The following is a 57,671-nucleotide window of genomic DNA, read 5'->3' on the forward strand; positions in this document are numbered from 1 at the left end:
ACCTTGCGGCGCCAGAACCTAAATCTGGTGCGTCTACCAATTCCGCCACTTCCGCATATCTTCTACCTGTAAAAACCAACAGTAGAAATGGTGGCTACGACGGGATTCGAACCTGTGACCCCATCATTATGAGTGATGTGCTCTAACCAGCTGAGCTACGTAGCCATTTGTTTTACCTTCGAGATGTTTGAGCCATCTCGTTGGGAACGGCCCGCATTATGCTGAGTTGAGCCAAACCCGTCAACATTTTTTTTTAATAAATCTGGATATATCTACCGTTCGGTTTCTTTTTAAACAAAGAGGGGTGTTTATGATCAAAAACTGATAACAAATTATCAGGCAAATTCGTTGCTTATTTTATAAGCGTTGAAAGATTGCTCGTAGTTAATAACAATAAAGCCAGCGAGTTAGCTGGCTTTTGCATCAAAATCTATTCTGAGATTAAACGTTGAAGCGGAAATGGACCACGTCGCCGTCTTTGACGATGTAATCTTTGCCTTCTAGACGCCACTTACCGGCTTCTTTTGCACCGCTTTCACCGTTGTATTTGATGAAGTCGTCATAACCAACAACTTCTGCTCGGATGAAGCCTTTTTCAAAGTCGGTATGAATTTTACCAGCCGCTTGTGGAGCCGTTGCACCAATAGGAATGGTCCAAGCTCGCACTTCTTTTACCCCTGCAGTGAAGTAGGTTTGTAGGGTGAGCAGCTCGTAACCTGAGCGAATAACGCGGTTTAGTCCCGGCTCTTCGATACCCATATCGGCTAGAAACTCTTCTCTGTCTTCGTCATCAAGTTCTGACAGCTCAGACTCGATAGCAGCACAAACAGCGACTACCACGTTGTTTTCTTTTTCAGCGTACTCACGTACCGCATCCAAATATGGGTTATCTTCAAAGCCATCTTCGTTCACGTTTGCAATGTACATAGTTGGCTTCAAAGTAAGGAAGTTTAGGTAACCAATCGCGGCAAGCTCTTCTTTTGCCAGCTCAACGGTGCGAGCCATTCCACCTTCGGTCAGAACAGGAAGCAGCTTTTCAAGTACAATCAGTTCAAACTTAGCGTCTTTGTCTCCACCTTTGGCTTTTTTAGCGTTACGCTGGATAGCTCTTTCGCAAGAATCCAAGTCGGCCAGAGCAAGCTCTAGGTTGATGACTTCGATGTCTTCAATCGGAGAGACTTTTCCTGCTACGTGGACAATATTTTCATTCTCGAAGCAGCGAACAACGTGGCCAATTGCGTCAGTTTCACGGATGTTAGCTAGGAATTTGTTTCCTAAACCTTCCCCTTTTGATGCCCCAGCAACCAAACCAGCAATGTCTACAAACTCCATCGTTGTCGGTAGAATCTTTTGCGGGTTAACGATTTTAGCCAGTGCGTCTAGTCGTAAATCTGGTACAGGAACGATTCCTGTATTTGGTTCGATAGTACAAAAAGGGAAGTTGGCAGCTTCAATTCCTGCCTTTGTTAATGCGTTAAACAACGTTGATTTACCTACATTTGGTAGGCCAACAATGCCACATTTAAAACCCATGATAATAACCTTATTCAGCTTTGAACGTGTGTAATCGGTTTTGTGCTTTAGTTAGGCCATCTTTGATTAAGATGTCTAGGCTGCGTACAGATTCGTCCACAACGGCATTTAAGCACTCTTGTTCTTTTGCTGGAGCTCTGCCCAGCACGTAGCCCGACACTCTATCTTTGTGTCCCGGATGGCCGATGCCAATCCTTAGGCGATAAAAATCTTTATTGTTGCCAAGCTTGCTGATGGTGTCTTTGAGCCCGTTGTGACCGCCATGTCCACCACCTTTTTTAAATTTGGCAACGCCCGGAGGTAAATCAAGCTCGTCATGAGCAACCATGATCTCCTCTGGGGTAATTTGATAAAACTTAGCCAGTGCTGCTATAGATTTACCAGATAAGTTCATGAAAGTGGTTGGGATCAACAAACGCAGATCTTGCCCATTCAACATGATTCTCCCTGTAAGACCAAAGAATTTGGCTTCTTGTTTCAGGGTAATATTGTGGTTTCTAGCTAATTCCTCAACAACCCAAGCTCCGGCGTTATGCCTTGTCTGCTTGTATTCAGGTCCCGGGTTGGCTAGCCCGACGAGAAGTTTGATCGGTTGATTCAACGTTATATTCTCTCTAGAAACTCAAAAAGCGCGCCATGATAGCATACAAATGACTGGCAACAAAAAAGCACTCCTTTCGAAGTGCTTTTAGGGAAACTCTCAATCGCTGACGATTTATTTGAACATCGCAGAGATAGACTCTTCGTTGCTGATACGGCGAATCGCTTCAGCAAGCATGCGTGAAAGGCTTAACGTAGTAACTTTGCCTGTCTTTTCCATCTGAGGTGATACTGAAATAGAGTCAGTGATAATTACTTGGTCTAGTACAGAATTTTTGATGTTTGAAGCTGCGTTACCAGAGAATACCGCGTGAGTAGCGTAAGCAAATACTCGTTTAGCACCGCGCTCTTTCAGTGCTTCAGCTGCTTTACATAGCGTGCCGCCAGTATCGATCATGTCATCAACGATTACACAGTCACGTCCTTCGACCTCACCGATCAGGTTCATCACTTCAGATACGTTTGCTCTAGGACGACGTTTGTCGACGATAGCGATATCGATATCACCGAGAGCTTTCGCTGTTGCGCGAGCACGAACAACGCCACCTAAGTCAGGAGAAACAACGACAGGATTCTCTAGCCCACGGTTTTGCATATCTTCCAAGAGAACAGGCGTACCGAAGATGTTGTCTACAGGTACATCGAAGAAACCTTGGATTTGTTCAGCGTGTAGGTCAATCGTTAGAACGCGGTCAACGCCAACATTTGAAAGGAAATCTGCAACAACTTTTGCAGTAATTGGCACACGTGCTGAACGCACACGTCGATCTTGGCGAGCGTAGCCAAAATATGGAATGACGGCTGTAATACGGCCAGCTGAAGCGCGGCGCATTGCATCAATCATTACAACTAACTCCATTAGGTTGTCGTTAGTTGGAGCACAAGTTGATTGAATAATGAATACATCACTACCACGAACATTTTCGTTGATTTGTACTGCGACTTCTCCATCAGAGAAACGGTCAACAGTAGCATCGCCAAGAGAGATGTATAGACGGTCAGCAATACGTTGGGCTAGTTCAGGTGTTGCGTTACCAGCAAATAGCTTCATATCAGGCACGGTAGAAACCTCAGGGTTGCGTCCAGTTTTTAACGGAATGGTGTTTTGCTGACTGGTAGTCAGCGAGTCTCTGTTTCAACGGCGATAGATTTCGCCCTTGAGCGACAAACGCAGAGACATTGTCAGAAAGCTTATCTAGTACAGTATCTGCATCGAATTTACTATCAAATTCAGCAAACACGCAGGATCCTGTGCCAGTCAATCTCGACGGCGCATATTGTAGCAGCCATGAAAGTTGCTTATCAACCTCTGGATACAGCATTCGCACAATTTTTTCGCAATCGTTTACGTAAGGTTGAGATAATATAGATTCTAACGCACGTTTCGGTGTATTTCGCGTTAAATCGGGATGTTTAAATATGTCTACAGTTGCAATGCTGACATTCGGTCGAACCACTAGATACCATTTTTCCTTTGGCGTAACAGGGGTTAACTTTTCACCGACGCCTTCTGCAAAGGCCGCAACACCGCGGACAAAAACAGGCACGTCTGCCCCTAGCTCAAGCCCAATGCCTGCGAGTTCATCGTCGCTAAGGTTTGTTTGCCATAAATTGTTTAAAGCGACTAATGTCGTCGCTGCATTGGACGAACCTCCACCGATGCCACCTCCCATTGGAAGAATTTTTTCTAAATGGATTTCTGCACCATAGTGGCAGTTCGCTGCATTTTGTAGAGCTTTTGCCGCTTTATAGATTAAGTTGTCTTCTTTTTGTACCCCAGGAATCTCAGGAGTTAAGATGATCTCTTCATTTTCGATGGCTGTAATAGTCAACGTATCGCCGAAATCAACAAACTGAAACAGAGTCTGTAAGTCGTGATATCCCGATTCTCTTTTGCCAGTAATGTACAAAAATAGGTTTAGCTTTGCTGGTGATGGCCAGTGTGTCTGTTTATTTATCACTGGTTTAATGTCCACTTTGATACGCTGATATTTAACGATGTTTTTCCCTGTTTCAGGCTTAACTTACTTGGGAGGGGAACGGTATTACCTGCCACTTTTTCGTCGGTATAAGCTTGATAGGTGAGCTGCCAATCTTTGCCATCAACAGATTTATCTATTGAGGCAACAGTATTCGTTGGATTTAACTGGTAGTTATCGGCTCCAGTGGGTTTGCCAATAAGCCAGTCTTGCAGCTGATCAACTGGAAGTATAAGGCCAGTTAAGCGATAGACCAGCTCACTAGGGTTGGGATCTGTGTAGACCTTATCGTTGTATGTTGTTACGGTGGATATGGTTGGGGTGATAACCAAATTCAATACACTTTGCCCTAAAAAGGTAGTGAGCCTTAACTGGCTTTTATCCTCAGAGTGTTTCCATTGGAAGTATAGTGATTGTCTTTGCTCTGGGGAAATATAGTTAAGTTTGCCAGTAGCTCGATAACTTTTTATCGATGAAAGTCTTTCTTGTTGCTGTTGCCACTTGACGTTGGTCGAACTTTTAGGAAGTGAGCTACAACCAGATATTACGGATAATACAATGAATAGAAAAGTAAATTTTTGCAGCAGTTTCATATGAGCTCAAAATTCATACTGTCGGATATCGAAAATTAGTGCCACTATATCATTGATATCACGAACTGGTGAAAACAAATTGCAGTTGCCCTTTTAATAGTTTGGGGCATAAAGTAAAATTCCCAACTTATTTAAATAACCCAAATTCAGAGAATTCAATATACATGTCCTTGCTTGCCATTGGAATCAATCACAATACGGCTTCAGTAGAGTTGCGTGAAAAGGTTGCGTTTGGTCCAGATAAAATGTCTGATGCGCTAAATCAATTGGCAGCGAATTCTAATGTGAATGGTAGTGTTATTTTATCAACCTGCAACCGAACAGAAGTATACTGCGACGTTAGTACAGGCAGTAAAAATAAGTTAATCGACTGGCTTATCGATTTTCATCAAGTCAGTCCAGAAGATATTAAGCCATGTCTTTATGTACATGAAGACCAAGCTGCAACTCGTCATTTAATGCGAGTATCCTGCGGATTAGATTCACTTGTATTAGGTGAGCCACAAATTTTGGGGCAAGTGAAACAAGCCTATTCAGAGTCTCGCAAACATAAAGCGCTGGATGCTTCCGTTGAAAAGTTATTCCAAAAGGCATTTTCCGTAGCGAAAAGGGTGAGAACGGAAACGGATATCGGTGGCAGTGCTGTGTCGGTAGCCTATGCAGCATGTACTCTAGCAAAGCATATTTTTGAATCTCTCGATAATCTAACTGTTATGTTGGTTGGAGCGGGTGAAACCATCGAGTTGGTTGCCAAACACCTTTCTGGCCATGGCAGTTGCAAGATTATTGTGGCAAACCGAACTCGGGAAAGAGCTTTGAATCTTGCTAATGAGTTTGGTGGGCAAGTCATTGCGCTCAACGAAATCCCTGATCATCTGCAAGAAGCCGATATCGTGATTAGCTCAACTGCCGCCCCGTTACCTATTATTGGTAAAGGTATGGTAGAAAGCGCGTTAAAAGCTCGCAGACACCAGCCAATGCTATTGGTTGATATCGCTGTACCGCGAGATATAGAGTCACAGGTATCTGAACTCAATGATGCTTACTTATATAGTGTTGATGATTTACAGTCCATCGTAGATAGCAACATGGCTCAGAGAAAAGTGGAAGCCATACAGGCCGAAGCAATCGTGACAGAAGAAAGTGCCGCATTTATGAGCTGGATGCGTTCACTGCATGCCGTAGATAGTATTCGCGAGTACAGGAAAACCTCGAATGATATTCGCGAAGAGTTGTTGAACAAGAGCTTACAGGCATTAGCTTTGGGTAACGACCCTGAGAAAGTGCTGCTAGAATTGAGCAACAAACTGACCAACAAATTGATACACGCTCCAACTCGTGCGCTCCAACAAGCGGCCGAGCAAGGGGAACCTAGTAAGTTGGTAGTTATCCGGCAAAGTCTAGGTCTTGATGACCTCAACTAGGGTGCCCCCTAAATTTATCCAAATTTTTCTAAGTTAAGAAGTAATATGAAAGCGTCAATATTAGTAAAGCTTGAAACCCTCGTTGAACGGTACGAAGAAGTTCAACATCTCCTTGGTGATCCCGATGTAATTGGGGACCAAGACAAGTTCCGTTCTCTATCGAAAGAGTACTCGCAATTAGAGGAGGTGACTAAGTGTTTTCAAGCCTATCAGCAAGCACAAGAAGATTTAGAAGCCGCTGAAGAAATGGCCAACGAAGATGACGCCGAAATGCGTGAAATGGCACTTGAAGAAATAAAAGAAGCAAAAGACGCCATCGTTCGTCTAAATGATGAGCTGCAAATTCTGTTGTTACCTAAAGATCCAAATGATGAACGCAACTGTTTCTTGGAAATTCGCGCAGGTGCTGGTGGTGATGAAGCCGGCATCTTTGCAGGTGATCTGTTCCGCATGTATAGTCGATTTGCAGAAAAGAACGGATGGCGAATTGAAGTGATGTCTGCCAATGAAGCAGAGCACGGTGGCTATAAAGAGATGATTGCCAAAGTCACCGGTGACAGCGCTTATGGAGTATTAAAATTTGAATCTGGCGGTCATCGCGTACAGCGTGTTCCGGCAACCGAATCTCAGGGCCGAGTGCATACATCAGCTTGTACTGTTGCTATCATGCCTGAAATTCCTGAAGCAGAAATTCCTGAAATCAAAGCCAGTGATCTAAAAATTGACACGTTCCGCGCTTCGGGTGCTGGTGGTCAGCACGTTAACACGACAGATTCTGCGATTCGTATTACTCACTTGCCAACAGGTACTGTAGTAGAGTGTCAGGATGAACGTTCTCAGCATAAGAACAAAGCGAAAGCGATGTCTGTTCTTGCCGCTCGCATTATCCAAGCGGAAGAAGCAAAACGAGCAGCAGAAGTGTCTGATACTCGTCGTAACTTGCTTGGCTCTGGGGATCGAAGTGACCGTATCCGTACTTACAACTACCCTCAAGGTCGTGTGTCGGACCACCGTATCAATTTAACCTTGTATCGCCTGGCAGAAGTAATGGAAGGCGACTTGCAAAGTCTGATCGACCCGGTTGTTCAGGAGTATCAGGCAGATCAGCTTGCTGCTCTCGCGGAAAGCAACTAACTCCATGACGCAAGTGACTATTGATGAAGCGTTAAAAAGTGCTGTCGAACGGCTATCGGCAGCAGAAAGCGATTCACCTTCGATTGATGCTGCAGTATTGTTATGCCACGCTCTCGATAAACCAAGATCCTATTTGTTAACTTGGCCTGAAAGAGCTCTGACAGAGCAAGAACTGTCAGAGTTTGAATTGCTTCTCACACAGCGATTAACAGGGCAGCCAATTGCATATATCATTGGTGAACGAGAGTTTTGGTCATTGTCACTCAACGTTTCTGAGTCAACGTTGATTCCGCGCCCAGATACCGAGCGACTTGTAGAAGTTGCGCTTGAGTTACTAGAGCAAAACAGTGGCAACGTATTGGACTTAGGTACTGGTACGGGAGCTATAGCCCTTGCTATTGCGTCAGAAAAGCCTGATGTGACGGTGTGGGGGGTTGACCTCCAACCAGAAGCGGCAGAGTTAGCAAGTCACAATGCCAACAAACATGCTATTTCAAATGCAAAGTTTTTGTGTGGTAGCTGGTTTGAGCCGGTGAAACAGTCTGTCGGTGAAAAGTTTCAGTTGGTTGTCTCTAACCCACCGTATATAGACAAAGCCGATCCACATTTGCAGCAAGGTGATGTGAGATTTGAACCGATGTCAGCGTTGGTTGCAGAAGAAAATGGCTTGGCTGATATTCGTTATATTGCCGCTGGAGCAAAACAATACCTGCTGCCGCAAGGTTGGGTTGTTTTTGAACATGGCTATGACCAAGGTCAGCTGGTTAGAGAAATCTTGGCTGGCTTGGGTTACCAAAATATTGCTACTGAAAAAGACTACGCAGGTAATGATCGTGTGTCCTTTGGGCAGTTCGAAAAATAACTTCGCGTCTGTATTTAACTAATGTGCTAGGAAAGGATTTATGTACGAAGGTATAAAGCATTTTCACGTTTTGACTGTAGCGATCAGTGTACTCATGTTGACGCTTCGTTACGGATTTATCATGGCAAACTCGCAGCTAGGTGAGCGCAAGTTTTTTAAAATATTTCCCCATGTGAATGATACGTTTCTACTTTTATCTGGTGTTAGTCTGATATTTATTACTGGTTTTATACCTTTTACTCCTGCCGCTCCTTGGCTGACAGAAAAACTAATGTGTGTTCTTGCATATATCGCGTTAGGCTTTTTTGCGATAAAGTTGGGGAAAAATAAACTGACTCGCTCGCTGGCCTTTTTTGGCGCACTTGGATGGTTAGCGATGGCTGGCAAAATAGCGGTGACCAAAGCCCCTATATTTTTTTAAGTTTATACCCGAGTGAGCCTTGAGGAGCGAAGGCCGTTTTTTAGGTCACTCGGGTATGCTGTTTAAAGGTCGTAGAATGCTGAACTTAATTGATGAAGACTTTGATGCAATGGATCTTGCGGATGGCGCACTTGCGTTGAATAAAGCGGTCAATCCAGAAACCAATTCAAAGTGGGCAAGAAAGGAGCTCAAACGCTTATTTGAGGAAGCAGAGCTAGCTCTGGTAAATGAAGCGGATCAAAAACAGAAATTTGATGCCTTTTTACGCTTATTTTACTGTGAGTGGGAGTTTTGCGGCGATAAAGATGCCTATTATGATTCGAGCAACGCTTTTTTGGATAAAGTGCTCGAAAGCCGTAAAGGTATTCCTGTGAGCCTAGGTTCGATTCTTCTATACATCGGTTGTCGGCTAGGCTTCCCGATGGAAGCTGTGTCGTTTCCTACACAACTATTGATTAAACTTTCCTGGTCTGGTGAGAAGCCAATATTTATCAATCCTTTTGATGGTGAAGTTGTAGATAAGCACACTTTAAAAGCTTGGATTATCGGCCACAGAGGTCCGTTGGAGTCGCTAAAAGAAGAAGATTTGGAGATAGCAGATAACCCAACGATTATTGGTCGTTGGTTAGCGTTACTAAAAACGGCTTTGTTACGTGAAGAGCGCTATACGCTAGCGTTGCGTTGCACAGATCTTGCGTTGACGTTTGTCCCTGATGACCCGTATGAAATTCGTGATAGAGGGTTTATTTATCAGCAATTAGACTGTCATCAAGTTGCATTGACTGACTATCAATATTTCATTGATCAGTGTCCAGATGATCCCGCTGCTGAGCTATTAAAAAGCCAAGTAAATGCGATGAGCGAAACTCCCGTTACTGTCCATTAATTCAAGAAGAAGAGATTTTAAAATGCAACAGAAAGTTGTAAATGTTGGTGATATTCCAGTTTCCAACGACAAGCCTTTTACTCTATTTGCGGGAATGAACGTATTAGAGTCTCGTGATTTAGCAATGCAAATTTGTGAGCATTACGTCAAGGTAACAGAGAAGTTAAATATCCCTTACGTGTTCAAAGCTTCTTTTGATAAGGCAAATCGTAGCTCGGTTCATTCTTATCGTGGCCCAGGCCTTGAAGAAGGCATGAAAATCTTCCAAGAGTTAAAAGACACATTTGGTGTGAAAATCATCACTGACGTACACACTGAAGAGCAGGCACAACCTGTTGCAGATGTTGTAGATGTTATTCAACTACCAGCATTTTTGGCACGTCAAACTGATTTAGTGCAAGCAATGGCTCGTACTGGCTCTGTGATTAATGTAAAAAAACCACAATTCATGAGCCCTGGACAGGTAGGCAATATTGTTGAGAAGTTTGCCGAGTGTGGAAATGAGAACGTCATTCTTTGTGAACGTGGTTCTTGCCATGGTTATGATAACCTTGTTGTGGATATGCTTGGTTTTGGCGTCATGAAAAAAGCCTCAAAAGGTAGTCCGATCATCTTTGATGTTACGCATTCACTGCAAATGCGTGACCCTTCTGGTGCTGCGTCAGGCGGAAGAAGAGAACAGACAGTCGAGCTCGCTAAAGCGGGCCTAGCAACAGGGATTGCAGGTCTATTTATTGAAGCTCACCCGAACCCAGATAAAGCGAAGTGCGATGGCCCTTCTGCATTGCCTCTAGATAAACTTGAGCCGTTCTTGGCACAAATGAAAGCGCTAGATGATCTTATTAAGGGTTTTGAACCAATCGATATTCGATAGTCGTTCGCTTGCTATCATTTCCTTTAAAGAGCCAGCCTTAACGTGCTGGCTCTTTTTACATCAGAACTTTGTTAGACATCTAACAACATGAGATTCATTTCACTATTTGTACATTCTTGACGTGATCGATTCGGCAAATCTATTACTAGTACTCAATTGCTTTGTTTGGTTAATTTAGACTTGGCTTGTCATAATCTTTTGTCTGAATCGGGCAAAGGTTAAATGCAGAGCAAATGCGAAGGATACAAATATGAAACAGGGTAGTTGGCTAAAAATAGCTTTTAGCACAGCGGTGCTTGCATCAATGGTGGGCTGTTCTCCAGAGCCGAGTCACGAGTGGAAAAAAGATAAAACCTACAACATAACGGTGCTACACACCAATGATCACCATGGCCGTTTCTGGCATAACAGGCATGGTGAATATGGTATGGCTGCTCGAAAAACACTGGTTGACAATATCCGCCAAGAAGTAGAAAAGAACGGCGGCACAGTTCTGTTGTTCTCTGGTGGTGATATCAATACTGGTGTTCCTGAATCCGATCTCCAAGATGCCGAACCTGATTTCAAAGGCATGAACAAAATCGGTTATGACGCGATGGCAATAGGTAACCACGAGTTCGATAATCCGCTCGAAGTTCTAATGAAGCAGAAAAACTGGGCTCAGTTTCCTCTTCTCTCAGCGAATATTTATGATAAAACCTCCGGTAAGCGTTTGTTCGAACCCTACAAAATATTCAATAAGCAGGGCGTTAAAATCGCTGTCATTGGATTAACTACCGAAGACACTGCGAAGATTGGTAATCCCGAATATTTGGGTAATGTGGAATTTAGAGACCCTAAAGTGGAAGCAAAAGTTTTAATTGAAGAGATCAAACAGAAAGAAAACCCTGATCTCATTTTTGCCGTCACTCATATGGGCCACTATGAAGATGGCCGCCATGGTATCAACGCCCCCGGAGATGTTGCTTTAGCACGTTATCTTGATGAGGGTTCGTTAGACATGATCGTTGGTGGTCATTCACAAGAGCCTGTTTGTATGGAGTCAGAAAATCACGTCAATACCTCATTTAAGCCGGGTGATGACTGCAAACCTGATCAACAAAACGGCACCTACATTTTACAAGCTCATGAATGGGGTAAATATGTAGGTCGTGCTGATTACACCTTCAAAAATGGTGAGTTGCAAATGGTTAGCTACGACCTTATTCCGGTCAACTTAAAGAAAAAAATTAAAGTTGATGGAAAAAGCCAGCGAGTGTTAATCGAAGAGGAAATTCCACACAACAAAGAGATGGTAGAGTTCCTGACGCCATACCAAGAAAAAGGCCAAGAGCAGCTCAGCGTTAAAATAGCAAACTCTGATGGCAAGTTGGAAGGCGACCGAAATGTGGTTCGATTTAAGCAAACAAACCTAGGTCGACTGATTGCTGAAGCTCAACGAGAGAGAGGTAAAGCGGACTTTGGAGTGATGAATTCTGGGGGGGTACGCGACTCAATAGAATCGGGTGATATTACTTACAAAGATGTGTTAAAAGTACAGCCATTTGGCAACATCATCACTTATGTTGATATGACAGGCAAAGAAGTGTTGGATTATTTGAATGTTGTCGCAACAAAACCAGTCGATTCCGGAGCCTATGCTCAATTCTCTGGTATCTCAATGGTGGTGTCAGGTGGCAAAGTAACGGACGTGAAGATCGGTGGCCAGCCATTAGATGAAACTAAAACCTATCGATTTACCATACCTAGCTACAACGCAGCAGGTGGTGACGGCTATCCTAAATTGACTGAGCATCCTGGATATGTGAATACAGGTTTTGTCGATGCAGAAGTACTAAAAGAGTATCTGCAAACACACAGTCCAATCGTGGTGGATAAGTTTGAGCCAAAAGGACAAATTGTTTATAAGTAAACAATTTGACTGAACTAACGCGCTTAAAGGCTTAGATTGTCTTTTGGCGCGTTGTTGTGTTTAGGCTACGAATGAATTACTTTGTATACCAATCACTTAATATTAGGGTTCTAAAAGTGACACCTGCCATTAATTTAGCGAAAAAGAAAAAAATCCCACACAAAATCCATCAATATGAGCATGATCCAAGAGCGAATAGCTATGGTCTGGAGGCGGTTGAGCTTCTTGGCTTAGACGCAGATACAGTATTTAAAACACTGCTTTTTTGCACTGATGGTAAAGAAAGAGAGTTAGCTGTCGCTATCATTCCAGTTGAATGCAAACTTAATTTGAAGCTTGCTGCGAAAGCGGCGGGCAAGAAAAAGGCCGATATGGCTAACCCTGACATTGCGCAAAAAGTCACAGGCTATGTCGTTGGGGGAATTAGCCCTTTGGGGCAAAAGAAAGCGCTGCCAACATTTATTCATGAGTCTGCCACTCAACATAATACAATTCACGTAAGCGCCGGAAAACGAGGTTTAGAGATAGAGTTGGCAGCAAATGATCTTGCCAGCGCAACTCGAGCTAAGTTTTGTAGTTTGTGTGATTAGCTTACTCGTCTTTCGAGCATTAGTGTGCTTGGTTAGGTTAGATCCGAGCTTTACCGGGTGATGTACCTGTCCAATCTTTATAGGCTCGAATAAACGAATTGGATTCTTGAAAACCTAATAAAAAAGATATTTCAATTAAGGGAAGTTCTGTTTCGTCAAGATAGTGATCTGCCAGTTGTTGCCGGACATTTTGCAGTAGCGCTTGGTAGGTTGTCCCTTCATTTGCGAGTCTTCTTTGCAACGTGCGTTTGCTGGTTGCTAGTTGAGAAGCAACGGCCTCAATAGCGCTTTCACCACGTGGGAGCAAAGTCAGTAAAATCTTCGAGACTTCTTCAGAAGCACCTTTGCGTAGATCCAATGTACTTAACTTTTGTTGTAGTACTTTATCATACATAGAAAGTGCGATTTTATTCTCGGTCAAAAACGGCGTTTTAGCATCCTGAGCACTGAATTTGATAGTGGTATTCTCTCCTTGAGTAATGGGGCAGCCAAAATATGCGTGATAGGGTGAAGTATCAGAAGGTAAGTTGGGTAACGTTATCTCTGTAGGGTTAATATTTATCCGTGTCGCCAAGCGACATAGTTGGGTAAAAAACACCAATTCAACAAGGTTGAGAGCGGTAGGTATTGTTTCATCGAACCCATAGCAACGGATTTCTGCTTGAGTATATTCTTCTGTTTGATCTATTTTTAGAATCATAGGTCCAATCAAGGGTTTATATTCCTGGAGCCTTTTTAACGCCAAGTTTAGGTTTGGGCTGCACATGGCCGCGAAAATAGGTACATCAAAAGATTCAAAACTCATAACCTCTGCAAATTTTAGAGCGATATCTGTATTATTTGCACACGCAGCTGCTTCTACGCCACGCCACAATTGAAAGTATTGAGAAGGTGTTAATTGGACTTTATCTTGACTGAACAAATGGAACGGAAGCTCAGCAAAGCCTAATGCTTGCTGAATATCAATGCCCAAGTCATGAATTAAAACCTTCCAGTTTTGTGGTATGACAAAGCTGTTTACTTTATGCATCTCAATACCTTCGAAGATGTTGATTAACCATCATTAAATCACAACCCAACTAATTGGTGCTTTTTTCCATTACTTGGCGCGACATTTTAAGCAAAAGCTTACGTGGGAAAAGTGGGATGACCCAGTTACTTAAAAATTTAAGAGCATATTCATTGAATACAACGAGCTCTCCATTTTCCATGGCTTTATAGCCCAAAGCTGCGACTTTTTGTGGATTTTTAGCATTTTTTAATGCATCAAGGCCTTCTAAATTGGCTGCTTTAGCAAAACCGGTATCCACTGCTCCGGGGCATAAAGCTGTGACAGTCACATTGCTATCTTTAACTTCTTCTGCGATAGCTTGGCTAAAGGAGGTCACATATGACTTGGTGGCGTAATATACCGCTTGAAGTGGGCCAGGCATAAAAGATGCGACGGAAGATACGTTCAAAATTTTTCCAGAGTTACGTTCAATCATTCCTTTTAAATACAGATGACTGAGTCGGGTAAGGGTAACCATATTCACTTGCATCATCGCTTGAGAATCTTCTAACGAGCGTTCATGGAACTTACCATGGCCTCCAAAGCCAGCATTATTGATTAAAATATCTATCGTTAACCCTAGTGCTTCTGTCTGTTCAAATAGACTGTTCGCAGAATTCGGTTCAGATAAATCCAATACTATGACAACGACTTTAATGTTGAACTCTGCCTCTAGATTATTTTTAAGTTCATAAAGCTTTGATTCTGAGCGAGCGACAAGAACTAAGTCACCACCTTTGCTTGCATGAGTCATTGCAAGCTGTAAACCGATACCACTTGAAGCGCCTGTTATTAGTGCAGTGTTTGTCATCGTTAATTGCCTCTTTTGCTGAACTAGTGAAGGTTGTTATGCTGATAAAACTATAAACCTTCCTACTGTGCCAAGAGACATCCAAACGTGACAGGCCGCATTCCAATCGTGCCAAATTTTGCTGGCACTATAACATTTATCAATGCTTAAGTTTCAACCGCTTGGCTAAACGGTGCAAGTTGCCGTTGTCTATTTGCAGTTCTCTAGCGGTAGCGGCCCAGTTTTGTCCATTGTTGTCGTAGCAGTCTTCAATCACTTTTTTCTGGAAGTTATCCATAGCTTGCTTTAGGCCTTGGGAGTAATCGAGGTTTAATTTGTGAGTGGATCTGCGGTTAGACTCCGAAGGTATTTCCTTCATATGTTCTTTTGGTAAAAGCAGGTGTTCTTCGGTGAGAGTTAGCTGTCCTTTTTGTACGCTAGGTTTTGCAACCACCATCGCTCGGCTGATTGCATGTTCAAGCTCCCTTATGTTTCCAGGCCAGTAATATTCTATCAACTTTTGTCGAAGAGTAGAGTCAAGGCGTATGCTCTTCAAATTGAGCGCTGACTTTAATTTCTCGGCAAAAAAACCAGCGAGCAAAATGACGTCATTCTCTCTTTCCCGTAGAGGAGGAACGATTATTGGGAATACACTTAGCCGATGATACAAATCTGCTCTGAATTGCTGTGATTTGACTTCCTCATGAAGGTTACGGTTTGTAGCTGCAACAATCCGGCAGTTTACTTTAATTGCTTTGTCACTGCCCACTCTTTGTATATCTCCGTACTGTAGGGCCCTTAATAGTTTCGCTTGAAGTGTTAAAGAAAGCTCACCAATTTCGTCGAGAAATAATGTCCCTCTATCCGCTAGCTCAAACTTACCTTTTCGATTACTAATCGCGCCGGTAAATGCCCCCTTTACGTGGCCAAATAGTTCGCTTTCGGCAACTGAATCGGGGAGAGCCGCGCAGTTTAGGTACACTAAGTTTTCTTTGGAGCGCGTAGAGTTTTGATGTATCGATTTCGCTACGAGCTCTTTACCCACGCCGGTTTCGCCCATGACTAATACTGATAGATCGGTGTTGGCAACTGCTTCGATTTGAGCTTTTAGTTCATGGATCTTGTCAGATGTGCCTACCATTTCTTGTTCATGTACTTGCGGATCAGAGCTAGGCTGATTTTCAAATGCAGAGAGTTTGGATAGTTTTTCTTGAAGTAAGGCCGAGTTTAGCCCTGATGCTGCTAAGGCACTAATAACTCGTAAATCATCATCTGGGAACTCATCAAATTGTCTGTCCGCAAAGGCGTCAATAGTAATAGCACCGATAAGGTTGCCGTCAATTAATAATGGCATTCCGATACAAGAGTGGATGTCTAAATTACCTTCCAAATTATCAATTAAACCATCGTAGGGATCGGCTAAGTCACTGTCTGCTGGGAAACGGACTATATCTCCCGCTCTTGCGATTGCTTCTAGTCTAGGGTGATCGTCAATATCAAACCGACGGCCTAGCACATCTTCATCAAGTCCGTTAATGGCAACAGGAATAAACTGTTGGTCTTTAAACAATAATAAAGCGGAAGCATCACAGTTAACCGTTTGGCGAATAGTTTCTAGTAGCTGCGTATATCGACCGAATTGATTGGCTGCGGTGTTAAGGCTTAAAGCGACTTTAAGCCAATTGGAGGAAGCAAATTTCATGGTGAAACTCATATTGTGTCTTAATGACATTGTTGTGATTTTTTGACACATGTCAAGTGTGTCTTATTAACAGCCTTTCTTTCTGTCTGAAATATAAAATTAATATAAAACAAATGCTTACATGTTGGCATGTTAGCTGCAATTCATTAGTTAGTCTCAAAATATAATTGATGGTTTGTAGGAAACTCAAATGACAATACATGTAAAAAATAATATTCACTGGGTTGGGCAACGTGACTGGGAAGTCCAAGACTTTCACGGTACTGAGTACAAAATAACGAAAGGGACAAGTTATAACAGTTATCTCATACGCGAAGAAAAGACGGTGTTGATTGATACTGTTGACCACCGCTTTAGTGACCAATTCTTATTGAATCTAGAAACCGAAATTAATCTCAATGAAATTGATTTCATCGTCATCAACCATGCAGAAGAAGATCATGCTGGTGCGCTATCCGCGTTAATGGCAAGAATTCCCAATACTCCGATATATTGCACGGAGGCGGCGATTGATTCAATTGTTGGCCACCATCATCATCCTGAGTGGAATTTTAAAACGGTTAAAACTGGCGATAGTCTCGATTTGGGGAACGGTAAACAGCTAGTGTTTGTCGAAGCCCCAATGCTTCATTGGCCAGATAGTATGATGACGTACATGACCGGTGATGCCGTGCTATTTAGTAATGATGCTTTTGGTCAGCATTATTGCGACGAGCGCCTATTCAACGATGAGGTAGATCAAGCCGAATTAATGGAGCAATGTTTGCGCTATTACTCGAACATACTGACTCCATTTAGCTCTCTTGTAATGACAAAAATAAAAGAAGTTCTGAGCTTCAATTTACCCGTCGATATGATTGCCACTTCACACGGTATTGTATGGAGAGAAAATCCAACTCAAATTGTTGAACAATACCTGAAATGGGCGGATGACTACCAAGAAGATCGCATCACTATTTTCTATGACTCTATGTCAAACAATACCCGCATGATGGCTGACGCAATTGCGCAAGGTATACACAGTGTTGACAGCAATGTTGCCGTAAAAGTATTTAACGTTTCTAAACACGATAAAAACGAGATTTTGGCAAATGTATTTTTGTCCAAGGGTATTCTTGTTGGTTCGTCGACAATGAACAATGTCATGATGCCCAAAGTGGCTGGTATGTTAGAAGAAATTACTGGGTTGAGGTTCAAAGGTAAGAAAGCAGCATCATTTGGCAGTTACGGATGGAATGGTGGTGCCGTTGATAGAATCCATGCACGACTCACTGATGCTGGCTTTGAAACTGCAGTTAGCATAAAAACCAAATGGAAGCCGGATGGAAAGGCCATGCGCGAATGTATCGAATATGGTAGAGAACTTGCGAAAAGATGGGCTTTGAATGACGGCAATGCAGTCCGCTTAACAACACAAACTACGACTCAGACAAGTGAACTCGAATCTAAAGCGAGCGTTCACAGTGTGCAGAAAAGGAGTATTAAAAGCTCCGATCATCCTAGCAATTGCCAGTGCATGATTTGCACAGTATGTAATTGGGTATATGACCCTATTATCGGTGAAGAGAATCAGGGTGTAGAGTCGGGTACACCTTGGAGCGAAGTACCGGATGATTTCTTATGCCCAGAGTGCGGTTTAGGAAAAGATGTCTTTATTGAACATAATGTCAAAGAGGTCGCGTAATGAGTGAGCCTATCATTATTATTGGAAGCGGCTTTGCCGCTTACCAATTGGTCAAAACCTTGCGACGACTCAATACTGAAGTGCCGATTAAAATTATTACTTCAAATGATGGCCATGAATATAACAAGCCCGATTTAAGCCATGTATTTACTCGTAAGCAAACTGCGGATGATCTCATCTTGACTAGAGCGGAGTCTTTTGCTCAGCAACACAATGTTGAGATCTTATCAAATACTATCGTGGAAGAGGTATTAGCAAGCGAACGAGTTGTTGTCGCAAATGGCATTCAACATCATTATTCAAAGTTAGTATTTGCAACAGGTGCAAATACGTTTATCCCACCTCTAGAAGGACAAGCAGCGGGCGAAATCATCACTTTGAACAGTTTGCAAGAGTATAAACAACATGGTAGTACCCTCGCACAGGCTAACAGTGTCTTGATCTTGGGAGGAGGGCTGATCGGTGTTGAGCTCGCGATGGACTTAGCGACCAGCGGTAAAAAAGTACGGCTTGTCGATACAGAGCCTTCGTTGTTGTCTAAGCTCATGCCAGACTTTGTCGCGCTTGCGCTAGAAAATCAATTACGAAGTGACGGTGTATTAATAGAACCGATGACGAAAGTCAGCGCAATTAACAGGCGAGGTAACCAACTGGTAGTCGATACAGAAGGTGAAAGGCAATTTATAGCGGATTGTGTTCTTTCAGCGGCGGGCTTATTGCCGAATGTATCACTAGCTAAAAAATCTGGAATTAATGTAAACCGTGGTATTACCGTTGACAAGCGACTTAAAACGTCGGTAGATGATATCTATGCATTGGGGGATTGCGCTGAAATCGAAGGTAAAGTCATGGCGTACTTACAGCCTATTATACTAAGTGCCAATACCCTTGCCAGACAACTTCTTGAAGATATTGGTGAGCTTCAGTTACCCGCTATGATGGTGAAAGTTAAAACGCCAAAATATCCTATTCAACTAGGGGGTAGGTTTACTCATGATTCAAATTGGAGAATAGATTTCACGCCACAGGGCATTGTTGCCAAAGCATACAATGAAGACGAAATGCTGACTGGCTTTGTAGTCACAGATGAAAATGTTAAACAAGCATTTCCATTGCTTAGAGAAGTCAATGCCAACCAATAATATTGCATTTAAAAACGAGAAAATTTGAAAGTGGGAATCAGTTTTTCAGAGCCGGAAAGGCTAAAAGAGATCTTCGACGGTGAGAACAGAGAAGAGTGGCAAAAAACTAGCCACATCTTGGATAGCTTAGCCTTGAAGCCGGAGGATGTAATTGCGGATATTGGAGCGGGAACAGGATATTTTTCCAACTTGTTTTCTCAGCAGGTGAGTGAGGGAAAAGTTTATTCCATTGACTGCGAACCCAATATGGTGAGCTACATGAAAGATAGGTTTGCGAACTCTGAGTTTGCAAATGTGTCAGTCATTCAATCTCAATCCGATAATCCTTGTATTCCGAGGAATGTGGGTATTGTGTTTATCGCGAATACTTTCCGATTTATTGCAGAAAGAGTCAGCTTCTTACGAAAAGTGAGAGAGCAAGCTGGAGAGAAAGCGAGGTTTGTTATCGTTGATTATAAAGGGGCCAATGCGCGAGTCTCTCCACAACAAGCGATCGAAGAGGTTACACAAGCAGGGTTTAGCAAATTAGAGTTTGATGACCATGGATGCCCAGATCATTACATCCTTACTTTTACATATTAAGGCTGTGAGCCTTTTGGAGAGATTTATGCCACATTTGAGAATTCCAGCCAGTTGGAAAATACAGCGCTCTACGGCATTTTTTACTAAGGAAAATGTCCCAGCAGCACTTTTATCGCACCACAATACAAAGGAAGGTGTATTTGGCCAAATTTGTGTGATGGAAGGGACAGTTATCTTTTATGGCTTCGCTGATAAGGAGGCTACAGAGCCGGAGCAAAAAGTAGTGATTAATGCAGGAGAGTTTGCTACTAGCCCACCACAATATTGGCATAGAGTAGAATTGAGCGATGATGCTCAATTCAATATTAATTTTTGGTCAGAAACCGATAAGAAAGACCAGCCGCTATTTGGGACAAAGTGATAGCTGACCGCCGTTCTTATTATTTTATGGGTGAGAATCATCTTCGATTTGCGTATTGTCGACAACATGATTCTCACCAATGTCGTTTGGTAATACTAAGTTTAACAATATTGCTACTATTCCTGCTAAGCTAACACCTTGCAAGCTGAAATCACCAATACCGAAAGCCATACCGCCAATACCAAATACTAAGGTAACAGCGACGATGACTAGGTTCCTAGATTTATGTAAGTCCACTTGATTTCTAATCAGTGTATTTAGGCCAACGGTGGCAATTGAACCAAACAGCAAAATCATGATCCCGCCCATTACAGGGACAGGAATCGTTTGCAACAGTGCTCCTAATTTTCCGACCAACGCTAGAATAATGGCGGTAACGGCCGCCCAAGTCATGACCACTGGGTTAAACGCTTTTGTTAGCATTACAGCTCCGGTCACTTCACTATAGGTTGTGTTAGGTGGCGCACCGATCATGGTTGCGGCCATCGTAGCGATTCCGTCACCTGAAATAGTTCTGTGTAAGCCAGGCTTCTTTAAATAATCTTTCCCAGTGACATTGGAGATGGCTAGGATATCTCCCACATGTTCAACGGCAGGAGCTATCGCAACTGGAATCATAAACAGGATGGCATTGATATTGAATTCTGGGAAGGTGAAGTTTGGCAGTGCAAACCATGCCGCTGTACTCAGTGGAGAAAAGTCCACTACGCCAACCAACAAGCTGACCACATAACCAACCAAGATGCCGCCTAATATAGGGACGAGTTTAAAAAAGCCTTTAGAAAATACACTCAAAATGACCGTAGTCAAAAGCGATAAGCAGGAAATGAACATAGCTAAGTTACCGTCGATGAGCTGTGTAGAGCCGTCTCCTGTTTTTCCCAGAGCCATATTGACAGCAACTGGAGCGAGCCCCAGACCGATGACAATAATAACGGGCCCAACAACAACAGGAGGCAAGAGGTTGTGGATGAACTCGTTGCCTCTGATCTTAATAATCATTCCGAGCACAACATAAACAGCGCCAGCGGCCATTAGCCCGCCTAAGGTGGCGGGTACGCCCCACGATTGTATCCCATACATAATTGGCGCGATGAAAGCAAAAGATGACGCAAGAAAAATGGGAACTTGGCGACGAGTCATCAGTTGGAATAGTAACGTACCAATCCCTGCACCAAATAGGGCAACACTCGGGTCAAGACCCGTCAATAAGGGCACTAACACTAAGGCGCCAAATGCGACGAAAAGCATCTGTGTACCTTGGATCATGTTTTTCATTACTATCTCCTGTGGAAAATAAGGCGAATAACTTTCTGTCGAATCGCGCAAAAATGGTAGACGGAATGGAGTAGGGAATAAACGTATGCGGTGAGGTTCTGTGACCTAATTACAACTCCTTTTCTTTTGTTGAAGCTTATTTGGCCAACAGAAGAGAAGCGTCAAAAATGATGGTCAAAAATTTGTCTTACATATAACTTAATGAAAAATATATATAAATATATGGCCTGTATTTTGCAGATTGGATACTTATCTACTTATTGACAAAATGATGACATGGAATTAGCACAGACAGCGGAAAGTCAGTCTCATCTTGGTTCTCTTCAAGAGCAAGTCGAGCGTTATAAGCAAGTATTAGATGTTATGCCTGCAGGAGTCATCCTATTGGATACCCAAGGTATTGTGCGCGAAGTCAATCCCGAAGCTGAGCGTATTCTCGAAGTCTCGTTGTTAGGGGAAAAGTGGTTAACTGTCATCCAAAATGCGTTTGCACCGAAAGACGATGACGGCCACGAAATCTCTTTGCGTAATGGTAGAAAGGTTCGACTAGCTATTTCTGCTTCCGTTACTGGTCAGCTGATTCTTATTACTGATTTGACCGAAACTCGTTTACTGCAATCGCGCGTGAGCGACTTACAACGCTTATCTTCTTTAGGAAGAATGGTTGCATCGTTAGCACATCAAGTACGTACCCCACTGTCAAGCGCGCTGCTTTATGCTTCTAACCTGACAGCTGCAAATTTGCCGAATACGACGAAAGAGCGCTTTCAAGGCAAATTGGTTGACAGGCTTAAAGATTTGGAAAAGCAAGTCAACGATATGTTGCTGTTTGCTAAAGGTGGAGATAATAAAGTTGTTCAGCGCTTCACCATCAAAGAGCTTGTCAACGAGTTTACACCAATGGTCGAGACAGCATTAAAAAGTAATGCTATAGACTTTGCTCAAGAGGTGGAGCACGAAGAAATGTCACTTCTGGGTAATCCTAATGCGATTGCTTCTGCATTAAGTAATTTAGTGCTCAACGCCATTCAAATCGCTGGCAAGCAGTCGCAAATCGATGTCTTTTTCCGTCCCGTCAACGATGAACTAAAAATATCAGTACAAGACAACGGTCCTGGCGTCCCCAAAGAACTACAAAGCAAAATTTTAGAACCATTTTTTACTACTCGCTCCCAAGGAACAGGTCTTGGACTTGCTGTAGTTCAAATGGTGTGTCGAGCTCATGAAGGTCGATTGGAACTGGTCTCTGAGCCAGGCGATGGAGCATGTTTCACTATGTGCCTCCCACTGCATCGAGAAAACCAAAGCAACAACAACCCTGAAAGTGGAGAAGAATAATGGCCCAAAGCAAAGTATTAATCGTTGAAGATGACGAAGGTTTGCGTGAAGCACTAGTGGACACACTTGCTTTGGCTGGCTACGAATGGCTTGAAGCGGACTGTGCGGAAGATGCCATCGTAAAATTAAAAGCAAATACTGTCGACATCGTCGTTTCAGATGTGCAAATGGCAGGGATGGGCGGCTTAGCGCTACTTAGAAACATCAAACAACACTGGCCAAACTTGCCCGTTCTATTGATGACAGCTTATGCCAATATTGAAGATGCGGTATCTGCGATGAAAGAAGGTGCCATAGACTATATGGCTAAGCCTTTTGCGCCAGAAGTGTTACTCAATATGGTTAGTCGCTATGCACCTGTTAAATCAGAAGAAAATGGTGATGCAGCCGTAGCGGATGAAAAGAGCATCAAATTACTAGCTCTAGCTGAGAAAGTGGCTAAAACAGATGCGAGCGTAATGGTACTTGGCCCTAGCGGCTCGGGTAAAGAAGTGATGTCGCGGTACATTCATAATGCATCGAATCGCAAAGATGGCCCGTTCGTCGCTATTAACTGCGCAGCTATTCCAGACAATATGCTTGAAGCGACGTTATTTGGTTACGAAAAAGGTGCGTTTACTGGGGCGGTGCAAGCATGTCCGGGCAAGTTCGAGCAAGCTCAGGGTGGAACTATCTTACTGGATGAAATTAGTGAAATGGATCTGAACCTTCAGGCTAAACTTTTGCGCGTACTGCAAGAGCGAGAAGTAGAAAGGTTAGGTAGCCGAAAAAGTATCAAACTGGACGTTCGTGTTTTGGCGACCAGTAACCGTGATTTGAAGCAGTATGTTCAAGAAGGCAATTTCCGAGAGGATTTGTATTACCGTCTCAATGTATTTCCACTCGCTTGGCCAGCACTATCTGACCGCAAAGGAGATATTGAGCCACTTGCTATTCACCTTATTGAGCGTAATTGTAAAAAATTGGGTATGCCCGTTCCTGAAGTCAGTTCTCGAGCGATTGAAAAGCTTCAAAGTTATCAGTGGCCAGGGAATGTGCGTGAGCTTGATAATGTTGTTCAGCGCGCATTGATATTAAGCGAGCACAATCAAATTAAAGATGAACATATTCTACTCGAGGGCATCGATTGGCTGGATGCAAGTAGCTTACAACAAGTCGTTGAAACGGGTGATGCCGTAGTGCCAAATATCGTTACAGCAGCAAAACCGGAAGCAACTACAAACTCTGAAACCAGCTCTTATTGTCTTGGCGGCGAGCTTCGAGACCAAGAGTTTTCCATCATCTTAGATACACTCGCTGAGTGTGGTGGGCGTCGTAAAGACATGGCTGAACGTTTAGGTATCAGCCCGAGAACGTTGCGCTATAAGCTTGCTAGAATGCGTGATGCAGGCATTGATATCCCTGGTTAAATACCGACTAATCTCAAGTAAATGAATGGCGGTATTTGCATGGCATATTACTTGCTTTATTAAGTATATATGGACGTAATGCCAAAGAGTTGACAGCAGGAGCGAATATGAATATCAACGGAATCCAAGGAGATATGCAGGCAATGATGTTGGAAGCAGCCAACACCAAGCCCGCTGCAACAGGCCATAGTGTCAGCTCTGAATTTGGTGACATGCTTGCGAAAGCCATTCAAAACGTTAATGGTTTACAAAAAACTTCCGGTGACCTTCAAAACCGTTTCGATAGGGGAGATGAAAACGTTTCTCTGTCGGATGTCATGATAGCTCGTAATAAGTCCAGTGTTGCTTTTGAAGCAACGATTCAAGTGCGTAACAAACTTGTTGAATCGTACAAAGAACTGATGAACATGCCAGTGTAAGTTTAGGGATGAATTGTGGCTGAAGATAACCAATCAACAGATCTCGCCTTATCCGATCTAGGGTCAGATAGTGCGATGGTCGCCGACTCTGGCGCGGGGATGGATACGCAAAACCCGGATGCAGGAGAGAAAAGTTCGTCAAAGTTTGATATGGCTGTTGGCGATTTGGATTTGCTGCGTCAAGTTGTGCTTGTATTGTCGATTTCAATTTGTGTCGCCCTTATCGTTATGCTGTTCTTTTGGGTTAGAGAGCCGGATATGCGTCCTTTAGGAACGTATGAAACAGAAGAACTCATCAAAGTTTTAGATTACCTAGATCAGCAAAAAGTTGACTATAAGCTTGAAGGCAACACGATTCTTGTCCCGTCGGCTGAATATGGAAGTATGAAATTGGATATGGTTCGAGCTGGTCTGAACCAAGGCAGTCAAGCTGGTGATGAAATACTGATGCAAGATATGGGCTTTGGTGTATCTCAACGTTTAGAACTTGAACGACTGAAGCTAAGCCGCGAAAGACAATTATCGAAAGCCATCGAGCAGATGAGCCAAGTCAATAAGGCTCGAGTTCTACTCGCACTGCCAAAACAAAGTGTTTTTGTTAGACATAATCAAGAAGCTTCAGCGTCAGTATTTTTAACCTTAAGATCGGGTGCGAGCTTAAGCCAAGAAGAAATTGATGCTGTTGTTGATATGGTCGCAAGTGCCGTTCCTGGCATGAAACCGACTCGCGTTACAGTAACTGATCAATATGGCCGCTTATTAAGCTCTGGCTCTCAAGACGCGGCGTCAACTGCACGTAGAAAAGAGCAAGAAATTGAGCGAAAACAAGAACAACTTCTATTGGAAAAAATCGACTCTGTTCTCATTCCAATTTTAGGCCTAGGTAACTACACCGCTCAGGTTGATGTACAGCTTGATTTCTCCACAGTAGAACAAACACAAAAACGTTTTGACCCAAATAAGCCAGCTACCCGAAGCGAATATACTTTGGAAGATTACAATAATGGCAATGTTGTCGCTGGTGTTCCTGGAGCATTAAGTAATCAACCCCCTGCTGACGCCTCCATCCCGCAGGATGTGGCTCAGATGAAAGATGGCACTATGTTAGGCCAAGGCTCTTCTCACAAAGAATCAACACGTAATTTTGAGCTTGATACCACCATAAGCCATGAACGCAAGCAAAGTGGTGTGGTGACCCGCCAAACTGTTGCAGTTGCAATAAAAGACAAAGCTGTAGTGAATCCTGAAACTGGCGAAACTACTTATACGCCAATTCCTGAAAGTCAGTTGAATGCGATTAAGCAAGTTTTGATTGGCGCCGTAGGCTTTGACGCTCAACGAGGTGATTTACTGAATGTACTTAGCATGCAGTTTGCTAAACCAGAAGTGGAAAACCTTGTTGATGTGCCGCTCTGGGAGCATCCATCGTTCAATGACTGGATTCGTTGGGGAGCAAGTTCACTTGTCATAATCGTTGTGATATTGGTACTTGTGCGACCCGCATTGAAGAAACTACTCAACCCAGCGGTTCAGGACGAACAAGATTCTATGTATGGGCCTGACGGTATTCCTATCGGTAACGATGGTGAAACCAGCCTAATCGGTGGTGATATCGATACCAGTGAACTGTTTGAGTTCGGCTCTGGCATCGATCTGCCAAACTTAAATAAAGATGAAGATGTACTGAAAGCCGTTCGAGCACTCGTTGCCAACGAACCGGAACTGTCAGCACAAGTTGTGAAGAATTGGATGGAAGATGCCTGATGATATTGTCCCTCAAGATGAGGGAGGAGAAGTCGTTGATCCGAATGATGTCGATATATCCGACATTCCCGGTGAAGAACGAGCTGCCATATTATTGCTAAGCCTTAATGAAGAAGACGCAGCAGGTATTGTGCGCCATTTAGAACCTAAACAGGTTCAAAGAGTGGGTAGTGCAATGGCTCGTGCTGCTGACTTGAGTCAAGACAAAGTTAGCGCAGTTCATCGTGCGTTTCTTGAGGATATTCAGAAGTACACCAACATCGGTATGGGCAGTGAAGACTTCATGCGTAATACCCTTGTTGCAGCGTTAGGTGAAGATAAAGCGAATAACTTGGTTGATCAAATCCTTCTGGGTACTGGTTCGAAAGGTTTAGACTCCCTGAAATGGATGGACCCTCGCCAAGTCGCCAACATCATTATTAACGAGCACCCGCAAATTCAGACGATAGTTCTTTCTTACCTTGAAGCCGACCAATCAGCAGAAATTCTGACTCAGTTTGCCGAACGTGACCGGCTTGATCTTATGATGCGCATCGCCAACCTTGAAGAAGTTCAACCTTCTGCCTTAGCAGAGCTGAACGAAATCATGGAGAAACAGTTTGCGGGTCAGGCGGGCTCTCAGGCTGCGAAAATTGGTGGCTTGAAAGCAGCGGCCGAAATTATGAACTATATGGACAACAGCATGGAAGGGGTGCTGATGGACCAAATCCGCGATCAAGACGAAGATTTGGCGACCTCGATCGAAGATCTGATGTTCGTGTTCGAAAACCTTATCGAAGTAGACGATCAAGGCATTCAAAAGTTGCTGCGTGATGTTCCACAAGATGTGTTGCAGCGTGCGCTTAAAGGTGCCGATGAAGACTTGCGCGAGAAAATATTTAAGAACATGTCCAAACGTGCGGCAGAACTTATGCGTGATGATCTTGAGGCAATGCCTCCAGTCAAAGTTTCAGATGTTGAAGCTGCTCAGAAAGAAGTTTTGGCGATTGCTCGTCGTATGGCGGATGCTGGTGAAATCATGCTATCAGGTGGCGCTGATGAGTTCTTATAGGTGTTATTGAGTTGGTGCACAACGGAAGTTAAGTGGGAAAGGGAATGTCGGAAAAGAGAAAACGTGGTTACCTACGTCTAAATGAAGACGACTCAGTGAAACAGGCAACGCTTTGGGGACTCCCAGACTACGGAGCTGAAGAGGCCAAAATTGCCAAAGATACCGCAATGAATTACGACCCGGGCTGGATGCCTGATTTCGAGCCAGAGGTGCAAGAGGAACCCAAAGAGCTTACTGAGGAAGACATTGAGGCTATTAAGCAAAGTGCTTTTCAGGAAGGGTTACATCAAGGACAAGAAGCTGGCTTTAAACAGGGGTACGATAAAGGTAAAGAGAAAGGGCTAGAAGACGGTCACAAAGAAGGCTTTGAGAACGGTCATAGTGAGGGACTTAATGCGTCTCAAGAGCTCATCCAACAGCAAGTTCAGAACTTTGTTTCTATTGCCAACCAGTTTTCTCAACCATTAGAGCTTATGAATGCTCAGGTAGAAAAGCAACTGGTTGATATGGTTTTGGTTTTAGTTCGAGAAGTGATTCATGTTGAAGTCCAAACTAATCCGCAAATCATTCTTGATACAGTGAAACAATCCGTAGAATCTCTGCCTATTACAGGCCATCAAATTATTATTAAACTGCATCCACAAGATGTGGAAATTGTCGAGCAAGCATATTCCTCAGAGCAATTGGAATTTAGAAACTGGACCTTGCTATCTGATCCCGCATTGAATATTGGTGATGTACAATTAGAAGCGGGTGAGTCGAGTGTTAATTATCGAATGGAAGAGCGAGTTCGGACGGTATTAAGTAACTTTTGTGGTTCCAATCGTCATCAAGGTGAAGAGTAATGCTAGCGCTTTCAGAACGGCTCAACCAGTATAAAGTTCAAGGCCTAAAAAGCAGACCGGTAGCATCAGGGAAATTGGTGCGAGTGGTTGGGTTAACACTAGAAGCGACAGGGTGTAGGGCGCCAATTGGCAGTCTATGTTTGGTTGAAACCATGTCGGGAGAGATGGAAGCGGAAGTCGTAGGCTTCTCTGACGGAAATCTTTTTCTTATGCCAAGCGAACAGATAAGCGGAGTGTTACCCGGAGCGAAAGTGACACCGCTGACTAGTGAAGCAGGATTACCGGTTGGTATGGAATTGCTTGGCCGAGTCATTGACGGAGTTGGCAACCCACTTGACGAGCTTGGCCCCATTTATACCGACAACCGTGCCAAATTTAACTCGGAACCAATTAATCCTTTAATGCGTAAACCTATTTCAGAACCACTGGATGTCGGTTTAAAAGCCATGAACGGCTTACTCAGTGTTGGAAAAGGCCAAAGAATTGGTTTGTTTGCTGGTTCAGGTGTGGGTAAATCGGTCACACTAGGCATGATGACTCGCGGTACAACCGCTCAGGTCGTTGTCGTTGGCTTAATTGGTGAACGTGGTCGAGAAGTAAAAGAGTTTATCGATGAAATATTGGGAGTCGATGGCCGGCAACGTTCGGTTGTTGTTGCAGCACCCGCTGATTCCTCTCCTCTAATGCGTTTGAAAGGTTGTCAAACGGCTCTCACCATTGCTGAGTATTTTCGAGATCAAGGCCTAGATGTCCTTCTTCTCATGGATTCATTAACCCGTTTTGCTCAGGCTCAGCGTGAAATCGCTTTATCGGTTGGTGAGCCTCCTGCGACCAAAGGTTATCCACCTTCTGTATTCGCTAAACTGCCTGCGTTGGTCGAACGTGCGGGAAACGGTGGAGAAGGGAAAGGCTCTATTACGGCATTTTTCACCGTATTGACAGAAGGTGATGATTTACAGGACCCAATAGCTGACGCAGCGAGGGCGATTTTAGATGGCCACGTTGTACTTTCTCGCGAATTAGCGGATGCAGGGCACTATCCGGCTATCGACGTCGAAAAGTCGGTCAGTCGCGTTATGCCGCAAATTGTCTCTGAAGAGCATATGCTGATGTCTAAAGCGGTTCGTCAGGTTCTGTCTATCTGTCGCAAAAATCAAGATTTGGTTTCTATCGGTGCGTACAAGCCAGGTACGGATCCAGCAATTGATAGTGCGTTTACTCTTAAACCCAAGATTGACCAATTTTTGCAGCAAAATATGCAGGAAACCGTTCCTTATGATATGTGCGTCAATATGTTGAAAAGTATATTGCAAGCTTCGCCTGAAGAGTAGGTAGATTATGGAAAATACGCTCAAGTTTTTGATGGAACAAGCTCAGGATAGAGAAAAAGATTCGGTGCTGGCGTTGAGTAAGGCTCGCAGTGAACTTGAAGATTACTATTTACAGCTGTCTCAGATCGAGCAATATCGATTAGATTATTGCAATCAGCTAGTTCAACGAGGGATGAATGGGTTAACCGCAAGTCAATATTCACACCTGAATCGATTTTTAACTCAGTTAGATGAAACGCTTAAAAAACAAAAAGAAGCGGAAGAACATTTTAAAACTCAAGTGCACAACTGTGAGTCTCATTGGCTTGAAATGAGAAAAGAGAGACGTTCCTATCAGTGGTTAATCGAAAAAAGGCAAAAAGAAAGGGAGCAACAGCTAGAGCGTCAAGACCAGAAACAGATGGACGAATTTTCCACCATTATGTTTGGTCGTCAAAGATTGCAATATGGTAAGTAAGTGGATCCTTAGATATGTGGTTCACTTTTTGCATTGGAAGGGTTAGCGGTCGTTTTTATCTGTATTGGACGCAGGGTGAGCGACGATTTTCATTATTTGAAAGAGTGCCAACAGTATGAACGTTAACTTAACAAATGCTACGGAAAGCCCAAAAGCCACTAAGATACTAGGGGAAGTTGGTGAGGTGTCGGTTGAATCGACGGATACAGGAGAAAGTGAAGAAGGTTTTTTCTCAAAATTGGCTTCATTTATTCTTGGAGACAACAAGTCTAGTAAGGTCAGCTCAGATGCCGACACAGCAGATGGCTCACAACTATCTGTTTCTAAAGGTGAAGATTCAGTAGATGCCCTGCTTAATAGTGAAGTTCTTTCTGACACAAGTCTAGATGACAATGTAGCTACCGAAATAGACACCGAGCAGTTATCCGCTCAAGTGCAGCAAAAAGTTGATGGTTCGACAGAGGATATCGCGACCAGCGAGTTGCTTAAACAATCAGATAGCAAGGCATTTGATTCCTCTAAAGTGATGAGTGATGGTGATGAGATTCTAGCAAAACTGAACGAGGCGACAGAATCACTTAAAACCGAACATGGCAATACTTTGCCTGCCAGCGAAGGGAAATCAGAAGTTCTTGCAGATCAACAAACCAAGATAGAGACTTTAAAAGTACAGCACACTAATGAAGACGATCATCAGGTACTCAAAGGTGAAGGAAAGAATCTAAACACCACTGCCAATGACGTATCGCCGACTGTCGCCGCTCAGTTGACCGCTAAAGCACAACAAGAATCTCTTCCAGAACAAGCCTCAGCGCAAGATGTTGATAGTCAAGTAGAGCAGATTGCTTGGCGAACCACCCAACCTAAACTTGAACCTCATCAGATGCAACCGTCTACCGATACAAAGTCAGACAAATTACTGTCTGAAAGTGATTTGGCTCGCCTTGCTGAAGAAGCAGGAATGGTAGCACGCGAGGCAAAACCTGAGCACATGATGCTAAAAACCACTCAAGACAAAGGAAATCAGCAAATCTCTGATAGTGAGGTTTTACCCTCGATTGCTGTTGGCCAAGTTGGTAATGTAGATCACTCGGACATAGAAGAAGCGGCCGCGCTAGATCCACGTCAGCTTCTGAAAAATACTCGCCACAAAGAAGCCTCAACGCAATCAAACCAATTGCAAAATGTTGCTCTCCAAGCAACGCAGCCCAATGTCGACATCAAATCAGATTTACCTAAGCAAGTTTTACCGAGTGAGAACTTGAATGTGATGCCGCAACAAGCTGGGCCAATAAAACCAGAACTTATGTCTGAACAGTTATCGAACCATTTACAAAATCATGCTAAAAACCAGCAGGCGAGTCTCGCTCACTCCGTTCAACAAGCGCTAAGTCAGCAACAATTAGCACAAAATATTGTAGATAAAGCAATGGTTCAACCAGCAATTCATAGCCAAGAAATCAGTCCAACTCAAATGCAGCATCTTGCATCATTGGCGGCGACTCCAGTCGCAGTGAATACGGTTCAGCAACAGATGGGCAGCCACGCAGCTCTGCGGGCTGCGTTAGCCGCAAAATCAGTTGATGGTGCTGTAGATGGACAAATTGTTCGTGAAGGTAAAGACTCCTCTGGACTTGCCAACCAAATCGCAGGAGCAGCTGGCCAACAAGGTAGCTCGGTGACAAACTCATTGCGTGCCGAGTCGGCTCAAACGGTTAACTCTCCGTTACATCTCACCAGAGACAATGTCAGCGACCAAATGGCAGAAAAAGTCCATATGATGATGTCGAAAAATCTGAAGAATATTGATATCCGGTTGGATCCACCTGAGCTGGGCCGAATGCAAATACGTTTGCATATGAACGGAGAAGGTGCTGGCGTTCACTTTACCGTTGCAAACCATCAAGCTCGTGATGCTATCGAACAATCTTTACCTAGGCTTCGAGAAATGCTTTCTCAACAAGGTGTACAACTGGGAGATACATCCGTTCAACAACAGAACAGTGGCCAACAGCAACGTTATACCGCATCCAATGAAGGAGGCTTTTCTCAAGGTGGAGGAGGCGATAATGTCTTGAGCGAAGAGGAAAATCTTGAAGCAGGCGTCAATCTTGATGTGAATGTAACTTCAAAAGGTGATGGAATCAGTTATTACGCTTAAACTATGAAAAAACCAAAAGATAGAGATGGTTATGGCGGACGAAGAAAAGGAAGCTCCCGAAGGGGGCGGTGGTAAAAGTAAATTAATTATCGTAATAGCAATTGTCGTTGTGTTGATTGCTGGTGGTGTGGGGGCCTTCTTCATGATGGGCTCTGAGGAAGAAGCTGATACGGAACAAGCGGAGCAAGAGCAATCTTCCGAGGTAGTCAATCCGGTTGCTTATGTGAATATACCTCAACCTTTCTTGTTTAACGTGACAGGCGATAAACGCGATAGGTTAGTGCAAATCAAAGTTCAGTTGATGGTTCGTGGCATAGAAAACGAAGATCTCGCTCGTTATCACTCTCCATTAATTGAGAGCTCTTTACTCGGTACATTTGCGTCGGCAACAGTAGAGCAACTTCGAACGGCAAATGGTCGAGTCGATCTTCGCAACAAAGCGACTGAAGATATTAAAGCAAGCTTGAATCGGGCGGTCGGTAAGCCGGTTATTGAGCGAGTATTATTTACCGACTTTGTCATTCAATAGGTGATGTGTGACTGATTTATTAAGCCAAGACGAAATTGATGCGTTGCTCCACGGCGTTGACGATGTCGAAGAAGGTGAAGAAGAGATTGAATCGCAGGCCGATGATGCGGTTCAATTTGACTTCTCCTCACAAGACAGAATCGTTCGTGGTCGGATGCCGACTCTGGAGCTCATCAATGAACGTTTTGCACGACACCTAAGAATTAGTTTGTTTAACATGCTGCGCAAGCAAGCAGAAGTATCCATCAATGGCGTACAGATGATGAAATTTGGTGAATACCAAAACACGCTGTATGTCCCAACCAGTCTTAATATGGTGAGATTCAGACCGTTAAAAGGGACGGCTCTTATTACGATGGAAGCTCGGTTGGTCTTCATTTTAGTGGAGAATTTTTTTGGTGGGGATGGGAGATTCCATGCGCGTATCGAAGGGCGTGAGTTTACGCCAACAGAGCGGAGAATCGTACAGCTACTGCTAAAAATCGTATTTGAGGATTACAAAGAGGCTTGGTCTCCTGTCATGGGCGTGGAGTTTGAATATTTGGATTCTGAAGTGAACCCAAGTATGGCGAACATTGTGAGCCCAACTGAAGTCATCGTTGTGAGCTCTTTCCACATCGAAGTGGACGGTGGTGGCGGTGACTTTCACGTTGTTATGCCTTATTCCATGGTTGAGCCTATTCGTGAACTTCTCGATGCTGGTGTTCAGTCCGATAAGATGGAAACTGATGTTCGTTGGAGTTCCGCATTGCGCGAAGAAATCATGGATGTGCCCGTCGATTTTAGAGTAAACCTACTCGAACACGACATGTCATTGAGAGATTTAATGGAGCTTCAATCTGGTGACATCATTCCGGTAGCAATGCCTGAAAATGCCGTCATGTTTGTCGAAGAGTTACCGACATTTAGAGTGAAAATGGGGCGTTCTGGGGAGCTTCTTGCTGTCCAAGTTTCAGAGAAAATTAAACGCCCTGATGTTGTGAAAACCGACATCGCCTTCCTTGGCAAAGATATCATGAATGAATTCGAGGAAGATCAAGGTGATGACGAAGAATAAGAAGGTGTAATGAATGGAACCGACTGATGAAAATGATGATCAAAAGCTAGCAGACGAATGGGCTGCGGCGTTAGGCGAAGACCCAGATGCACCTGATGTTGATGTTGACGAAGTGCTTGCAGCGCCTTTGGATGAATTAAAAGATACGGCTTCGCCAATTTCGGAAGATGAACGGCAGAAACTGGATACCATTCTTGATATTCCGGTTACTATTTCAATGGAAGTGGGACGTTCGCAAATCAGTATTCGAAACCTTCTCCAGCTGAACCAAGGCTCGGTTGTTGAACTTGAACGGGTTGCTGGTGAATCGCTCGATGTGCTAGTCAATGGAACCTTGATTGCTCATGGGGAAGTGGTAGTGGTGAACGATAAATTTGGTATTCGTCTAACCGATGTCATTAGCCAAACTGAACGTATCAAGAAACTTAGGTGAGTGATGAAGTCTTACTACTTCGGGCTTTTATTCGTGTTCTCGCCTATCGCGAATGCAGATGTAAAAACAGCAAATCAATTGGACTTAGCGACCACTTTAGGGTCGCTTTTGTTCGTTATTATTGTCATCCTCGGTTTAGCTTGGTTGCTTAAGCGCATGAAAGTACCGACTTTAGTCAACCAAAAGGGATTATGTGTTGTTCGTCAACTACCTGTTGGGCCGAAAGAGCGTATCATGATTGTTCAAGCTGGAGATGAGCAATTTTTAGTTGGTGTCACCTCTCAATCCATTCAGCTTTTATCAAAATTGGACAAGCCACTTACTCAGGAGGAGTTGGAGAGTAGTTCGTTTTCTACTCAGTTTTCCCAGCTATTTAAAAAGAATGATCAAACCTAGCTATGTAGTAAGTTTCATCTTATTTTTAACGCTGAGCTTTTTTTCATTTGTCAGTTTGGCCGCAGATGACATCGCTAATCAAACCTCTACTGTAACAGCGATGGAAAATGATACTGGAGCTTCTAAAACTACTGCTTCTGGCCAAGCGTTTGGTGCCGGAATACCCGCACTCACCTTGACCACTAATCCCGATGGTAGTGAAGAATATTCGATAAACCTACAAATTCTCGCTTTGATGACCATGCTAGGTTTTTTGCCTGCATTGGTTATTTTGATGACCTCGTTTACTCGAATCGTTATCGTGATGTCGATTTTGCGTCAGGCCATGGGTTTGCAACAAACTCCGTCAAACCAAGTCATCGTTGGCATCGCTTTGTTCCTAACCTTTTTCATTATGTCTCCGGTATTTAGCCAAATAAACGAGCGAGCGATTCAGCCGTATATCAATGAAAAAATCTCAGCAAAGGCGGCTTTTGATACGGCCCAGCAGCCACTGAAAGCTTTTATGCTCAAGCAAACTCGAGTTAAGGACTTAGAGACGTTTGTCCACATTTCTGGTTCGGATGCAACAAGCCCAGAAGACGTTTCAATGGCAGTGCTGATTCCAGCATTCATCACCTCGGAGCTTAAGACAGCTTTCCAAATTGGCTTTATGTTGTTTTTGCCGTTTTTGATCATCGACCTTGTTGTTGCATCTGTTTTGATGGCAATGGGTATGATGATGCTCTCGCCAATGATTGTGTCGTTGCCTTTTAAGTTGATGTTGTTTGTACTAGTCGACGGTTGGAATTTAATTCTTTCCACACTAGCGGGCAGCTTTGCGTTGTAGCGGGGAGGGCATATGACACCTGAAATGTTTGTAGAGCTGTTTCGAGAAGCCTTGTGGATGGTGTTAATTATGGTGTGCGCCATTATTATTCCAAGCTTGTTGGTCGGCTTGATAGTGGCAGTATTCCAAGCGGCAACATCTATAAACGAGCAGACGTTGAGCTTTTTGCCTCGTTTAGTCGTCACTTTATTGGCGCTCATGCTATTTGGACACTGGATGACACGAATGCTGATGGAGTTTTTCTTCTCTCTTGTTGAACGGCTACCTCAGGTGTTGTACTAGAGGCGTTTTATGGAATATCCAACCGCGCTGATTTTAGATTGGATAGCGAATTACTTTTGGCCTTACACCAGAATTGCAGCAATGTTGATGGTCATGTCGGTAACAGGTGCTCGCTTTGTTTCCACTCGTATTCGCCTTTATCTTGGCCTTGCCATTACATTTGCCGTCATGCCTGCTATTCCCGCAGTTCCAAACGATCTCGAGTTGCTTTCTTTTGCGGGCTTTTTAGTCTTGCTTGAGCAGATCATTATCGGTGTCGCAATGGGCACGGTGACACAATTTATTATCCAAACCTTTGTTATTCTCGGCCAGATTTTAGGTATGCAGTCGAGTTTGGGTTTTGCATCTATGGTTGATCCGGCAAATGGACAAAATACGCCTTTGTTAGGTCAACTCTTTATGTTTCTGGCGACGATGTTTTTCCTTGCAACCGACGGTCACCTAAAAATGTTGCAGCTTGTGGTGATGAGTTTTAAAACACTACCAATCGGCACTGGCGCTTTGAACGCAGTCGATTTTAGAGAACTCGCATTGTGGCTTGGTATTATGTTCAAGGTCGCACTCAGTATGTCTCTTTCAGGCATTATTGCTTTGCTAACCATTAATTTGTCTTTTGGTGTGATGACCAGGGCAGCGCCACAGTTAAATATTTTCTCTCTCGGTTTTGCGTTTGCATTGTTGGTCGGGATCTTGCTTTGTTGGTATATCGTTGCTGGATTATACAGCCAGTACGAAATTTTCTGGGGACAAGGACAAGGGCAGGTATGTCAGTTTATTCGTATCAACTGTTAACAATTGCAAAACTAGTAGAACTAGGAGCTAAGTTTGGCTGAGTCAGACGGTCAAGAACGCACCGAAGCGGCCACCCCCCGACGATTGCAACAAGCAAAAGAAAAAGGGCAGGTGGCACGCTCAAAAGAACTGGCATCGGTGTCGGTATTAGTTGCGGGTGCGGTGGCGTTGATGTGGTTTGGTACCATGCTGGCTAAATCACTCTATAGTGTCATGGGGCGCCTATTTAGTTTAAGTCGAGAAGAGATATTCGACTCAAGCAAGCTCTTTGATATTGTTGCAGGTTCATTGGGCCATCTTATATTCCCGCTGTTGCTGATTTTGGTCATGTTGTTTATCGCTGCCTCCATTGGCAATGCCGCTGTAGGGGGCATCAGTTTTTCAGCTGAGGCAGCAAGGCCAAAGTGGTCGAAAATGAATCCGCTTAGCGGGCTCAAACGTATGTTTGGTCTGCAAAGTTGGGTGGAGCTAATTAAGTCGATTCTAAAAGTAACCTTGGTTGCGGGTATGGCATTTTATCTGATTAACTCTGCTACCGCTGATCTCTTCCAATTGAGCTTTGATGTTTTCCCTCAAAATATCTTTCATGCCCTGGATATCTTGCTCAATTTTATTTTATTGATCAGCTGTTCGCTGTTAATTGTGGTGGCAATAGACATCCCTTTTCAGATTTGGCAGCACGCCAATCAATTGAAAATGACTAAGCAAGAAGTCAAAGATGAATACAAAGACACCGAAGGTAAGCCAGAGGTGAAAGGCCGAATTCGGATGCTACAACGAGAAGCGGCTCAAAGACGGATGATGGCTGAAGTGCCGCAAGCCGACGTTATCGTGACCAACCCAGAACACTTTTCTGTTGCTTTGAGATACAAACAATCGACCGATAAAGCGCCAGTCGTCGTTGCGAAAGGTATTGATCATATGGCACTGAAAATCCGAGAAGTGGCGAGAGAGCATGATATCTATGTCATTCCTGCCCCTGCGTTAGCTCGGGCCCTTTATCATACGACTGAGTTGGAGCAAGAAATACCTGACGGGCTGTTCACCGCAGTGGCGCAAATTCTGGCGTATGTTTTCCAGCTTAAACAGTATCGTAGGAGCGGTGGCAAAAGGCCAGTGCTTAAACAAGATAGCCTGCCGATCCCTCCTGATTACCGCTACTAGCTCTTGACTTATTGTTAGCTTACCAAACGATAGCCAACACCATTTTCGGTAACTAGGTGCTCTGGCTGCGCTGGTGCGTATTCAATTTTATGTCTAAGCTGCGCGATGTGAATACGCACATAATGCGCATGTTCGGTATAGTTGCCGCCCCATACTTCTTTCAATATCTGTTTATGAGTGAGCACTTTACCCATATTTTTGGACAGCAGAGCTAGTATCTTGAATTCTTTTGGAGTGAGCTTGATGGCCTCTTGCTTTCTAGTGACTGTTTGTAGGGCGAGGTCGACAACAACATCTCCAAACTGATAGCTGCTTACCTCGTTATTTTGTTGTTGATTTGACGTTCTCAAGGCGACTCGGATTCGAGCTAAAAGCTCCTCGCTACCAAAAGGTTTGGTTAGGTAATCATTCGCTCCTGCATCTAGTGCAAGCACTTTGTCTTGTTCTTTATCACGAGCTGAGATGACAATGATGGGTGTGTCTGTCCAAGTGCGTAGTTCACGAGTAAGATCCAAGCCATCTTTATCCGGTAAGCCTAGGTCTAGCAATATCAGGTTTGGGCACCATCGAGAAATGGTTTTGACGCCTTCTTCAGCATTTGCCACGCTTTTTACTTGATATTCGTGAGCAGAGGCTAAAACTTCGAGGAACCGACGAATAGGCGGTTCGTCTTCAATGATCAGTATTTTGATATCACTATTCATAAATATCTTTTAAATCAAGTTTTTCACAAGGAATTTGGACGGTAAACATTGACCCGCCATTTGGTCTTCGATTGACAAAAATAACGCCATGGTGAGCATTCACTATAAGCTTACAAATGGCAAGACCAAGCCCTGTGCCTTTTATGTTGTGATGCTCTGAGCGATAAAAGCGTTCAAAAATGCGTTGTGTTTCATCAGGAGCGACACCACAGCCTCTATCTAGCACTTCCAAAATAAACGTTTGATCTTGATAAGATGTTCGAACCTCAATCGGGTTATTCACTGGGCTGTACTTTGCAGCATTTTCTATCAGGTTAGTCGCCACTTGTTCAATCAAGGAATAATCTAACGATAAAAGTATCGGTTCGCCTGACAGTTGTATTGGGTGCTGAGCTAGTAAACGCTCTATTCGTTTAATGGCGCTACCAATGATTTCTTCTGGCTCTACCCATTCTTTTTTCGGTATCAACGCCTTGACGCTAAATCGACTGATGTCTAGAAGCTTGGTTAAGCTCCTATTTAAGCTATAGCCTTCTTCTGCAATAGATGTCAGCAGTTCTTGACGTGTTTGTTGAGGTAAGGTGATTTTAGGATCATTGAGTGTTGTCGCAGAACCAATAATCGAACCTAGTGGCGTTTTTAAGTCGTGTGATACCGCAGCCAACAATGTGTTTCTCATCTTTTCCTGTTGCGATGCTTCAATAGCCTGTGTCAGCGCACGGTTTGCTTCAGAGCGCGCTAAGGATAGACTAATCAGAGAGTTAAGTATCGGATTAAAAGCTTGAAGGTTATCGGATTCTATGACGAGAACGCCGATTAAATCAGTATGTCTAGCTAAAGGGTACAGCGCAATGGTTGGACTCATTTTCCATACTGAAAGGTTGTTGTCAGCGGTATATTTTTCAACAGGCTGTTGATAATCTTCTAGCCAAACCTCTGGATGATAAGATAAACAGTACAGTTTAGGATGGGTTAGCCATACTTGCGCCTTGATTTGGTATTGATTAGCGAGATGCTGGATGGCTGCTTGAGCAATTTCGAGGCTTTCATTTTTCGAAGCGAGAATGGAAGCCAAGTTATAGTGATTTTTTAGCTCGCCTTTGAGTATACGATTCTTTTTCAACTCTCTTTGCTGAGATTGAGTAATTTTAACCGCGGCGAAGCCATTGAAAGCCATAACAATAAATGTAATTAAGTGCTGATAGTCCTTGAACTCAAACGAATTGTGTTCAGGTAGAACAAAGAAATAAAAAGCGATGGTGCTGAGTGCCGTCAAAGTGTAGGCATTTTTCTTCTTTAACCAAAACCCGCTAACAATATTAAGAAGTAATACCAGCAACGCGGTATCGGTTTCGACTATGACGGCATTAAAGCCAACTCCAACGTAGATAACTACGGTGTATAAAGCAGCGAGAGACAGTATCTTGCCTGTCTCTGTCCAACCAAAGCGTAAATAATTCATGAATGTTTAATAAAGCCTATTTATTTGCCGAGTGTAAAGAACCAAGCTCTATATTTCTAGATGTACACCTATCTCAATTAACTTGTCTTGTGGGACAGAAAGCCTTTCAGAGGTACGCAAAGCATTTCGACTCAATAAGATGAATATTCTCGCTTTCATATCATGCCAAAGGTTTTTGGGTTTTACTTTTATTCTTTCCGCTGACATAAAAAATACGGTTTCAGCCGGGCATAAACACAGCTCTTTGGTACAGCAAGCATGATAGATTTGCTCGATATCCAATGATTCTTGATATCCTACGTGGGCTATCATTTGCCAAAAAGTGTTGGAGAGCTGTTTGAGCTCTACTCGTTTGAGTGGATGAACATGAGCATGCTCGGAGTATTTGAAAGTCAGTAGGATATTTCGTTCATGCAAGGTTTCATTGTATTTCAAATTGTTGATGAGTGATGAAGGCGCTTGTTGCTCGTTACGTGCAAGGTATACCGCAGTACCAGAAGCGCGAGTCCAATTTTTTTTCTCCAGTCCATTTACCATCGCCTCTACTGATAAAGGATGTTTGGTCAACATTGCCAAACGTTGTTTTTCTTGATACCAGTTGACCATGAGTAAGAAAACTAGGGTGCCGATAGTCAATGGTAGCCAGCCACCGTCGGTGAATTTTAGTGAGGTTGATGTGAACATCAACGTGTCGTAGGTGACCATAACAGCGGCATAAAGCACCACGTGAATAATTGGCCAGCGCCAGTGATACATCGCAACAACTATTAGTAACAACGAAGAAATAAGAATAACGGACGTTACCGCAATGCCATAGGCTGCAGCGAGCCTAGCTGAGCTGCCGAAGGAAATGACGACGGCGACGACCAAAACGAAGAGTAGGAAGTTTGCGATAGGTACATAAATTTGCCCTTGCTCTTTTGTCGAAGTATGGGAAATTCGAACAGGAGGAAGGAAGCCTAAGTTTATGGCCTGACGTGTTAAAGAAAAAATACCTGAAATGACGGCTTGAGAGGCAATCACAGTTGCGAACGTGGCTAAAACTACCAAAGGTAACTGAAGCTTCGGTGATACCAGCAAGAAAAATGGCTGGCTAATCGATGAAGGGGTGCTTAACACTAATGCACCTTGGCCAAAATAATTGAGCACAAGACAAGGTAGAACAAGGAAAAACCAAGCTAGGCGTATAGACTTTATTCCGAAATGACCCATATCAGCATATAAGGCTTCTACGCCAGTTACAGCGAGAACTACCACACCAAGAGTAAAAAGAGTTTCCAGCCCATGAAAGCGAACAAACTCTAACGCATAGTAAGGGTTGATTGCCTTTAGAACAAAAGGGTTGTGGTAGATAGAGACCAGTCCAGTGATCCCGATGCACAAAAACCAAGTCAGCATGACAGGGGCAAAGAATTGACCGATTTTTCCCGATCCCCATTTTTGAATAGCGAACAAGCCACATATGATAGTGATGGATATCGGTATAACGAAATCGTGCAAACTTGGGTTTACAACATCAATGCCTTCAACCGCGGAAAGGACAGACATTGCAGGGGTAATGATGGCTTCCCCAAAAAAGAACCCTGCGGAAAGCATACCTAAAAACAGCACCCATTTTTTGAGTGTACTTGGTGCTACTCTGTGAGCTAGGGAAGCGAGAGTCAAAATACCGCCTTCGCCATCACTCGAAGCACGAGTGACTATAGCGAGGTACTTGATCGACACTGTGATAATGAAGGTCCAAAAGACGAGAGACAAGGTGCCAAGAACATTGCCATTAGTGATTGTAAGAGAGTGTTCACCATCAAACATAGCCTTAAAAGCATAGAGTGGGCTAGTTCCAATGTCACCGTATACAACCCCAACACATAGGTAGGTTAACACCAGTAAAGATTGCTTTTTGTTTTGCATTGCTTGTCATATCTGTGTCTCAAATTGGGCTAGAGACACATTACCTCATAACATAATTATCGGCTGGTAGGGTAACAAGGAGAATATAAAGTAGGCGTAAAGTTCACGGTAGAGATATAAAGAAAGTATAAAGATTTTTGCATAAGAGACACTTACATTGGCATTTTTTTAAGTGGTCTTGTAGCGTGAAATCAGGGTTCACGGAGGTGATTTATATAAAAAAAGCCCACGATACAATCGCGGGCACAATCTATGTCCTATATGAAGAGGCGGACAAAAGTTAGTTGGCTATGGTGCAACACTTTCGTACAAAAGCATTGCGTTATGACTCCTACTATAAGGCTCATAACGTGTTAGGAATAGAAGCAGTAGTCAGCCTCTATTCTTAAGTGGCGCTTAAAGTAAGTGCCAATGTGATCATAATACATATGACAATATTGGTTGTAAAGTGACAATATTTGCACTTATACGTATTTTTTTATGAAAAACACTCACATCATAGATGAAGATGGAGTTGAAAATTGATAATATTGGTATTTTTATAGGTATGATAATGACGTCGTACTAGTTAACGAGTATGGCTGTTGTTATAATTTTGTAATTCTTAGAATATAAATATGGTATGGAAAAATAATGCCTCAGTCTCCTGAACAATTCTCAGAGCAGTCTCCTAATATTAGACTTCGCACTGCGAGAATCTCCAAAGGGTACCCTAACGCTAAGCACTTTGCAGAAAAGAACGGGCTTATTTATACAACATATATAAAACACGAAAACGGAAAGCTGGCACTGACAAAAAAAGCAGCACAAAGATATGCAGAAATTCTTCACATTCCTAGCGAGTGGCTTCTTACTGGAGAAACCGTTGTTGAGAATGAGAAGAATAAAAACACTACGTCTAGATCACTCAAAGAGAGAGTTATGGAGCCGGCGTTATTTCCATTTGCGTTAGCTTCAATTTGTAAGTCGATTGGCAAGTTTGACGAAGAGATTGATTACCAACTGTTATATGAAAAGTGTAAAAATATTATTTCTCAAATTATCGCTGAAACGGATGATATGGAAAAGTCAAAAGACTGTATTATGACCATTTCAACGATGCATAGTGATGAGCTTAAGACGGCCATTTTGAAGGGCAAGCAGAAATAATACCCAGATCATGCCAGCTTTTTGAAAAGTTATCGATTATCTGTAAGTGTCCATCGTTGAGTACGATTTCATCGATGCTTGGTATTTCATAGTCATAAAACTCACCAATTTTTTTATCAAAAAGGCTGAGTATAAAAGCTCCTATATTTAGAATTTCCTCGGCATTATTAAAAAAAGTCAGCATGTTTTTCATGTTTGAACATTTCGATGCAACCGCGACATTGAGGTAGCAATCACCAATTGGGTGAATAAACGACATCCCCGAATACAGATTGTGCAATGTCTCTTTAAAGGAAACAGTTTTATTGTAGCTCCATACATTCTGGTCTGGGCTGATCATACGCCATGGAACAACAGGTAACCCCTCTAATTTCCATGGTGCTAAAGCATTTTCGTGTTTGCCCATTTCTAGTTCGGTATAGCTTTTTATATAGTTGACATTAGGGCACAGATTAATGATTTGTTTATTAGGTAGGATGAAATTAACAGCAAAATGATCGAGGCAACCATAGCGCCTGAAAACGTAATCTATACACTTTTGGGTGATTTCCTTTTGCCAAAGAACGGTAGGCAAACTGCTAAAGTTTACTGTCTCTATCATTCCAGCCCCTTTGCACAATCCACAATCGAATGAGGGCTGGAATGTTATCACCTAATCAATAGGTTTCATAGCTATTAACTTATAGACTTTCGTTGACTACTTTTCTTTCATTCTTAACTAAAAAAATCGAAATTATTGCGACAATACATAGGACAGATAAATATATTGCTATAGGCAATAAAGAGTGCGTTGAAAGATAGTGAATAATGATCACTGGCGATAAACCACCAAATATTGCTGCCGAAGTATTGAATGGCAAAGCGACGGCTGAGCTTCTCACTTCATACGGAAATAAGTTATGGTATAAGTTAGGCAGGGGCGCAAGGATAAAGGCGATAATACAGGCTCCAACTAAAGCCAATAATATGCTGGTACTTTCTCCACCCAGCATTCTGGAGTTCAGAAGTAAGACAAGTACAGGCACAATTGCTATAAAGAAAAACTTCAATGCCTTAGTTGTCATTTTTGTCGAGTAGACAATGGATGCAAGAGGTATACAAATAATGATCGCTAAGAGTAAGAAAGAATTTAAACCTACTGAACTCATCGCGTGCTCGAATGATTCTGACTGACTTAACGACCAATTGATCACGCAAAATGAAAACGCGTAAAAAATAGTCTGGGCAAAAGCGTTTATGCCAAAAATAGAGAACAGGCCTCTTTTATAGTCATTAAACACTGTCTTGTAGTGTTTAAGTGGACTGACTCTTTTTTCTTTTGGCACTTCTTTATCTTCGATTACAGATTTTCTCAATGCGTAGCAAAGAATACTCGCGGGTAGACAAAGAATGAATCCTACACGCCATGACCATAGTGGAAAATATCCGATAGATATTGCGTAAGAAATTAATGAACCGACGACAGCACCTAATAACAGGCCAAACTGCGCACTTGCGTAAGATAAACTACTGGTGAATTTTCTAGTCTTCTCATTGGCTTCTTCGCCGAGGTAAACAAGAGAAGTCGTAAACTCACCACCTCCCGATAGCCCTTGCATTGCTCTACAAAGGAAAAATAGGAAAAATGCGAAGCCACCGACGACATCTGAGCTAGGAATCAACGCCAGCAAAGTTGTACCGAGGGACATCATTAATACCGAATACAGCAACGCTTTTTTTCTGCCGTACATATCACCTATATAGCCAATAATGATCGCGCCAATTGGTCGAAAGAAAAAGCCGACGGAATAGACAAGAAGCAGGTTTATCCAGCTATTTTTATCGTTTCCTGCATAGCCTATACTTTTAGCCACTGAGCTTGATAAATAGATGAATAGCGCAAACTCATACCACTCGATAATATTGCCGCCCAAACAAGCCTTAATGTTTTTATTTAGTTTAATCATGACGTTATTTATTTTGAAGTTATTGTGTTTAGTTGTTGTTGGATATCTTCAAGAGCTTCACTTGTTGCGCTGTTCTGCTCTCTAGATAGTTTTAGAGCCCATTTCCCTAGGGAGGAGTAAACGTCCTTGAGCATGCCATTATCATTTTTTAGGGCGTCTATATGTTTTTTTATTGTTTCGCCATCGCCTCGAGCAATGGGCCCTGTTAAAGCGGCGGTGGTCCCCAACTCAAAAATGTTGGTTATGGTTCCCCGCACAATTGGCTCCATCACTTTTAAAGCCTCATCCCTATCTAGACCAGAATCCATATACATTGATGTTGACGCTTCCATAAGTGCGACCAAGTTATTGCATGCCATAACTGTTGCGCCATGATACATGGCTTTTTTGTCGGTATTTATATTAAATATTTGCCCTCCTATTGATTGGAAACATTTGTCCAATAAGTTGAGTGCTGCCTCATCTCCTTCAACACCGCAAAAAGTACCGGCAAAATTTGTGATAGCAATAGATGGGTCGGCGAAGCTTTTTACTGGGTGCACGCTAGCTATATGGCAACCTTTTGTCTTGGCTTGTTCAAAAACAGTTGAAGGAGCAACGCCACTGCAATGAAATATCACGCTGCCTTGCTTAAAGATATGACTTTCCAATATTTCGTGGCAAGTGTCGCTTAGAGCATTATCTGCCGTCGTTACCATGTATATATCGGCTTGATCTAGCTTGCTCAAAGCGTCTACTGGTGTGCCTTCACCAATAAATAAAGTTGATTGATGCGCACTAGACAGACTCCGATTGTAAACAGAACCAATCTTGAAAATGTTGTTATCTGAAAACAGCCGTCCTAGCGTTTTACCGACTCTCCCTGCACCTATAATATTAATCTTCATTTGTATCCTAACCTAGTAATAGCCTAACCAGCGTATGTCGCGCTAATGTGATGCATCCTAACCCAGCTCATCATAATATCCGACTTTGCAATATCTGCTAGATACGAGCTCATTTCGGTAAACTGCTCTTTTGTTGCGATATTTTTATTAATTAGCTCATCTTTAAGATCATTTAAGGTCATGTGATACATGAGCCTTTCTTCAGGGCTGATCAATACAGGTTGAGATAAATAATGATTAGTTAAGGTAAAACCAGAGTGTTTTAAGTTGCGTTCCACTCTATATGCGATATCGCAATCCCTATTATTTGTTTCGAAGCACGCCCGACCCCAACGAAAAAACTCATTAATCTTCGCGTCGTCAGGGTAGGTAAATAAAGAGCTGTCATAAATAGCAGGTTCTTCACAAACAATTACGCCGCCTTTTTTGATTTTTGCAGCCACCTTCTTTATGGCTTCATCCGCATTTTTTAGGTGATGGAGCATCATGCGTATATATATGAAATCAAACTTTTCATCCAAACGGTCGATATGATTAATATCCAGTAGTCTAAATGATATGTTTTCAACCTCATTACGTGCTAAATTCTCTTTTGCTTTGTCTAGCTGTTCCTGACTTATATCAGATACCACTATCTCGCCTTCAGCACCAACTTGCTCTGAAAGATATTTGGTCATCGGGCCGGTTCCACAACCAAGTTCTAAACCTTTCATACCTGACGTTATTCCTGACTTACGGATCAGGTTCTGTCCCTCTCTTTCATACAATGCGCTTTGCAACTCCAATCGAGATTGAGCCGTTGGAGAAGTAGATAAAATGTACTTTGATTTCAAATGAGTATCCTTATTTTTCTCGAACTGTATCACCAATATGATCAACTAAATTATTACGATTCAAATCCGTAGAAAATATTATCTAATCTATATATGCCCGATTATATTCTTTCACAGTCGATGGTGTAACGTGTTGACTCTTTATATACGTCATTTCTTGTCACGGAAAGTATGCTTCGAATACTCGAGAAACATACACGCGACAGCTTAGGCGTTCAACTCATATTCTTATACATAAGCCTGATGTTCTAAGCGGTCAGTGTGTATATGAGCGAGTGGATAAAAATAGCCCACTCGCTCCTTTATCAGGGTGAGAAGTGACCGTTCAGTCAGGTTTTGACCGATTTTTCGTGGCGTTTGTACACTTTCCTCATAAACGGGCCTTGATCTTAGATTTTATGTGACTAAGCGCACGTTGAGTAATTCATCACTCTTTTAAAGTCTCGTTAGACACAAGAATGAGGATAGAAGAGGGGAAAATGGCTGGTTCAATTGTTGGTAACATCGAACATTCTACTCATCAGGAAAATAGCTCACAAACCACAAGAAAATTACCGTTTTTACTGCTGTGTACGCTTTTCTTTTTATGGGCTCTTGGCAATAACTTAAACGACATACTCCTACCTCAGTTTCAAGCGGCCTTTGATCTAAATAACTTTCAGGCCGGTTTAATTCAAAGCAGTTTTTATTTCGGATACTTTATTATTCCGCTCCCTGCAGGAATGCTGATGAACCGATTTGGCTACAAAGCTGGAATTTTAGTTGGGTTGCTCTGTTTCGCTTTAGGTGCTTTAACCTTTATCCCAGCTTCCGCTGCAATGAGCTATGGACTTTTTTTGTTTGGTTTATTCATCATGGCTGCGGGGTTGGGGCAATTAGAAACTGCGGCGAATCCGTTTGTAATGGCTTTAGGGCCCAGAAAAACGCAAGGCTTCAGGATAAATGCTGCTCAATCTTGCAACTCTTTCGGTTCTATCATTGCGGTGTTATTTGGGCAGTCATTGATTCTAAACGGGGTGCAGCACAAAACAGCAGCTGAATTAGCTAAGATGTCCTCTATACAGGTAGCCCACTATAAACATGAGTTGGTTGGCACGGTACAAATGCCTTATTTGATTATCGTTGTAGTGGTTGCCTTAATCATGCTGGCGATTAGCCTAACCAAGTATCCCAATATTAAAGAAGGCCAGTCTACGTCTGAACAAAATGAAAAACCTGTAAAATTTAATGAAGCTTTTAAACATTTAATACGAGCGCGTAATTGGCGATGGGCGGTTATTTCTCAGTTCTGTTATGTCGGAGCTCAAACGGCGATATGGTCGTACATGATTCGATACGGTGTCAGTGAGTTAGGCATCAGTGCAGCCGATGGAGCCAATTATCTTACCGCAACCATGTTCTGCTTTTTTGGTGGTCGTTTAGTTGGAACGTATCTAGTCAAACGTTTTGCTGAAGAAAAAGTGTTAGCTTACTTCGCTGCTGCCAGCGCAATTTTATGTGCTATTTCAGTTTACTTTGGTGGCAGTATTGGCCTAATCGCCATTGTGATTAGTAGTGCTTTTATGTCCATTCAATATCCAACAATTTTTTCCATTGGAATCAAAGGACTTGGGAAGTATACCAAGTTAGGCGCGTCAATGATTGTGATGGGGATTATTGGTGGTGGTCTTGTTACACCAGCGATGGGGTACGTAAGTGATATTGCACACCGAATTCCTACTGCTGAAATTATCCCTATGATTTGTTTTGTGGTTATCTTCTATTTTGCCACATACAAATCCCAACCTAATCAGTCTTACTAAGGTACCACTATGTCAAAAATAAAAATTGGTATTCGCCCTACAATTGACGGAAGAAGAGAGGGTGTTCGAGAGTCTTTAGAGCAACAGACGATGGATATGGCGTTTGCGGCTAAAAACTTGATAGAGGCGAATGTTCGTCATGCTGATGGAGTGGCAATTGAGTGTGTGATAGCAGAAGGGACGATTGGGAGTTATACAGAAGCTGCAAAGTGTGCGGAGTCTTTTAGACAACAAAACGTTACAGCAACATTAACGGTTACTCCGTGCTGGTGTTATGGCACTGAAACGATGGATCTCGATGAGCATACAGAAAAGGCCGTTTGGGGATTCAATGGAACTGAGCGTCCGGGGGCAGTTTTTCTCGCTGCAGCCATGGCTGGTCATGCACAGTTTGGCCGACCTGCATTCGCCATTTATGGTGAAGAAGTGCAAGATGCTGACGCTAATGATATCCCGGAAGATGTTAAAGAAAAGCTTTTAAAATTTGCTCGTTCTGCGGTAGCTGTCGGTTCAATGAAAGGCCAGTCTTACCTCTCTATGGGCAGTGTTTCGATGGGTATAGCAGGTTCAGTGGTTGACCCAGATTTCTGGCAAAATTATTTGGGTATACGCAATGAATACGTGGATATGTCAGAAATAAAACGACGCCTTGAGCTAAACATTTTTGACCCTGAAGAATTTGAAATTGCGTTTAAGTGGGTAAGGGACAATTGCGCTGAAGGGAAAGATTACAATGACACTCCAATGACGGAAGCGCGAAAAGCCAAAGATTGGCAAACGTGCGTGAAAATGGCGCTTATTATGCGCGATCTCATGGTGGGAAACCCGAAATTAAAAGCGTTGGGATTTGAAGAAGAATCTCAGGGTCACAATGCAATTGCTGGCGGCTTTCAAGGCCAGCGCCATTGGACAGACTTTATGCCAAATGGTGATTTTGCTGAAGCAATTCTCAACTCTTCTTTTGATTGGCATGGCGTCCGAGAGCCTTTAGCTATAGCAACAGAAAACGATAGCTTGAATGGGGCTTGCATGGTTTTCGGTAAGCTTTTAACTGGAAAAGGACAAATATTCTGTGATGTGCGGACATATTGGTCGCCAGACGCTATAGAAAGAGTCAGTGGCTTCAGGCCTGAAAATGGCGTAATACATTTGATCAATTCAGGCTCGGCATCTCTTGATGGTTGCGGTGAAATGACCGATCAGGAAGGCAATCCGACGTTAAAACCACATTGGGAAATGACATCAGAAGATGCTGAAAAATGTATCCAATCTGTGGAGTGGAGCCCAGCTATCTTGGAGTATTTTAGAGGAGGCGGTTTCTCTTCTCATTTCCTCACAAAAGGTGGAATACCGTTCACCATGTATCGCCTGAATCTAATCAAAGGCTTAGGTCCAATATTGCAAATAGTTGAAGGCCACTCTATCAGCCTACCAGAAGAAGTGAATCGCACGTTAGACGAGCGTACTAATCCGACGTGGCCAACTACATGGTTTGTACCACGGCTTACAGAAAAGAGCCAAACTAACAGTGTTTATAAAGTCATGGCTAACTGGGGAGCGAATCACTGTGTGCTTACTCACGGGCATATCGGAGCCGATTTGATTACGTTAGCTTCTATGCTGCGTATACCTGTAGCGATGCATAACATTGAAGATAAAGATGTTTTTCGCCCACATGCATGGGGAGCGTTTGGTCAAGACATGGAAGGCCAAGATTATCGTGCGTGTCAAAACTATGGTGCTAAGTATAAGTAGCGGCTTCAGTGACTAGGCGGGGTTATCCCGCCTTTGAGGAAATTATGAGTGTAGTTATTGTTCTAGATTGTGGGGCAACCAATATCCGCGCAATTGCTGTTTCCAAGACAGGCCGAATCGTAGCCCAACATTATTTAAAAAATGATACTCAGCCTTGTTGTGAAAATAAAACACACCTTACTTGGAACTTCGACGAAATTTGGCAAAAGCTATCTGATTGTACTCGTTCAGTAGTGAAGCAAATCAGCGAAGAGAAAGTCATTGGGCTAGCTGTTACCACATTTGGTGTAGATGGAGCGCCATTTGATAATCAAGGAGATCAGATTTACCCCGTTATATCCTGGAAGTGTCAGAGAACAATTCCACTGATGAATAAAGTCGAATCAGACTTAAACAGGCTGGAATACTACCGGAAAAACGGGATAGGGGATTATTCATTTAACACGATGTATAAGCTGTTGTGGTTAAAAGAAAGCAAGCCAGAAGTCTATAAGAAAATCGACAAGTTTGTTTTCATTTCTTCCATGATAGCAATGAAGTTGACCGATAAATGGACAACAGATGCCACTATGGCTGGTACGTCTATGTTGACTTCTCTGTCGAGCAATACTTGGGATGAAGGTGCGCTGGATTACCTTGGTTTGCACCGTCAGCAATTTCCTCCGTTGATCAATGCTGGTGATAAAATTGGAGGTCTCACTCAAGCCGCTGCCGAGCAACTTAATTTAGTTCAAGGCCTACCGGTGATATCTGCTGGACACGATACCCAATTTGCACTTATTGGCTCAGGAGTTAGCGAAAATCAAGCATTTTTGAGCTCAGGTACATGGGAGATACTCATGGCCAGAAGCCAAAAGCCAGACCTGACAGAACAAGCATTGAAAAGGGGAGTGACCGTAGAACTCGATGCTATACGTGGATTGTACAACCCTGCAATTCAGTGGCTCTCTTCAGCAATTGTAGAAAAAATCGCAGCTTTGTTTTTTTCCGATGTTGCCGAAGATCAGCTTTATGAAACCATGGTAAGGGAAGCAAAAGCCGCCGATGTTTCTACCAACCCTATTCAAGTCAACGCGGACTTTTCTATTAATACTGACTCGATAGGTTCAGGTTGGATTCGAGGCTTGAATTTGAGTACTACAAGAGGGCAAATCTACTACCAAACTTTGCTCGATCTAAGTCAGCGCTTTAAGCGAAATTTCGACTATATGAATACGTTTTGTAAGTTTAGTGATGAGCCTGTCATAGCGGTTGGTGGTGGTACAAAAAACTCTCTATGGAATCAACTTAGATCTAATGCAATAAACAAACCGATAGCCATCGTTGATTGCTGTGAAGCAACTGTTTTAGGTGCTGCAATGTTCGCTTTCTATGGGGTGGGCGAGTTCCAAAATATTCAACAAGCGCAGGATGCCTTAAAGCCTCGAACGACAATGGTATATCCACTCTAGATTTGCTGATGGACTATGGCTTTGAGAGCAGAGTTGGGCAGGCAAACAATATTCGAAAAATTTCAAACAGCAATTTTCAATAGTTTGTGAGGTTAAAAATGATAAGAGAAGAGTTAGCACAACAACTAATACAAGCGTGCCTAGATATGGACCGCTTAGGTCTTAACCAAGGTACGGCAGGAAACATCAGTGTGCGTTTTGACAATGGTATGTTAATTACGCCTACTGGTATTGAATACGACAAAATGAGAACAGAACAAATTGTCTACGTCGACACACATGGCAATTTTGAACAGGGTAAAATTCCTTCATCAGAATGGCAATTCCATATGTCATGTTATAACGCACGTGAGGATTGTAATGCAGTGGTACACAACCATGCTATCAACTGCTCAACTCTAGCGATATTAGAGAAACCTATCCCAGCGATTCACTACATGGTAGCGGCGTCAGGGGCGAAAGAAATTCCACTTGTTCCATACGCAACCTTTGGGAGTCACGAGCTTTCCGATCTTGTCGAAGAAAATATCACTAAGTGCAAAGCATTGTTATTGGGTCATCACGGTTCTATTTCTATTGGGGAAAACCTACATAAAGCCATGTGGTTGTCTCAAGAAGTCGAGACACTCGCAGAAATGTACGTCAAGGCACTTTCTACTGGATTGGAGCTCCGAGTTCTTGATGACAAAGAGATGGATATCGTTCTAGAAAAATTCAAAAGTTATGGCTTAAAAGTCGAAAAATAGTTGGAGTAGATATGTCTTTTGTATTCAATCTTCCCAGACGTACATATGCTGGAGAAAACGCTTTGATAGATGCTTTAGGCGAGCTGGAGCATCAAGCTATAAACAAAGTAATGGTTGTCACGGAAGAACCATTGATTAAGTTGGGCCTTTTGGATCAATTGCTGACAAAACTTGAGATTCTTGATATCGATTATGAGCTATTTGACCAAGTGAAACCCAACCCAACCGCCGAGATTGTTCGCCAGGGAGTATCTTCATATACCGAAGGCTCTTGTGCTGGAATCATTGCAATTGGAGGTGGGAGCTCTATAGACACTGCGAAGGCTATCAGGCTAGTTGTGGCAAATGGAGGAGATGTATGTCAGTACAGTGGAGTCGGTACCAGTAAGCATCGAGGTGATTTCTTTATCGCAGTCAGCACAACGTCTGGCACCGCAGCTGAGATGACTTCTGCTTCTGTCATCACAGATCAAGACAATAGCGTTAAAATGGTATTAATTGATGCGAACCTAATCCCTGATGTATCTGTTATCGACCCAGCATTATCTGCTCAGTTACCAAAAGGTGTGACTGCAGCGACTGGTATGGATGCTCTCACGCATGCTATAGAAGCTTATGTCACGCCTGGTGCATATACGTTAACCCAGCCAGCTGCATATGAAGCGATTCGACTTATCAGCACATATCTTCCACAAGCGGTAGAGAATGGAAGTGATAAAATCGCACGAGAAATGATGGCAAACGCTCAGTTTTTAGCCGGAATGGCATTTAATAGTGCGGGATTAGGCGCTGTCCATGCTTTGGCTCATCAACCTGGAGCGACCCATGATTTACCTCATGGTGTTTGCAACGCAATCTTGCTACCGGTAATTAGTGAATTTAACGCTGAAACAAACCCAGAAAGCTATCGTGGTGTTGCGTCTGCTATGGGAGTCAGCACTCATGATCTTAACGCTAAGGAAGCAGCATGCGCCGCAATTGACAAGATAAAAACGCTGTCAAAACAAGTGGGTATCCCTAGTGGATTTAGTGAACTGGATATTCGTAAACAAGACATAGAACAATGGATAGATAAGGCGATGCAAGACCCTTGTATGGCTGGAAATCCAAGAGCTATGAGCCGCAATGATGTCATTGAATGTTATCTGAAAGCGTTGTAATTCTCCGCTTCTGTTTGCAAACTAGCGGTAGTTTACTGCCGCTAGTAAGTTGATTATGGATACACTGAAAAAAAACCGTCTATCTGCTCGCCAAATAGACATCGTTGAGTATGTAGAAAAACATGGTCAGGTAAAAACGTCAGACGTGGCCAGTAATTTTGGAATATCAATTGAAACGGCAAGACGCGAAATAAATAAACTGCGCAGTGGCTACATCACCCGAGTTCATGGCGGTGCGAAAGCCCGTCCTCATGATGACATTGGATTTCATTACTCCAAGCGTTCAAGAGAGAACGTAAAAGTAAAAGAAAAATTGGTCGAGCAAGTGTTAGAGCTTATCGAAGAGAATATGGTGATTTGTTTAGATGCCAGCTCGACGAGCGCTATCTTAGCTAATTTGATCCCGAATATTAGCGTGACTATCGTTACCAATTCCATCTACATCGTAAATGCCCTTTCAAGTAAAGACAAGATATCAGTCGTATGTGCTGGGGGAAATTACTCAAATAAATATAAGGCAAATCATGGTACTAAGGCGGTTAGGTTTTTTTCGGAGTACAATTTTAACCTATGTATTATGTCTTGTGATGGTTATGAGGTTGGCTGTGGGATTTGGGAAAGCAATGAATTTGAAGCTGAAATCAAGACAGTGATGCTAGAAAGCACTGACAAAAAGATACTTGTTGCAGACAAAAGCAAATACAACAAACGCAGCCTAATTCGATTGGCGAGTGTTGGGGATATGGACATATTAGTTTCTGATGTCGAACTTTCTATGAGAGAACAGTTAACCTTGCAGGACCAAAACGTGCATTATCTAGGCATATAAATAACCACCTATCAGTTAGAATCGTTAAATTGATAACCAATTGATGAAGCAAAAATTGAAAACGAGTAACACTAAAATCCATTTAGGCTTTCAATGAGTAAGGAGTCTAAGTGTGATAGCATAAAAGTACCTCCATTACGCGATAGCCACTACTTATGAAAATTTTTAGCAATTTCGAAAGCGGTAACATTCATGTTGTTTCTGCTGATTCTGCTCAAGACATTCAATTAACTATTCCAGCGGACAACCAAACAGACATTTCACAATGGTTTCATTTTCGTTTAGAGAGTGAAGCGCAGCAAGCACATCACTTTACGATTAGTGAACTGGCAACTTCTGCTTACCCAGAAGGTTGGAAAGGTTATGATGTCGTTGCTTCTTACGATCGTGAGGAATGGTTCCGTGTTCCAGCTGATTTTGATGGCAATAAGCTGACTTTTAATATTATTCCTGAGCAAGATTCAACGTATTTTGCTTACTTCGCACCTTACTCATACGATCGTCATCAAGATCTGTTGCACAGTGCGCAGATGGACCCCGCATGTAAACTCGAAACGTTAGGGTATACGCTAGATAACAATGACATTAGCTTGTTGACGATCGGCGAGCCTAGCCCTGAAAAGAAAAATATTTGGGTTATTGGGCGTCAGCATCCGGGTGAGACCATGGCTGAGTGGTTTATCGAAGGCTTTTTGCAACGCTTGCTTGATGAAACAGATACGGTTGGTCGAGCACTGGTTGATCAAGTGGTCATTCGAGTGGTGCCGAATATGAACCCAGACGGAAGCATTCGTGGACACCTGCGTACAAATGGCATTGGTGTGAATCTAAATCGTGAATGGCAAACACCATCTATGGAGCGCAGCCCAGAAGTGTACCTTGTTAGAGAGCGTATGCTTGAGACTGGCGTTGATATGTTTTTGGATATCCACGGCGATGAAGCTATCCCATATAACTTTGTTGCCGGTTGTGAAGGGAACCCTTCCTACAACGAGCACATTGCGCAACTGGAAAATCACTTTAAACAGGCGCTACTGACAATTACTCCAGAGTTCCAAGATGACGTTGGCTATGACAAAGATGAGCCGGGCAAAGCCAACCCCACAGTGGGTTCAAATTGGGTAGGAGAGCAGTTTAAGTGTTTGTCTTACACTGTGGAAATGCCATTTAAAGACCATATTAGCCATGCAGACGAGCTTTATGGTTGGTCACCAGAGCGCAGTGCAGCATTTGGTCATGACATGCTAGCTGCAGTTTGGGCCATGGTTGATAAACTGTAATTAAAAAGCCGAGCCTACTCTTTGAATAGGCTCGGCGGATTGCAAGGCTATTTTACTTCTCTATATTGAAGTGAATAAATTGGCTACTGCCATTGTCATTGTCGCTAACAAAGATACCTGAAGCGGAATGACTATCTGATTTTTCTATCGCAACGGCTTCAATCTTGGTAATCACGGTCTTATTCTGTTTCTTAAGAAGCTGCATGTATGGACTCAATGATTGCGCATTTGATGCGCTTGTGTCCGCTTTTAAAGCGTCAATTGGCAGCACGCCGACAAACGATCCTAATACTTGTCCGTCATTGATCGCATCACTTTTTCCTTCCACTGAGGCGGAAAGTACCAAACTGTTAGTTTGTGGCCAGTAATCTACGCCGGATAGTGTTGACTCAACGCCATCAATTTTAGGTAGCGTGACAAAATAAGCTTCTAGTGAAGTCAAAGAGCTCGACTGATTGCTAATGAAGGCAAAAAACTGCTTCAAATCCATCTCGAATATTATGTTTGTGCCAGAGTTACCACGATTGAAGATAAATATCTTGTTATTCGTCGTTGCTACACCTTCGATGTTTATGTGTTGTTTTGAATTAAAACCGGAAACTTTATATAGTTCTTTGTATAGCAATGTTAGGTCAAATACTTGCTTATTATGACCTTTTAGATCGATCAGATACCCAGAGTTTCTCGTCGACTTACTGCCAGAACCAAGAATTAAGAACTGTTCCTCTCCAGAGTAGTTTACTTTACTCATTGCTTCATAATCAGGCTTGATATCCTTATTGATTCGACCAGACTCGTTAAGAGGGTAATGTTTTATCAATGTTTTGCTTTTTATGGCATAGTTTTGATCATTAACATTGAATAGCCATGGTTCATCATCACCAACAACAACAAGGTTGTTAGTGTTGGCAATAGCTCCAGAGCCAGAAGAAAGGTTTTTATTCGTCTCGGGCTTCGAAGTAGTTATCTTGAATTGGTTGTTTGGAGTATTAGCACTACAAGCACCAAGTAAAAGTATAAAAGGTAAGAAGCTAGCTTTATGTATTGGTTTCATACATCCACCGTTAAATTTGTTTGGTCTAATAATTGGGTGAAAGTATATTAATTTTTTACAGAACGTTGTTTGATATTTATTTGTAAAATTAATGAAATGAAATCAATCGTATGGATAATATTCGGGCGGGTTGTAGAGACTAAAGTGGAAAGCCAGTAAATCAGAAACAATGGAAGGCATTTAGGCTTATCCACTTGTGTGATGAGTAAAGTTAAATACGACTATTTTTCAGGTATAGACAGCAACACCAACAATGCTCCATCACCGCCAAATTCTAGTGGAGCTTGATGAAATGCCATAACATCTGGATGTTGTGCAAGCCATAAAGGCGCTTTCTGCTTGAGGATGTGCTTGCCGATACCATGCTGGACGCAGGCACAGTGCACATCATTTTTCACGCAGTAAGCGATCATTGCTCCCAGCTCTTTTTTGGCTTCTTTTTGCGTCATTCCGTGCATATCCAGAAATACGTCTGGAACGTATACCCCGCGACGTAAGCGCTTAACCTCATATTGCGAAACACCATCTCTCGCGTAACGGGTCGGGCCGTCTTCATTTAGTAATGGCACAAACTCATCTGAAAAATAAAACTCGCTATCGCTCGCTTCTCTAGCGGTTTTTATCTGCTGTTTCTGTTTAACATTTTTGGTTGGCTGTTGGATTATGGTATCCTGACGCAACTTTTTTACGCCCTTTACTGCGTCTCTGAATAAGTTGAAATCGTCGTCGTGTTCGTTGTCGTTTTGGCTCATAAGGATAAAATTAAGAGATCGAATTATCAGTATTGTAGCGCTTTTGGGAGGCAAATTTGGATAAGATTTTTATAGAAGAGGCTGTATCGGAGCTACATACTCTTCAAGATATGGTTCGTTGGACTGTCAGTCGATTTAATGCGGCAAACTTATTTTATGGGCATGGTACTGATAATGCTTGGGATGAAGCGGTCCAATTAATTTTGCCAACGCTATATCTTCCGATCGATATCCCAGCCCATGTGATGAACTCTCGCTTAACCAGTAGCGAGCGATTACGTATCGTGGAGCGAGT

General features: G+C 42.9%; 56 protein-coding genes and 1 tRNA gene (1 of these 57 running past the window's edge). 38 read left to right on the plus strand and 19 right to left on the minus strand.

The annotated features are described in order from the left end of the window. Positions 1-88 precede the first annotated feature (88 nt). From ACM2FC_RS18765 to lolB, 6 genes are all read right to left on the minus strand, one after another. Positions 89-165, minus strand: a tRNA-Met gene (locus ACM2FC_RS18765). 276 nt (positions 166-441) lie between these two features. Further along, positions 442-1,533, minus strand: a complete 1,092-nt coding sequence (gene ychF, locus ACM2FC_RS18770) for a redox-regulated ATPase YchF (RefSeq protein ID WP_498482537.1) — start codon at positions 1,531-1,533, stop codon at positions 442-444. 10 nt (positions 1,534-1,543) lie between these two features. Then, positions 1,544-2,134, minus strand: a complete 591-nt coding sequence (gene pth / locus ACM2FC_RS18775; RefSeq protein ID WP_498482538.1) for an aminoacyl-tRNA hydrolase — start codon at positions 2,132-2,134, stop codon at positions 1,544-1,546. Between the two features lie 114 nt (positions 2,135-2,248). Beyond that, on the minus strand, positions 2,249-3,193 hold the full coding sequence (locus ACM2FC_RS18780) for a ribose-phosphate pyrophosphokinase (protein WP_498482539.1): 945 nt from the start codon (positions 3,191-3,193) through the stop codon (positions 2,249-2,251). A 10-nt stretch (positions 3,194-3,203) separates the two neighbouring features. Further along, positions 3,204-4,094 carry a 4-(cytidine 5'-diphospho)-2-C-methyl-D-erythritol kinase gene (gene ispE, locus ACM2FC_RS18785; RefSeq protein ID WP_498482540.1) on the minus strand — a complete coding sequence of 297 codons (891 nt, stop codon included), beginning with the start codon at positions 4,092-4,094 and terminating at the stop codon, positions 3,204-3,206. Beyond that, positions 4,091-4,705 carry a lipoprotein insertase outer membrane protein LolB gene (gene lolB, locus ACM2FC_RS18790; RefSeq protein ID WP_498482541.1) on the minus strand — a complete coding sequence of 205 codons (615 nt, stop codon included), beginning with the start codon at positions 4,703-4,705 and terminating at the stop codon, positions 4,091-4,093. The genes ispE and lolB overlap by 4 nt, the downstream gene beginning before the upstream one ends. Before the next feature lie 164 nt (positions 4,706-4,869). On the opposite strand from lolB, the gene hemA reads away from it, so the two are divergent. The 8 genes from hemA to ybaK all read left to right on the plus strand — a co-directional run bounded on the left by hemA (position 4,870) and on the right by ybaK (position 12,808). Next, a complete protein-coding gene (hemA, locus tag ACM2FC_RS18795; RefSeq protein WP_498482542.1) occupies positions 4,870-6,129 on the plus strand; it encodes a glutamyl-tRNA reductase in 1,260 nt (419 codons plus the stop codon). Positions 6,130-6,174: 45 nt separating this feature from the next. Next, positions 6,175-7,263 carry a peptide chain release factor 1 gene (prfA, locus tag ACM2FC_RS18800; RefSeq protein WP_498482543.1) on the plus strand — a complete coding sequence of 363 codons (1,089 nt, stop codon included), beginning with the start codon at positions 6,175-6,177 and terminating at the stop codon, positions 7,261-7,263. Between the two features lie 4 nt (positions 7,264-7,267). After that, positions 7,268-8,125, plus strand: a complete 858-nt coding sequence (prmC, locus tag ACM2FC_RS18805) for a peptide chain release factor N(5)-glutamine methyltransferase (RefSeq protein WP_498482544.1) — start codon at positions 7,268-7,270, stop codon at positions 8,123-8,125. Positions 8,126-8,165: 40 nt separating this feature from the next. Beyond that, complete coding sequence (locus ACM2FC_RS18810; protein WP_498482545.1) at positions 8,166-8,546, plus strand: SirB2 family protein; 381 nt, start codon at positions 8,166-8,168, stop codon at positions 8,544-8,546. 76 nt (positions 8,547-8,622) lie between these two features. Then, positions 8,623-9,432 carry a SirB1 family protein gene (locus tag ACM2FC_RS18815; RefSeq protein WP_498482546.1) on the plus strand — a complete coding sequence of 270 codons (810 nt, stop codon included), beginning with the start codon at positions 8,623-8,625 and terminating at the stop codon, positions 9,430-9,432. Between the two features lie 22 nt (positions 9,433-9,454). Then, positions 9,455-10,306 (plus strand): 3-deoxy-8-phosphooctulonate synthase, encoded by an 852-nt coding sequence (gene kdsA, locus ACM2FC_RS18820; protein ID WP_498482547.1) that lies wholly within the window; start codon positions 9,455-9,457, stop codon positions 10,304-10,306. A gap of 250 nt (positions 10,307-10,556) precedes the next feature. Continuing rightward, positions 10,557-12,218, plus strand: a complete 1,662-nt coding sequence (gene ushA, locus ACM2FC_RS18825; RefSeq protein WP_498482548.1) for a bifunctional UDP-sugar hydrolase/5'-nucleotidase UshA — start codon at positions 10,557-10,559, stop codon at positions 12,216-12,218. Positions 12,219-12,334: 116 nt separating this feature from the next. Continuing rightward, positions 12,335-12,808 (plus strand): Cys-tRNA(Pro) deacylase, encoded by a 474-nt coding sequence (gene ybaK, locus ACM2FC_RS18830; protein WP_498482549.1) that lies wholly within the window; start codon positions 12,335-12,337, stop codon positions 12,806-12,808. A gap of 37 nt (positions 12,809-12,845) precedes the next feature. Here the strand turns inward: ybaK and ACM2FC_RS18835 are convergent, their stop codons facing one another. The 3 genes from ACM2FC_RS18835 to norR all read right to left on the minus strand — a co-directional run bounded on the left by ACM2FC_RS18835 (position 12,846) and on the right by norR (position 16,402). After that, the gene (locus ACM2FC_RS18835) at positions 12,846-13,838 is read right to left on the minus strand and encodes an AraC family transcriptional regulator (protein ID WP_498482550.1); all 993 of its coding nucleotides are present in this window, start codon (positions 13,836-13,838) and stop codon (positions 12,846-12,848) included. Positions 13,839-13,887: 49 nt separating this feature from the next. Continuing rightward, positions 13,888-14,670: an SDR family NAD(P)-dependent oxidoreductase gene (locus ACM2FC_RS18840; RefSeq protein ID WP_498482551.1), complete on the minus strand. Its 783-nt coding sequence runs from the start codon at positions 14,668-14,670 to the stop codon at positions 13,888-13,890. A gap of 139 nt (positions 14,671-14,809) precedes the next feature. Continuing rightward, on the minus strand, positions 14,810-16,402 hold the full coding sequence (gene norR / locus ACM2FC_RS18845; protein ID WP_498482552.1) for a nitric oxide reductase transcriptional regulator NorR: 1,593 nt from the start codon (positions 16,400-16,402) through the stop codon (positions 14,810-14,812). A 139-nt stretch (positions 16,403-16,541) separates the two neighbouring features. Between norR and norV the strand changes: the two genes are divergently transcribed. Genes norV through ACM2FC_RS18865 form a run of 4 tightly spaced genes read left to right on the plus strand, consistent with a single transcriptional unit; the run spans position 16,542 to position 20,120 of the window. Further along, positions 16,542-18,035 carry an anaerobic nitric oxide reductase flavorubredoxin gene (gene norV, locus ACM2FC_RS18850; protein WP_498482553.1) on the plus strand — a complete coding sequence of 498 codons (1,494 nt, stop codon included), beginning with the start codon at positions 16,542-16,544 and terminating at the stop codon, positions 18,033-18,035. After that, on the plus strand, positions 18,035-19,177 hold the full coding sequence (gene norW / locus ACM2FC_RS18855) for an NADH:flavorubredoxin reductase NorW (protein ID WP_498482554.1): 1,143 nt from the start codon (positions 18,035-18,037) through the stop codon (positions 19,175-19,177). The genes norV and norW overlap by 1 nt, the downstream gene beginning before the upstream one ends. A 30-nt stretch (positions 19,178-19,207) precedes the next feature. After that, positions 19,208-19,759 carry a class I SAM-dependent methyltransferase gene (locus ACM2FC_RS18860; RefSeq protein WP_498482601.1) on the plus strand — a complete coding sequence of 184 codons (552 nt, stop codon included), beginning with the start codon at positions 19,208-19,210 and terminating at the stop codon, positions 19,757-19,759. Positions 19,760-19,784: 25 nt separating this feature from the next. Next, positions 19,785-20,120 (plus strand): TehB family protein, encoded by a 336-nt coding sequence (locus tag ACM2FC_RS18865; protein WP_498482555.1) that lies wholly within the window; start codon positions 19,785-19,787, stop codon positions 20,118-20,120. Between the two features lie 24 nt (positions 20,121-20,144). On the opposite strand, the gene ACM2FC_RS18870 is transcribed toward ACM2FC_RS18865, so the two are convergent. Beyond that, positions 20,145-21,398: a uracil-xanthine permease family protein gene (locus ACM2FC_RS18870; protein ID WP_498482556.1), complete on the minus strand. Its 1,254-nt coding sequence runs from the start codon at positions 21,396-21,398 to the stop codon at positions 20,145-20,147. A 276-nt stretch (positions 21,399-21,674) separates the two neighbouring features. Between ACM2FC_RS18870 and ACM2FC_RS18875 the strand changes: the two genes are divergently transcribed. The 17 genes from ACM2FC_RS18875 to flhB all read left to right on the plus strand — a co-directional run bounded on the left by ACM2FC_RS18875 (position 21,675) and on the right by flhB (position 37,655). Beyond that, positions 21,675-22,736 carry a sensor histidine kinase gene (locus ACM2FC_RS18875; protein ID WP_498482557.1) on the plus strand — a complete coding sequence of 354 codons (1,062 nt, stop codon included), beginning with the start codon at positions 21,675-21,677 and terminating at the stop codon, positions 22,734-22,736. Beyond that, positions 22,736-24,145: a sigma-54-dependent transcriptional regulator gene (locus ACM2FC_RS18880; protein ID WP_498482558.1), complete on the plus strand. Its 1,410-nt coding sequence runs from the start codon at positions 22,736-22,738 to the stop codon at positions 24,143-24,145. The genes ACM2FC_RS18875 and ACM2FC_RS18880 overlap by 1 nt, the downstream gene beginning before the upstream one ends. Positions 24,146-24,252: 107 nt before the next feature. After that, positions 24,253-24,564 (plus strand): flagellar hook-basal body complex protein FliE, encoded by a 312-nt coding sequence (gene fliE, locus ACM2FC_RS18885; protein ID WP_498482559.1) that lies wholly within the window; start codon positions 24,253-24,255, stop codon positions 24,562-24,564. Between the two features lie 15 nt (positions 24,565-24,579). Then, positions 24,580-26,328, plus strand: a complete 1,749-nt coding sequence (fliF, locus tag ACM2FC_RS18890; protein WP_498482560.1) for a flagellar basal-body MS-ring/collar protein FliF — start codon at positions 24,580-24,582, stop codon at positions 26,326-26,328. Further along, the gene (gene fliG, locus ACM2FC_RS18895) at positions 26,321-27,379 is read left to right on the plus strand and encodes a flagellar motor switch protein FliG (RefSeq protein WP_498482561.1); all 1,059 of its coding nucleotides are present in this window, start codon (positions 26,321-26,323) and stop codon (positions 27,377-27,379) included. Before fliF ends, fliG begins: the two co-directional genes overlap by 8 nt. Positions 27,380-27,423: 44 nt before the next feature. After that, positions 27,424-28,224, plus strand: coding sequence for a flagellar assembly protein FliH (fliH, locus tag ACM2FC_RS18900; protein ID WP_498482562.1), 801 nt, complete (start codon positions 27,424-27,426; stop codon positions 28,222-28,224). Further along, the gene (gene fliI / locus ACM2FC_RS18905; RefSeq protein WP_498482563.1) at positions 28,224-29,555 is read left to right on the plus strand and encodes a flagellar protein export ATPase FliI; all 1,332 of its coding nucleotides are present in this window, start codon (positions 28,224-28,226) and stop codon (positions 29,553-29,555) included. Before fliH ends, fliI begins: the two co-directional genes overlap by 1 nt. A 7-nt stretch (positions 29,556-29,562) precedes the next feature. Continuing rightward, the gene (fliJ, locus tag ACM2FC_RS18910; protein WP_498482564.1) at positions 29,563-30,012 is read left to right on the plus strand and encodes a flagellar export protein FliJ; all 450 of its coding nucleotides are present in this window, start codon (positions 29,563-29,565) and stop codon (positions 30,010-30,012) included. Between the two features lie 115 nt (positions 30,013-30,127). Beyond that, a complete protein-coding gene (locus tag ACM2FC_RS18915; RefSeq protein WP_498482565.1) occupies positions 30,128-32,173 on the plus strand; it encodes a flagellar hook-length control protein FliK in 2,046 nt (681 codons plus the stop codon). A gap of 31 nt (positions 32,174-32,204) precedes the next feature. After that, positions 32,205-32,702 carry a flagellar basal body-associated protein FliL gene (fliL, locus tag ACM2FC_RS18920; protein ID WP_498482566.1) on the plus strand — a complete coding sequence of 166 codons (498 nt, stop codon included), beginning with the start codon at positions 32,205-32,207 and terminating at the stop codon, positions 32,700-32,702. Positions 32,703-32,709: 7 nt separating this feature from the next. Further along, positions 32,710-33,759, plus strand: coding sequence for a flagellar motor switch protein FliM (gene fliM / locus ACM2FC_RS18925; protein ID WP_498482567.1), 1,050 nt, complete (start codon positions 32,710-32,712; stop codon positions 33,757-33,759). 13 nt (positions 33,760-33,772) lie between these two features. Then, on the plus strand, positions 33,773-34,192 hold the full coding sequence (fliN, locus tag ACM2FC_RS18930; protein WP_237362664.1) for a flagellar motor switch protein FliN: 420 nt from the start codon (positions 33,773-33,775) through the stop codon (positions 34,190-34,192). A 3-nt stretch (positions 34,193-34,195) separates the two neighbouring features. Then, positions 34,196-34,588: a flagellar biosynthetic protein FliO gene (gene fliO, locus ACM2FC_RS18935; protein WP_498482569.1), complete on the plus strand. Its 393-nt coding sequence runs from the start codon at positions 34,196-34,198 to the stop codon at positions 34,586-34,588. Beyond that, complete coding sequence (fliP, locus tag ACM2FC_RS18940; protein ID WP_498482570.1) at positions 34,575-35,417, plus strand: flagellar type III secretion system pore protein FliP; 843 nt, start codon at positions 34,575-34,577, stop codon at positions 35,415-35,417. Before fliO ends, fliP begins: the two co-directional genes overlap by 14 nt. 12 nt (positions 35,418-35,429) lie before the next feature. Next, positions 35,430-35,699, plus strand: a complete 270-nt coding sequence (gene fliQ, locus ACM2FC_RS18945; RefSeq protein ID WP_237362661.1) for a flagellar biosynthesis protein FliQ — start codon at positions 35,430-35,432, stop codon at positions 35,697-35,699. A 9-nt stretch (positions 35,700-35,708) separates the two neighbouring features. Continuing rightward, positions 35,709-36,491 carry a flagellar biosynthetic protein FliR gene (fliR, locus tag ACM2FC_RS18950; protein ID WP_498482571.1) on the plus strand — a complete coding sequence of 261 codons (783 nt, stop codon included), beginning with the start codon at positions 35,709-35,711 and terminating at the stop codon, positions 36,489-36,491. Positions 36,492-36,524: 33 nt separating this feature from the next. Then, entirely contained in the window at positions 36,525-37,655 is a 1,131-nt protein-coding gene (flhB, locus tag ACM2FC_RS18955) for a flagellar biosynthesis protein FlhB (protein ID WP_498482572.1), read from the plus strand. Positions 37,656-37,669: 14 nt separating this feature from the next. Here flhB and ACM2FC_RS18960 read toward each other — a convergent pair whose 3' ends face one another. Genes ACM2FC_RS18960 through ACM2FC_RS18970 form a run of 3 tightly spaced genes read right to left on the minus strand, consistent with a single transcriptional unit; the run spans position 37,670 to position 41,732 of the window. After that, positions 37,670-38,359: a response regulator gene (locus tag ACM2FC_RS18960; RefSeq protein ID WP_498482573.1), complete on the minus strand. Its 690-nt coding sequence runs from the start codon at positions 38,357-38,359 to the stop codon at positions 37,670-37,672. Then, positions 38,352-39,821, minus strand: coding sequence for a sensor histidine kinase (locus ACM2FC_RS18965; protein ID WP_498482574.1), 1,470 nt, complete (start codon positions 39,819-39,821; stop codon positions 38,352-38,354). Before ACM2FC_RS18965 ends, ACM2FC_RS18960 begins: the two co-directional genes overlap by 8 nt. Before the next feature lie 48 nt (positions 39,822-39,869). Beyond that, positions 39,870-41,732, minus strand: coding sequence for a potassium transporter Kup (locus ACM2FC_RS18970; RefSeq protein ID WP_498482575.1), 1,863 nt, complete (start codon positions 41,730-41,732; stop codon positions 39,870-39,872). A 633-nt stretch (positions 41,733-42,365) separates the two neighbouring features. Between ACM2FC_RS18970 and ACM2FC_RS18975 the strand changes: the two genes are divergently transcribed. Next, positions 42,366-42,881, plus strand: a complete 516-nt coding sequence (locus tag ACM2FC_RS18975; protein WP_498482576.1) for a helix-turn-helix domain-containing protein — start codon at positions 42,366-42,368, stop codon at positions 42,879-42,881. Here the strand turns inward: ACM2FC_RS18975 and ACM2FC_RS18980 are convergent. The 4 genes from ACM2FC_RS18980 to ACM2FC_RS18995 all read right to left on the minus strand — a co-directional run bounded on the left by ACM2FC_RS18980 (position 42,847) and on the right by ACM2FC_RS18995 (position 46,547). Then, positions 42,847-43,482 (minus strand): hypothetical protein, encoded by a 636-nt coding sequence (locus tag ACM2FC_RS18980; protein ID WP_498482577.1) that lies wholly within the window; start codon positions 43,480-43,482, stop codon positions 42,847-42,849. The two genes, ACM2FC_RS18975 and ACM2FC_RS18980, sit on opposite strands and share 35 nt — an antisense overlap. Before the next feature lie 79 nt (positions 43,483-43,561). Beyond that, the gene (locus ACM2FC_RS18985) at positions 43,562-44,827 is read right to left on the minus strand and encodes an MFS transporter (protein WP_498482578.1); all 1,266 of its coding nucleotides are present in this window, start codon (positions 44,825-44,827) and stop codon (positions 43,562-43,564) included. Between the two features lie 8 nt (positions 44,828-44,835). After that, the gene (locus ACM2FC_RS18990) at positions 44,836-45,714 is read right to left on the minus strand and encodes a Rossmann-like and DUF2520 domain-containing protein (protein ID WP_498482579.1); all 879 of its coding nucleotides are present in this window, start codon (positions 45,712-45,714) and stop codon (positions 44,836-44,838) included. A 23-nt stretch (positions 45,715-45,737) separates the two neighbouring features. Beyond that, entirely contained in the window at positions 45,738-46,547 is an 810-nt protein-coding gene (locus tag ACM2FC_RS18995) for a class I SAM-dependent methyltransferase (RefSeq protein WP_498482580.1), read from the minus strand. A gap of 479 nt (positions 46,548-47,026) precedes the next feature. Here ACM2FC_RS18995 and fucP point away from each other — a divergent pair, with 479 nt between their 5' ends. From fucP to ACM2FC_RS19030, 7 genes are all read left to right on the plus strand, one after another. Then, entirely contained in the window at positions 47,027-48,349 is a 1,323-nt protein-coding gene (gene fucP / locus ACM2FC_RS19000; RefSeq protein ID WP_498482581.1) for an L-fucose:H+ symporter permease, read from the plus strand. Between the two features lie 9 nt (positions 48,350-48,358). Further along, on the plus strand, positions 48,359-50,104 hold the full coding sequence (locus ACM2FC_RS19005) for an L-fucose isomerase (protein ID WP_498482582.1): 1,746 nt from the start codon (positions 48,359-48,361) through the stop codon (positions 50,102-50,104). 44 nt (positions 50,105-50,148) lie between these two features. Beyond that, the gene (fucK, locus tag ACM2FC_RS19010) at positions 50,149-51,555 is read left to right on the plus strand and encodes an L-fuculokinase (protein ID WP_498482583.1); all 1,407 of its coding nucleotides are present in this window, start codon (positions 50,149-50,151) and stop codon (positions 51,553-51,555) included. Positions 51,556-51,653: 98 nt separating this feature from the next. Beyond that, positions 51,654-52,301, plus strand: coding sequence for an L-fuculose-phosphate aldolase (locus tag ACM2FC_RS19015; protein WP_498482584.1), 648 nt, complete (start codon positions 51,654-51,656; stop codon positions 52,299-52,301). A gap of 11 nt (positions 52,302-52,312) precedes the next feature. Then, complete coding sequence (locus ACM2FC_RS19020) at positions 52,313-53,461, plus strand: iron-containing alcohol dehydrogenase (RefSeq protein WP_498482585.1); 1,149 nt, start codon at positions 52,313-52,315, stop codon at positions 53,459-53,461. Between the two features lie 55 nt (positions 53,462-53,516). Next, complete coding sequence (locus ACM2FC_RS19025) at positions 53,517-54,290, plus strand: DeoR/GlpR family DNA-binding transcription regulator (protein ID WP_498482586.1); 774 nt, start codon at positions 53,517-53,519, stop codon at positions 54,288-54,290. Between the two features lie 155 nt (positions 54,291-54,445). Continuing rightward, positions 54,446-55,570, plus strand: a complete 1,125-nt coding sequence (locus tag ACM2FC_RS19030) for a M14 family metallopeptidase (RefSeq protein WP_498482587.1) — start codon at positions 54,446-54,448, stop codon at positions 55,568-55,570. Positions 55,571-55,622: 52 nt separating this feature from the next. On the opposite strand, the gene ACM2FC_RS19035 is transcribed toward ACM2FC_RS19030, so the two are convergent. Together ACM2FC_RS19035 and smrB are read right to left on the minus strand one after the other, a co-directional pair. Then, positions 55,623-56,624, minus strand: a complete 1,002-nt coding sequence (locus tag ACM2FC_RS19035; RefSeq protein WP_498482588.1) for a DUF6929 family protein — start codon at positions 56,622-56,624, stop codon at positions 55,623-55,625. A 221-nt stretch (positions 56,625-56,845) separates the two neighbouring features. After that, positions 56,846-57,376, minus strand: coding sequence for an endonuclease SmrB (smrB, locus tag ACM2FC_RS19040; RefSeq protein WP_498482589.1), 531 nt, complete (start codon positions 57,374-57,376; stop codon positions 56,846-56,848). 56 nt (positions 57,377-57,432) lie between these two features. On the opposite strand from smrB, the gene prmB reads away from it, so the two are divergent. Then, positions 57,433-57,671, plus strand: partial view of a 50S ribosomal protein L3 N(5)-glutamine methyltransferase gene (prmB, locus tag ACM2FC_RS19045; protein WP_498482590.1) — the beginning only. Its footprint extends 694 nt past the window's final position; 239 of the gene's 933 nt are visible here — the first part of the coding sequence; it begins with the start codon at positions 57,433-57,435; the stop codon falls past the right edge of the window.

It is taken from the genome of Vibrio sp. A37 (assembly GCF_059777565.1).

What these genes read in the sequence shown, in the direction of transcription:
- norR (WP_498482552.1), bottom strand. Translation starts at nt 16,402, where the DNA reads ATGTGTCAAAAAATCACAACAATGTCATTAAGACACAATATGAGTTTC.
- ACM2FC_RS18975 (WP_498482576.1), top strand. Translation starts at nt 42,366, where the DNA reads ATGCCTCAGTCTCCTGAACAATTCTCAGAGCAGTCTCCTAATATTAGA.
- ushA (WP_498482548.1), top strand. Translation starts at nt 10,557, where the DNA reads ATGAAACAGGGTAGTTGGCTAAAAATAGCTTTTAGCACAGCGGTGCTT.
- fliR (WP_498482571.1), top strand. Translation starts at nt 35,709, where the DNA reads ATGGAATATCCAACCGCGCTGATTTTAGATTGGATAGCGAATTACTTT.
- fliE (WP_498482559.1), top strand. Translation starts at nt 24,253, where the DNA reads ATGAATATCAACGGAATCCAAGGAGATATGCAGGCAATGATGTTGGAA.
- fliG (WP_498482561.1), top strand. Translation starts at nt 26,321, where the DNA reads ATGCCTGATGATATTGTCCCTCAAGATGAGGGAGGAGAAGTCGTTGAT.
- hemA (WP_498482542.1), top strand. Translation starts at nt 4,870, where the DNA reads ATGTCCTTGCTTGCCATTGGAATCAATCACAATACGGCTTCAGTAGAG.
- fliL (WP_498482566.1), top strand. Translation starts at nt 32,205, where the DNA reads ATGGCGGACGAAGAAAAGGAAGCTCCCGAAGGGGGCGGTGGTAAAAGT.
- ACM2FC_RS19030 (WP_498482587.1), top strand. Translation starts at nt 54,446, where the DNA reads ATGAAAATTTTTAGCAATTTCGAAAGCGGTAACATTCATGTTGTTTCT.
- fliI (WP_498482563.1), top strand. Translation starts at nt 28,224, where the DNA reads ATGCTAGCGCTTTCAGAACGGCTCAACCAGTATAAAGTTCAAGGCCTA.
- ACM2FC_RS18965 (WP_498482574.1), bottom strand. Translation starts at nt 39,821, where the DNA reads ATGAATTATTTACGCTTTGGTTGGACAGAGACAGGCAAGATACTGTCT.
- fliH (WP_498482562.1), top strand. Translation starts at nt 27,424, where the DNA reads ATGTCGGAAAAGAGAAAACGTGGTTACCTACGTCTAAATGAAGACGAC.
- ACM2FC_RS18870 (WP_498482556.1), bottom strand. Translation starts at nt 21,398, where the DNA reads ATGAAAAACATGATCCAAGGTACACAGATGCTTTTCGTCGCATTTGGC.
- ACM2FC_RS18880 (WP_498482558.1), top strand. Translation starts at nt 22,736, where the DNA reads ATGGCCCAAAGCAAAGTATTAATCGTTGAAGATGACGAAGGTTTGCGT.
- ACM2FC_RS18990 (WP_498482579.1), bottom strand. Translation starts at nt 45,714, where the DNA reads ATGAAGATTAATATTATAGGTGCAGGGAGAGTCGGTAAAACGCTAGGA.
- kdsA (WP_498482547.1), top strand. Translation starts at nt 9,455, where the DNA reads ATGCAACAGAAAGTTGTAAATGTTGGTGATATTCCAGTTTCCAACGAC.
- fucP (WP_498482581.1), top strand. Translation starts at nt 47,027, where the DNA reads ATGGCTGGTTCAATTGTTGGTAACATCGAACATTCTACTCATCAGGAA.
- ACM2FC_RS19025 (WP_498482586.1), top strand. Translation starts at nt 53,517, where the DNA reads ATGGATACACTGAAAAAAAACCGTCTATCTGCTCGCCAAATAGACATC.
- ACM2FC_RS18835 (WP_498482550.1), bottom strand. Translation starts at nt 13,838, where the DNA reads ATGCATAAAGTAAACAGCTTTGTCATACCACAAAACTGGAAGGTTTTA.
- ACM2FC_RS18875 (WP_498482557.1), top strand. Translation starts at nt 21,675, where the DNA reads ATGGAATTAGCACAGACAGCGGAAAGTCAGTCTCATCTTGGTTCTCTT.
- ACM2FC_RS18865 (WP_498482555.1), top strand. Translation starts at nt 19,785, where the DNA reads ATGCCACATTTGAGAATTCCAGCCAGTTGGAAAATACAGCGCTCTACG.
- norW (WP_498482554.1), top strand. Translation starts at nt 18,035, where the DNA reads ATGAGTGAGCCTATCATTATTATTGGAAGCGGCTTTGCCGCTTACCAA.
- lolB (WP_498482541.1), bottom strand. Translation starts at nt 4,705, where the DNA reads ATGAAACTGCTGCAAAAATTTACTTTTCTATTCATTGTATTATCCGTA.
- fliN (WP_237362664.1), top strand. Translation starts at nt 33,773, where the DNA reads ATGGAACCGACTGATGAAAATGATGATCAAAAGCTAGCAGACGAATGG.
- ACM2FC_RS18980 (WP_498482577.1), bottom strand. Translation starts at nt 43,482, where the DNA reads ATGATAGAGACAGTAAACTTTAGCAGTTTGCCTACCGTTCTTTGGCAA.
- ACM2FC_RS19005 (WP_498482582.1), top strand. Translation starts at nt 48,359, where the DNA reads ATGTCAAAAATAAAAATTGGTATTCGCCCTACAATTGACGGAAGAAGA.
- fliQ (WP_237362661.1), top strand. Translation starts at nt 35,430, where the DNA reads ATGACACCTGAAATGTTTGTAGAGCTGTTTCGAGAAGCCTTGTGGATG.
- prfA (WP_498482543.1), top strand. Translation starts at nt 6,175, where the DNA reads ATGAAAGCGTCAATATTAGTAAAGCTTGAAACCCTCGTTGAACGGTAC.
- fliJ (WP_498482564.1), top strand. Translation starts at nt 29,563, where the DNA reads ATGGAAAATACGCTCAAGTTTTTGATGGAACAAGCTCAGGATAGAGAA.
- ACM2FC_RS18840 (WP_498482551.1), bottom strand. Translation starts at nt 14,670, where the DNA reads ATGACAAACACTGCACTAATAACAGGCGCTTCAAGTGGTATCGGTTTA.
- fliO (WP_498482569.1), top strand. Translation starts at nt 34,196, where the DNA reads ATGAAGTCTTACTACTTCGGGCTTTTATTCGTGTTCTCGCCTATCGCG.
- ACM2FC_RS18815 (WP_498482546.1), top strand. Translation starts at nt 8,623, where the DNA reads ATGCTGAACTTAATTGATGAAGACTTTGATGCAATGGATCTTGCGGAT.
- fucK (WP_498482583.1), top strand. Translation starts at nt 50,149, where the DNA reads ATGAGTGTAGTTATTGTTCTAGATTGTGGGGCAACCAATATCCGCGCA.
- ACM2FC_RS18985 (WP_498482578.1), bottom strand. Translation starts at nt 44,827, where the DNA reads ATGATTAAACTAAATAAAAACATTAAGGCTTGTTTGGGCGGCAATATT.
- ACM2FC_RS18960 (WP_498482573.1), bottom strand. Translation starts at nt 38,359, where the DNA reads ATGAATAGTGATATCAAAATACTGATCATTGAAGACGAACCGCCTATT.
- ACM2FC_RS19035 (WP_498482588.1), bottom strand. Translation starts at nt 56,624, where the DNA reads ATGAAACCAATACATAAAGCTAGCTTCTTACCTTTTATACTTTTACTT.
- ACM2FC_RS19015 (WP_498482584.1), top strand. Translation starts at nt 51,654, where the DNA reads ATGATAAGAGAAGAGTTAGCACAACAACTAATACAAGCGTGCCTAGAT.
- ACM2FC_RS18970 (WP_498482575.1), bottom strand. Translation starts at nt 41,732, where the DNA reads ATGCAAAACAAAAAGCAATCTTTACTGGTGTTAACCTACCTATGTGTT.
- ACM2FC_RS19020 (WP_498482585.1), top strand. Translation starts at nt 52,313, where the DNA reads ATGTCTTTTGTATTCAATCTTCCCAGACGTACATATGCTGGAGAAAAC.
- fliP (WP_498482570.1), top strand. Translation starts at nt 34,575, where the DNA reads ATGATCAAACCTAGCTATGTAGTAAGTTTCATCTTATTTTTAACGCTG.
- ACM2FC_RS18810 (WP_498482545.1), top strand. Translation starts at nt 8,166, where the DNA reads ATGTACGAAGGTATAAAGCATTTTCACGTTTTGACTGTAGCGATCAGT.
- prmC (WP_498482544.1), top strand. Translation starts at nt 7,268, where the DNA reads ATGACGCAAGTGACTATTGATGAAGCGTTAAAAAGTGCTGTCGAACGG.
- ACM2FC_RS18915 (WP_498482565.1), top strand. Translation starts at nt 30,128, where the DNA reads ATGAACGTTAACTTAACAAATGCTACGGAAAGCCCAAAAGCCACTAAG.
- ychF (WP_498482537.1), bottom strand. Translation starts at nt 1,533, where the DNA reads ATGGGTTTTAAATGTGGCATTGTTGGCCTACCAAATGTAGGTAAATCA.
- norV (WP_498482553.1), top strand. Translation starts at nt 16,542, where the DNA reads ATGACAATACATGTAAAAAATAATATTCACTGGGTTGGGCAACGTGAC.
- smrB (WP_498482589.1), bottom strand. Translation starts at nt 57,376, where the DNA reads ATGAGCCAAAACGACAACGAACACGACGACGATTTCAACTTATTCAGA.